Here is a 57,671-nt window from a genome sequence, read left to right as displayed (position 1 = left end):
GGGCTTTTCCTGCCTGGTGGTTTTGATCTTGCATTCCTGTTCCAACCGCGCAAACGCCTTCATGGTCGAGTCTTTTCGCTGCTGGCCTAACTGCGTGAAAGACCCTTCCGAGCCCTTCCGGTAAAATAGCAAGCCGTTGTCTAACAGACGGTATTCGGGCCGATCCGGCGCACTTCCTACTTCTACTACAATCTGCCGACCTGTAAATCGATTGGGAAACAGGGAACCCGTCGGGGCTGGTCGCTGAGCATTTGCCACGCTCAACTGAGTGATCCACAAAACGCAAAAAACAAAGAACAATCGAACAACTCGAAAACTCATTAAACGGATTGAATTTGGGTTAACACTACTTTCTTAACTGACAGACCTGCCCAAAAATTGCCCATTTTTTGACCTTTCCTTTTAATCCCGGCTCAAATCAGGGCGCCGTTGGCTGGCCGTACGTTTCTTCCCGCAGCCGAATCGACTTTCCGAACAAGCCTTTTTGCCGGGTTACAACAAATAAATTGTCATGGTCACCGGGTTCAATCTGGCTTTGGGTCGGCACAGCGCCCAGACCTTTTACAATGTCCAGAATGGTGTTGCTATGCCCAACCACCAGTGTATTTTTGCCTTTGGCCCGTTGTATCCTTTCCACAACCGCGCCGATTGGCTGGCCGGGATACGACTCAATTGGCACGTTAAGTTGGCGAGCCAGTGGGGCTGCGGTCTGCTGTGTCCGGCGGTATGGCGTGGTTAAAATCAGACTAATGCGTTCGTCCTCCAGCCGGTCGGCCAGCGCCTGCACCCGTTCGAAACCCGCCGTGGTCAGGCTGCTGGTGTCGGCTTCGCTCACCTTCTCGGCATGGCGCACGATGAACACCGTAGAAGTCGAGCAACCGGTTAAGCCCGCTAATAACCCCAATACCACCAGTACGTTTTTCATTTCCTAAAAGGTAATACTCCTCCGCCCCTCAACCTTAACTCTTAACTCTTCATTCTTAACTCCTCCACCGCCAGCCAGCTCATCAGGCCCGCGCCGATTTCCAGCGCCGATTCGTCAATGTCGAACGTGGGCGTGTGAACACCGGAAATGATGCCGCGCTCTTCATTGCGGGTTCCAAGCCGGTAAAAACACGAATCGACCACCTGCGAATAAAAAGCAAAATCCTCGCCCGCCATCCACAAATCCAGGTTGATCACGTTGTCGGCCCCCATGTAGTCAGTTGCCGCCGAGCGCATTCGCCGGGTCAGTTCGGGGTGGTTTTTCAGGAACGGGTAGCCGCGCACTACCGTAAATTCGCAGCGGGCACCCATCGCTTCGGCCATGCCTTCCGCCATCTTCTTCATCCGGCGCAAACCGTCTTCCCGCCACTCTTCGTCCATGCAGCGGAACGTCCCTTCAATGGTTACTTCGTTGGGAATCACGTTGGTTACACCGTCGGCAATAAACCGCCCAAACGACAGAACCGACGGATTGGCCGGTTTGCGGTTTCGGCTGATGATCTGCTGGAGGGCCACAATGATGTGCGATGCAATCAAAACCGGGTCAACGAGTTGGTCGGGCATGGCACCGTGGCCGCCTTTACCGATCACCGTCAGGTACAGTTCGTCGGTGCTGGCCATGTACATCCCTTCCCGGAAGCCGATTTTGCCGACGGGAACGTTCGGGGCCACGTGCTGGCCGATCATGCTGGCCGGAGCCGGATTTTCCAGAACACCGTCTTTGATCATCAGCGAAGCACCGCCCGGCGCTTTTTCCTCCGCAGGCTGAAAAACCAGCTTGACGGTTCCCGCGAACTGATCGCGAAGTTCGTGCAGAATGCGGGCGGTTCCCAGCAGCGACGAGGTGTGTACATCGTGACCGCAAGCGTGCATAACACCCTCAACGGTCGATTTGTACGGCACATCGTTCGCTTCGTGAATCGGCAGGGCGTCCATATCAGCCCGCAGACCCACAACCCGGCTTTCGGATGCGTCTTGCCCCCGGCCTTCAATCAGGGCGACCAAACCGGTTCCGGCAACACCTTCCTGCGGAGTCAGACCAATGGCCCTGAGTTGCTCCGCGACGAATTTAGCCGTATTGTATTCATGAAACGACAGTTCCGGATTGGCGTGCAGGTGACGCCGGTTGGCAATCATGTCGGCAGCATACTGCCGCGCCAGCTTTTTAATTTGTTCTTTCATATTCCATAACCACAGACCGAACTGCACAGGTTGGGCCGCGCAGGGTTCAGTCCATGAGGTTTAAAATGGGTCCGTTTGACTTTATACTAGTTGGCACTTAGCGCCTACGCTAGGATGCCAGAAACTGATAATCACTGATTAGCGTCCGGAGAAACATAACATCGTGAAGCTCCGACTGAACGCCGATCACCTGTTTTACTTTATGAGCCGCCAAACCAATGATTTGATAATTATTTGACCGCAACGCTTCCCGAATGGTGTTCATATCACGGTCCGAAAGCTGGGCTACCTCCGGAAAACTGACCTGGTAATCCTCGGGCAAGGCGTGGTACGTCACCTGGGCGAGCGTAACGGGCCGGGTCAGCTTCACCACCGTAGTTCCGGCGGCTATATCGCCGATGCGCTGCCCCCGCCCGTTGGCGGCTACGGTCACTAACGGTACAATACCGGTAAAAAACAGGGGTGATTCAATAAGCCGGAACAGCCAGCGAATCAGGTAAGCACCCAGGCCGGGCGGTGACCCGTCCAGCATCACCACCCTGATTTTCATCGCTATTTTCCCCAGACTTTGCCCGTTCAGAAACACTTCACACAGCAAATCATACAGCATGAACGGCAGCAGCAAAACAGCCATGCTCGCAAAACGGTTCTGAAAAACGCCGGGCATCAGGCTTGTCAGAACGAAATAGAAAATAATCCATCCCAAAAAGATCAGGTAATCGAGCATCAGCGCCAGAATCCGGTCTCCCAGACTGGCGGGCTCGTATTCCAGCGCCACGTTTTGGGAGGTCAGAATCGAAACCGTCATAGCAACACAACTCAAAGATGGTTAAAAATAGTCTCCGCAAAATAAACGTCCGAATTACGGTCCGCTAATTTTTGCAGATTTTCAGCCGAATACGGTATTTTTTCGGTCAACACCCGTTGTAGCAGGGCCCGAATCGCGGATGGTGACGTGGTGTCGGCGACAGCGCCCAGTTGCTCGGACTGCACCAGATGGCCCAGATAACCATAATCGGATGCCAGCACCGGTTTGCGGGACACGGCGGCCCGAACCACCACCGACGCCATGCCGACGTGTTTCTGGTATAACGCCAGCGCGTAGTCGGCCAGCTCGAAAAACAGTTGAATTTCGCGTCCTTTTATTTCCCTGAAAACCCGGACAATCTGCACCGGCCCGCCCACGGCTCCTATTTTCTGTTCAATTTTTTCCTGAAAATCAGGCTGAACCGGTCCCGCCAGCACCAGACAGATGGCTTTTTGCTCAGTAACCGGCAACTCCTTCAGCGCGTCGAGTAACGGTTCGATACCCTTCCGCTCGTCGAGGTATCCGAACAGCAGAAAAATCTGGCGGTCTGGCTCAATCCGGAGTTCGGTACGCAAGTTTCCGATTTCGGTGGGTGTAATGCTGTACGATTCGACCGGATCGGCCAGTGGCCAGATGTTGGCGGCTGGGCTCAACTGCCGCAGTCCTTCTACCGCCGAATGATCGAGGCAGAACACATTGGCTAAGCTCCGCTGGCGCAGGGCCCCTTTCAGCGTTACCTTTTTTCGCAAACCGTTCAACTGCGCTTTAAAGCCGGGATTTTGTTTGTAATGAAAATCGGGCCGGAAATAAATGCCGGAAATCGGGCAGGGCGCCGACCGACCCAGCCAAGTAGCCAACTGAAAAAGATCGAAATACATCAACAGCGCGTGCGTTGGCTGGTAGGCGTGAATGTATTTCAGCAACAGATTCCATTCTTTAAACGAGCGGGTCAGCATCGACGCACGGTGTACGGTTTCAACGTCCGACGCCGGAATGGGCACAAACCGGACATTCGTGGCCCCCGCTTGCTGGTCGGTCAGGTCCTGAAAATACGGCTGAAATGCCTGCTGCGTGACTACGATCAACTCTCCGACCCGTTGGTTATCGACCCAATACCGAATCAAATGCGTCAGATAATCAGCGTGGTGTCCGTCGATGATCGTGTCAAAAAGCAGGATTTTCTGTTCTCTGTTCACTTATACAACCTGTTGATAAACCTGAAGGGTTTGACTTGCCATTTTTGCCAGTGAGAAGTCCTGTCTCCGCTCCCGCCCCTTCTGAACCAGCGAACGGCGCAGCGAATCGTCCAGAATAACCTTTTCAATCTGCTGCCGAATGTCCGATTCCGACTCCGGATCGAAGTACAAAGCCGCATCCTGCGCCACTTCCGGAAAACAGGACGCCCGACTCAGGACCACCGGACAGTCGGCCGCAAACGCTTCCAGAATCGGAATCCCGAATCCTTCGTACAGCGACGGATAAACAAACGCCAGCGCCTTCTGGTACAACCGATATAAGACAAAATCGTCAATGTTTCGCTGGCTGATCCGATCTGTCAGCCCCAGTTGCTGAATGGCCTGCGTTTCTTCCGGGTTAAACGGGCCGCCCCCCGCACAAATCAACTGAACGTGCGGGTATTTCTGAAACGTGGGCGCAAGAGCCTTCAGGAAAGGGATAAAATTTTTATAATCGTTTCGGGCGCCGACGTACAGCAGGTAGGCGTCGGGCACCTGAATCTGAAACGTTTCGGGAATCCGCAAATTCTGAAAAGCCGTGGCGTGGTGTACTACGGTTATTTTTTCGGCTTTAATTCCAAAAAGCTGCACCAGGTCGCTTTTGGTGTTTTCCGATACGGCAATCACCCGGGCCGCGCGGTTGAGCAATTGCTGCTTGAGGTCCTTCGATGCGTTGTCGATGTGACCAAACTGTTCGCCAAACTTATCTTTGATCGCGTCGTGGTACGTCAGCACGAACGGTTTTTTCGTGTGCTTCAGAAAATAAGGATGAAAAAACGTCGGGTGAAACACGTCGTACTGGTTCTGCTTTAACTGCGCAATACTCCACAACCGGTTGATCTGCGAGAAAAGCATATTGGTGGGCATGAATCCGAGAAAATACGGAAACGACTGCACCCGGAACGTACCGCTTTCGAGGAGGTAGGCATTATTCGAAAATAAAATCGAAAGCTGGGTCCGGATGTCTTTTTGCCGAAGCGTTATCATCAAATCATAGAAATACCGGGAAACGCCCCCGTACCGCACTCCCGTAAAAGCCTGATGATCAAACAATATTTTCATACCCGATTTAACGACGCAATCCGGCTGCAAACTTACGGAGAAACCCTTTGACAACGGCTATTTGTTTTTGAAATCCACGGTATTGGCCTCATTGCAGCGCCCGGCTTTGAAATCTGGGATTTGCTTTGCAATTTATCAGACCGAATGAGCTCCGGCCCATCAGACGGTTTTTTTCATGCGCGAAGCTGCTTTTATTAAACGCAATACCGATAAGTGGAAGGAAATCGAGGGCGAAGCCGTTGCCACCAACGACCGCTCCGATCCCGATACGCTAACCGATCATTTCATCGAACTGACCGACGATCTGTCGTATGCCCGTACCTTTTACCCGACCTCGCCCATTACCCGCTACCTGAACGGGCTGGCTGCCAGTATGCACCGTCGGCTCATGCACAACAAACGCGAAGAGCGGGGTCGGTTTGTCCGGTTCTGGAAATTCGAACTGCCGCTGCTGTTTCGGAAATCACACCGGCTTCTGCTGGTATCGTTCGCAATTTTTATGATGGCGGGAGCGCTGGGCTGGGTGTCGGCGGCTAACGATGAACTGTTCGTCCGGCTGATTCTGGGCGACGATTACGTGAACATGACGCTCGAAAATATCCGAAAAGGTGATCCGCTGGCGGTTTACAAAAGCAGTGGGCAGGCCGATATGTTTCTGTCCATCACGGTCAACAATATCCGGGTTTCGTTTATTGCGTTCATTCTTGGACTGTTTGCGTCGTTTGGTACCCTGGCCGTCATGTTTCAGAATGGCGTGATGCTCGGGGCGTTTCAATATTTTTTCTACGAACGGGGTCTGCTGCTCCCATCCGTCCTGACGATCTGGATTCACGGAACGCTGGAAATCTCGTCGATTGTGATTGCGGGCTGCGCCGGTCTGACGCTCGGCAACAGCCTGTTGTTTCCGGGAACCTTGTCGCGGCTGGAGTCGTTCAGACGCGGGGCTAAACAGGGCCTGAAAATCGTGATTGGGCTGGTGCCGGTTTTTATTACAGCGGGTTTTCTGGAAAGCTTCGTCACCCGTTTGCCGCTGCATCCGGTCGCCAGTTCCGCTATTATTCTGACCTCTGCCGCATTTATTATCTGGTATTTTGTTCTTTATCCCATTCAACTGGAAAAGAGGTTTACAGATAACCCCTAGCTTGCTCTCTTTATGAATTTATACCAACAGCGCGACTTTGGCGAGAAAATCAATGCCACCATCCAGTATGCCGTCAAGCAAATCCGGAGTCTGGGAATGGCTTTGCTGTACATTGCTGGTGCTCCTGCCCTCATTGCCGGTATTGCGTCGGGCGTGTCCTCGGCGTCCATGCTGACAACCCGCCCTACCATCGGCCCGGGTTATAATGTGAGCGACTGGATGGCCCAACAGCTATCCAGCCCCTATTACATCGTAACGGTTATCTTTGCATTACTCATACCGTTGCTGGTCAATCTGACGGTGTATGGCCATTTGAAGGTATACGACCGCAACCAGGGCGAACCTGTCACCGTTGAAGCGGTTTGGGCCGAAGTTCAATCGGCGTTGGGACGGGCCGTAGCCACCTGGGTGATGGTTAGCATACTGGTGATCGCGGCAACGTTCTTCTTTATCATTCCGGGCATTTACATAGGCGTCGTTTTTTCGCTGGCGCTGGCGGTAGTCGTCTTTGAAGGCGCTTCGGCCGGTACGTTCATGGGTCGTTGTTTCGAACTGATCCGGGATAAATGGTGGTCGACGTTCGGGCTAATCATTGTCATTAGTTTGATTGCCTATCTTCTCGGTTTCGTGTTTAATGTACCGGCAGCCGCCGTGGGCATGATGATTTCGCTGAAAATAGCGCCCGATATGCCGATTTACGTCGCCATTCTGACCAGTATTCTCAGCACGGTCGGTAGTGTGCTGGTTTCGGCTCTCATTGCGCTCGGCATTGCTTTTCAGTACTTTAACCTGATTGAAATCCGGGAGGGCCGCAGCATTCTGACCGCTATCGACAACATTGGTTCGTCTACGCCCCCGCCTATTCCCCGCTCAACCGATGAAGGTGATTATTAAGTGTACGGCTAAACTCCGGCTGTTTGGGTGGCTACTCCTGCTAACGCTCACCGGCTTTTCAGCCGTTGCCCAGCTTCCGATACCTCAGCCCAAAGACACGGCACAGGCGCAGCCCGCGCCCGACGACCGCAGTGCGATACAGGTCCGGCGACCCGCAGCCGACCGGATCGACGAGTACCGCAGCGACCGGGCGTATCAATACGGGCAGGATTTTAAGCCCACCAGCAGTTTATGGTCGAAATTCTGGGCCTGGTTCTGGCAGAAGGTGGGTGCTTTTTTAAACAGCAGGGCCTACGAAAACTTCTGGCAATATGTTTTTCTGGCTGCCATCGCGGGCGGAGCCATCTGGCTACTGGTCAAAGCCGAAGTGCTGGGCTTTGTCTTTAGCAAAAAAGCGCAGAACGTTGATCTGAACTACGAAGCCGTTACGGAAAACATTCACGAAATCGACTTTGATCAGCAAATTGATACGGCCATCCAGCAGCGAAATTACCGGCTGGCGGTCCGGCTGCTTTATTTACAAACGCTCAAACACCTGAGCAACCGCAACCTGATCGACTGGAAACCCGATAAAACCAACCGCAGCTACGTCTACGACCTGGCGCAGTCGCCCCTGCAACCGGAGTTTGAAACCCTGACGACGCAGTTTGAATACATCTGGTACGGCGATTTTCCGATCACTGAGGAACGGTTTAAACCGTTGCAGGAATCGTTCGTGCGCTTTAATCGGTAATTGCTTACAGACTTCCGGTTTTGCCGCCATCAACCGGCACATTGATTCCGTTGATCGAAGCCGCTGCAGGTGTACACAGAAACGCCACGGCCGCTCCAACTTCTTCGGGCTCCACAAATCGCTTGCTTGGAATGTCAGCCTGCATCTGCGCTTCCACTTCCTCCCGCGATTTTCCCTGTTCGCTCATCCGCTTGTTCAGGATGGCCTCCAGCCGCGCCGTTCTGGTATAACCCGGCAGCACGTTGTTGATCGTAATGCCATACTCGGCAATTTCCAGTGACAGGGTTTTGGCCCACTGCCCCACCGCACCCCGAATCGTGTTGGATACACCCAGCCCGACAATCGGCTGCTTGATGGATGTTGAGATTATGTTGACGATACGACCGTACCCTAACCGTTTCATCGACGGCACAACGGCCTGCGTTAACTGCTGGTTGTTTAACAGGTGGGCGGCAAAAGTCTTCGTAAACTCATCCAGCCGGGCTTCGATTAATGGCCCGCCCGCCGGTCCGCCGGTATTGTTGATCAGAATATGAACATCGGGAAAATCAGCCAGATAGGCATCAATGACGGTTTTTACTTCTTCCGGATTGGCAAAATCGGCAACCCGGTATTGATGTTTCTGTCCCTGCTGAGTGTCCAGCGAGTTTACGGCGTTCCGCAGTTTTTCCTCATCGCGGGCCAGTAGGGTAACGTTAGCGCCCAGTAGGGCCAGTTCAACCGCCGAAGCGTAGCCAATGCCCTGCGTACTGCCGCAGACAATGGCCGTTTTTCCAGTTAGCGAAAGATTCATGGTAATACGGTTTGCCCGAAATAACGGTTTACAGTAGGATTTTACTATTTTCTCAATCAATTATTAGCCAAAATCAGTTATTTAAACGGGTTGCTTATCATAATCTGCGTCTTTCCGGTCATCCGGCCGGGCGCGCAGGTTACGGTCAAAAGTATCCGATCCTGTAAATTTTTATGGTTTCGAGCCAATTTTAACGAGCTTTGCCTAACAAATTAATAGAATAACACCATGTCAAAAGGTCTTATCATTGTCATCGTTATAGCCCTGATTTTTGGTTTCTTTGGATGCAGTACGTATAACGGTATTGTCGGTAAAGATGCGAATGTAGGCGAAAAGTGGGCGCAGGTCCAAACGCAGTACCAACGCCGGGCCGATCTGGTTCCAAACCTGGTCAACACCGTTAAAGGAGCTGCTAATTTTGAAAAAAGCACCCTGACGGCCGTTATGGAAGCCCGTTCCAAAGCCACCAGTGTTCAACTGAACGCCGATCAGCTGACCCCCGAAAACGTTCAGCGCTTCCAGCAGGCACAGGATCAGTTAAGCGGTACGCTGTCGCGTCTGTTGGCTGTATCCGAGAATTATCCGCAGTTAAGAGCTACGCAGAACTTCTCGGAACTACAGGCTCAACTGGAAGGGACAGAAAACCGCATTAGCGTTGCCCGGAATGATTTTAACGCGGCCGTTAAAGACTATAACGTCTCCGTCCGCACGTTCCCGGCCAATATTTTCGCGGGTATTTTCGGCTTCTCGCCCAAAGGTTTCTTTGAAGCTTCGCAAGCCGCCCAAAACGCCCCAACTGTTCAATTCTAACGTAAAAGTGAAGAGTGAGGAGTTGCTCTGCTGATTATCACGCGTCAGCCAACTCTTCATTCTTAACTCATCACTCATCACGGATTCATGTCTGCCATCAATCTTTTCACCGCTGAGGAACAGCAGCAGATCATTCAGGCTATTCGGGCTGCCGAAATGGAAACATCGGGCGAAGTTCGGGTTCATCTTGAATTACTGTGTCCGGAGCCCAATGTGATGGACCGCGCGGTGCAGGTATTCCGGCAACTGGGTATGGAACAGACCGCTCAACGCAACGGCGTGCTGTTTTACCTGGCCACCGACGATCGAAAGTTTGCTATCCTGGGCGATGAAGGCATTGACAAGGTTGTCCCGAAGGATTTCTGGGAAACTACCAAAAATATCATGCGTGACAATTTTCGCCAGGGCCGGTTTACCGACGGTTTCTGCCTGGGAATTGAGCGCGCAGGCCAGCAGTTGCGCCAGTATTTTCCGCGGTTGGAGAATGATTCCAACGAGCTTTCCGACGAAATTTCACACTAAATGACGCTTCGCTTTTTCTTATATCGTTTTGCTTTACCCGTCCGACTGGCTGCGATTCTTTTGCTGATCGTTGCATCCGTTCGGGCGTATGGGCAAAACGATGTGATTCCAGACCGGCCTAATCCCCCACGGCTGGTCAACGATTTTGTGGGGATTCTGCAACCCGATGAGCGCGCCCGACTGGAAGAAAAATTACGGCGTTACAACGATTCCACCTCCACCCAAATCGTCATTCTGATTGTTAAAACAACCGACCCCTACCCGATCGGCGACTTTAGCTTTCAGGTGGGTCGGAAATGGGGCGTTGGTCAGCAGGGAAAAGATAACGGTCTGGTATTAACCTGGGTACCTTCCACCCGCAAAGTTTTTATTGCGACGGGTTACGGCCTGGAAGGTGCTATTCCGGATGCTATTACCAAGCGGATTGTCAGTCAGATTATTATCCCAAATTTTAAAAGTGAGCAGTGGTATGCCGGTCTTGATCAGGCAACTGATGAAATCATCCGGCGGGCCAACGGTGAATACCAGGCCGAAGCCTCCGACGGTGATGGAGGTGGAGGAGGAATTGCCTTCTTTCTGGTTATTTTCATTGCCTTTATCATCTTCATCTGGATCAGTCGAAACCGGGGTGGCGGGGGACGCAATAATCGTAACCGCGGTGGCGGCTTCTTCCCGGTGCCCTTTCCAACTTCCACCTTTTCCGGCTGGGGCGGCTCGTCCGGTAACTGGGGGGGTGGCGGAGGCAGCAGTTTCGGCGGCTTCGGGGGCGGCAACTTCGGCGGAGGTGGCGCTGGCGGAGACTATTAGGAATTAAGAGTGATGAGTTAAGAATTAAGAGTTTTTAACGCATCACTCTTAATTCTTAACTCATCACTCATTTTATATTTCCTTCGACTGAGAACGGTTTGGCATCCAGCCAAGCCAGTTGTTGAAAACCGTCGATGTGATACTGCTTAATGCGGCCTTTCTCGGTTTCCAGCCAGACGTTCCGTTCTGATTCGTAGAGCGAGTTTTTGGTGCGCAAGGTGGCTTTGATCCGCCGGGGCTGGTGGGTGACTGAATCCAGTTCAATGCGCAGAAACCGCACCGGCAATCTTTCAGTCGATTTCAGCGTGTATTCATACGTTAACGAATCCGGACGGCTTTTCTGGTAGCTGGTCTGATACGCCTGTTTGTTGATATCAGCCTGTAGAAATAAATCCAGTTCGCGGCTCCAGTCAATATCCTTCGTCGTCTGCTGTTCCTCTTCTTCCCCAAAACCGGCCCGCTTTACCACGGTCGGTTTCTGTTTTTGCAACTCACTGATTTGCTTTTCTATATACGTCTTCAGATCGTAGTATGTTCCGGCGGGCGCTTCTTTGGCGGGATTTGTACAGGCAGTCAATCCCAGAAGCAGAACAAGGGCGTAACGGTATTTCATCGTGGATAAAAAATAACCCCTGACTTTTCAATCAGGGGAGTAAAGAAGTCCTCAGTTGGCGAACACCAAGCTGCGCCGAAAAGTTTATTTGAAAGGCAAGAGATAAAACACCTTTTCGAGTTCTAGGGTCTCTTGTCTTTTATCTAATGTCTATCCGGCAATCAAACTGTGGCCTGTCATAACAGCGGGTTGTTCGATGCCCATCAATTGCAGAATCGTCGGGGCAATGTCTGCCAGAACACCGTTGTTCAGTTTCGGATGGTAGGTATCGTCCACCAGAATGCACGGAACCGGGTTGGTCGTGTGGGCGGTGTTAGGCGATCCATCCTCGTTGATCATATAATCGGCATTCCCGTGGTCGGCAATGACCAGGGTCGAGTAACCGTGGGCCAGAGCCGTTGTGATAACCGCCTGCGCACACTGATCAACGGTTTCGGCAGCTTTGATAACCGCGGAAAAGACACCCGTATGGCCCACCATATCGGTGTTGGCAAAGTTAAGACAAACAAAATCCACCTCCTCGCGCTCCAGTTCCGGGATGATGGAATCGCGGATGCCGAACGCGCTCATCTCCGGTTTCAGGTCGTAGGTGGCCACTTTCGGCGACGGGCACAGCAGACGGCTTTCACCCTCGAACACCTCTTCACGACCGCCGGAAAAGAAGAACGTCACGTGCGGATATTTCTCGGTTTCGGCAATCCGAATCTGTTTTCTACCCGCTTTTGACACGACTTCACCGAGCGTTTGCATCAGGTTGTCTTTGTCGTAAATGACCTTGACACCCACAAAATCGTTGTCGTAATTGGTCATCGTAACGTAGTACAGGTTCAGTTTCTTCATATCCTGTTCCGGATAATCCCGCTGGCTGAGCGCCAGGGTGATTTCGCGGCCCCGGTCAGTCCGGAAGTTGAAGCACAGCACGACGTCGCCGTCCTGAATGGTGGCCAGCGGTAATCCGTCGGGATTTGTGACAATAATCGGTTTGATGAACTCATCCGTTACATCCTCGTCGTACGACTTTTGCACCGACGCCAGAATCTGGTCCGATGTGCAGGATACCTGTCCAACACCCTTAACCATAGCATCATAGGCCAGTTTGACACGCTCCCAGCGGTTATCGCGGTCCATGGCGTAATACCGGCCAATTACCGTGGCAATCTGCCCCGTGGTAGTTTTCAGGTGGTTTTCCAGATCGGCCAGATAACCGTAGCCGCTTTTGGGGTCGGTATCGCGTCCGTCCGTAAACGCATGGATAAACACGTCGGTCAGGCCCTGCTTATGGGCAATGGAGCAAAGTCCTTTCAGGTGCTCGATATGCGCATGAACGCCCCCGTCGGAAACCAGCCCGATGAAATGAACTTTCTTGCCATTGATTTTGGCATAATTCAGGGCATCCACCAGAACCGGCTCGTGGTCCAGCGTGTGTTCTTCAACGGCTTTATTAACCTTGACCAGATCCTGATACACAATTCGCCCCGCACCCAGGTTCATGTGACCCACCTCGGAATTCCCCATCTGACCCGCCGGCAAACCAACGGCCAGACCCGAAGCCTGAAGCTGACTGTGTGAATATTTGGTATACAACGAATCGATAAACGGCGTTTTGGCGGCATCGATTGCCGATACAGCGACCTTTCCGGCAATTCCCCAGCCGTCCAGAATCATCAAAATAACTTTCTTATTCATACTTTGAATTAACAATATTAGTAGCAAAAAGCCACTGTTTTTAAAGGAATGGTTTGATGGTTAAAGGATTAAAGTGGTTAAATAGTTATCGAAGTCCTTACTTATTAACCGTTTTTTAACCGTAAATCCATTCAACCCTTTTTGAGCATCAGACCATCGGGCCAGCCGTTACGAAAACGTACCCAGCGTAGCCACATATTCTTTGCTGCCGTCGATCACCCAGGCATCAAGTTGGGCCGGGTCTTTCAACTGCTGCCCGCGCGTTCGCGGAACGGCAATATAGCCGCACGGCACATCGGTCAACGCCGACATATCGCTCCACAGTTTTTCGATCTGCGCGACCGGATAAATATCTTCCTGACCATGTCCCCAACGGTATTTTACCTCTTTAATGGTGACGTAGGTCGGAATGCGATGGGCTACACTCCGGACGGCTTTCGCCAATCGGGCTTCGTCACCATCCTGCAAATCCTGACGCGTCAGGCCAAACAAGGCCAGCAACGGATCAATCTGAATCCAGGTGGTATTGGAGTTATAATAGCTCAGATTTAGCTCGTCCTCCTCGCGGGGTTGCGCCAGCCCCTCCAGCAAACGAAGATGGCCATTCACGCGGGTCAGCCCTCCTCCACGGTCTTCGATCCGGCGCGGCACCACCTCAAACGTCAGCATATTGCCTGATTCGAGATGATGGCCCACTACCGCCGGGTCTATATCCATGCCCAGCGTATCAATGTTGTGCAGAACGATGGTTTCTACCTGCGGGTGTTCGGCCAGCAACTGCGCCAGCGTGCCGTTCCGGAGCAGATTGGACACTTCGTACCAGTGCCCCAGGGGCGAAAACCGTTGAGCAGCAATGTTATCAACGTAATCCGAGCCTTCGCCTTTCGACTTGGCCCAGCCAATCATGGTCTGCCGGACGGCATCGCGCACTTTCTGCTTGTTTTCGTCGAGGGTTTCCTGCGGCATTTCTTCCCACATAAACCGCAGATCGCGTTCCATCGGCACGTATCGCTGCCCGATCGAACGGCCCGGCGACAGGTACGTTGGTCCGGAATAACCAAAATTTCCGGTCTCGTCCAGCGCCCGACGGATGGGTTCGTGCGTCATGTAACTGGTCGCCACCACGTGCGGAATCGGACTGCCGTAGGTTTCGGACACCTTGCGGGTTTTCGCCAGATGGATTTCCAGGAAACTCCGGTGCTTACCTTCGATTTCCACAAATGGATTCAGGGCCTTGATGACCCCGGCGCCCTTCGTCCAGCGGCTTCCGACCCCAGCGGCCAGACTCAATACCGCTACCTTCCCGGCCCGGATGGCGGCTTCGCCGGTTTGGGTAGCAGCCGTCAGTTCAGCAAGCTGAACCAGATCGCCCGGTTGTACGTCGTCAATGCTGGTTTCGGCGGGCAAACGGTTACGGGACAACCCGATGCGGCCCTTTTGCAAATCTTCCCGAATTTCTTCGTGCTGGATGTAGTCGAACCCGTTTTCTTTCTTGATCCGGTCCGCTTTCTCGTTTTCAACGCTGCGGTTACTCTGCGACGTAGGGTCCGAAACTTTAAACAGGTTGCTGATAATCGTTCGCAGAAGCGGATATGCCAGATTATTTTTCTCGCAATAAGTGGTAAACACATCCATTTCGGCCCGACGGATGTACGAAATGGACGCCGGGTCTTTCCGAACCAATTCCGAAACATGAATCCCGTAATACTGCTCCGGCATGAGCGCATCGGTACCTTCTTTCAGGGTTGCCCAGGTGCCTTTGTGGTTGATGCTCCAGTTATACACCACCGGTTCCATCGCAAACGGCAGGGCGGCTGATAGCTCAGCTTTGGTTTTCCGCAGAATGTCGAGCACCTTCATCTTGTACTCTTCATAACCCGCTGGATTCACAAACATACCCATGCCGCCCCCGGACATACCGCCCAGCATCAGAAAACCGTAGTAATCCTCGCCAAAAGCGGCTTTGGCCTTTGCAATGATCTGCTCAGTAAAGTAAGTAGACGCCCAGGGAATGATCGTTTTGATCGGGCCTTCCCAGTTCCGGGCGGTGTTGGCACCGAGTTTCCGAATGTTACCTTCTTTGATTGCCGCCAGAATATTGTCAAATACCTGGTTGGTTTGCTGGCGGGCGTTCCATTCCTTTTCGCCCCGGAGCAGGTACTTTTCGGTGACCATTTCCAGAATCGGCCCGACGTTCGAAGCCATCCCACCGTGCATCAGCACCAGTGAGTTCATGATCTTCTCGCCCATTTCGGGATGAATGGCCTCGCCTTGCAGCACCCGGTGGCGTGGCAACAGGGTGCCCCGGCTAACGCCAAATTCGGGGTCGCCTTCCTGCGCAAACGTGCCCTGAATAGCTTTGATTCCGGGCCACACCCCGCCCGAATCCTGCCAGCCGCCCCCGGAGCCGCCAATCCATTCGCCCAGAATGGCGCGGGACGCCACCAGCCGCCGTTCGCTTTCCTGCAAACCGCCTTCCAAATTCTGCGTCTGACCGGTTGCCCGCATCAGCAGACTAATAATGGAACCCAGCAGGTTGGTTGAAACAGCAAACCGTGAGCCTTTGGGAATGTCATTCACCTTGGTCACCAGTTCGATGCCCATACCGGGCGCAACAATCCGCGACAGGATATCCGGCAGTGACTGATTAGTTCCTTCAAACGACGGCGGTATCAAACCGGATGCAATCACTCCGGCTTTCACCAGACTCAGGTAGTCGTTTCCGAAATTGAACAGATCGTCCAGTTCGTCAATGTCCTTGGTGGTGTTCAGGTCGATACTCGTCAGGCGCAGAACCGGCTCCGGAATCACCCGGACGTAGCAGTTCAACGGCGGTCGAATATCGGCATCACGGCCAAAAACGCCCAGATCAATGGAAATATTGATAACGCGCGCGCCCTCCGGGTAGTCCATCCCGAGAAAGAAGATATCCGACCAGCCGCTGTGGGTCAGGTCCATCCGCACCGACGTTTGCTCGTGCAGAACGGGATAAAAGAGCGAGCCGTCCGGGCGTTTCAGCAAAGCAGAATGAATCCGGATCGGGTGTTCTTCGCGGTGCCCAACCCGAAACATCCACTGATTTCCTTTGCTGGATCGTACGCTTTTGCGCACCTGCCCGGCCAGAATCTGGAACGAGAGGTGGTGATAGCTTTCGGCCAAACCGCTGAACAGAGCCGCGTTCGGTCCCTGTTTTTCAATTTCCTGCCAGAGCGTGGCAATCGACTGCTCAAACCGGCGGGCCAGTAAATCTTCAAAACCCGCATACGGTATTTTTCCGGTCGATGGGGTTGCCGCAGCTTCCATCAGAAAAAACCGGAAACCCGCATACAGGAAGAGGATGGCGCGAACCTTATCGTATAAATTGGGAGTCGTTTTCCGGAATTCGTCCAGTTCCCGCAGCAGTTCCAGCAGTTCTTTTGCCGAAAGCCGCCCGCTGATTTCGTAAAAAGAGCGATTACGCTTGGCCGGGTCTGTCGAGGTAATGGTTTCTATAAAAACATTCATGGATCAGACGGTTCGGCTATTTGCTTCGGCCAGTAATTCGACCATCGTTGACAAGATTTCACCGTGCGCTTCGCCAGCCAGCCCCAGGGCAATCTGCGCCCGCAACAGACCGTGCTTCCGGCTTAGGTCGTAGCGGTTTCCTTTCACTTCCAGCGCCAGATAGGTTTCGGTTTCGGCCAGCTCCTGGAGCGCGGGAGTCAGCAGAATATTGCTGCCATCCTGATCAATGTATTTTTGTAAAATGTCGAAAACCGCAGGGGTGAAGACGTGCATCCCGAAGAAGCAGAGGTAATAGCCTGCCCGCAGACCGGGCGTCTGAAGTTCGAGTTCAGCTACGCTCAGCGACGGTTTTTCAATGATTTGTTCGATCTGGTAAACGCCCGACTGGTTGGGAGCCTGCTTGCCGGTAAGCGTTCCGTAACGACCGATCTGGTGTTCGATGGTAGGGTTGACGGCCGAAACCGAGCAATTTTCCTGCGAAGCCAGTTCAATCAGTTGGGCCACGCAACTCTTCTGCGACAGGTTGGAAACGTAGAGGTAATCGCCCAGAAGCAGCAAAAACGGCTCGTTATTGACGAATTCCCGGGCGCAGTAAACGGCGTGACCGTAGCCCAGCGGTTCTTTTTGTTCGGCAAACTGAATCCGGCTGATCAGGTGGTCAATCTTTTCGGCTTCCTTTTTGGCCCAGTCAACCCCTTTGAACGAATGGAAGAGGTTATCCCGCAGGGAAGCAAATGCTTTCAGGTACCGCTCGCCGTCGCCGGGCGCGCAAACCACGCACAACTCTTCAATGCCACTGCTAAAGGCTTCTTCGGCAATAATCTGGATAACGGGTTTGTGCAGTCCGTCGGTATCAATCACCGGCAGCATGGCTTTCTGGACGGTATCGGCAACCGGATACAACCGTTCACCCCGGGCAGCCGCCGTGATGACGGCTTTTTTAATTCGCATCATATAATCGAAATCGTTTCAGGCTTAATTGTTGTATAGTTCCAGCAAATCAATCTCCAAATTATGTCAATCCAAACAAATTCATCAGACTAAAAAGTATCTTAAAAAAAGCCTTCTACCGTCTCGATTTGAATCTATATTTTTTCGGGCTGCGATACCCTGTAAAGCGGGCCTAAAACTGCTTTATTCACGAACCTGCTGGCCGGATTGTGGCTGTAGCTGGTGCTGTTCGATCAGATAGTTGAGCAGGTTATCACAGCATCGATAAACGATCTGGTACACCTGTTCAAAAACCGCAGCGTCTTCATAGTAAGGGTCAGGGACATTTAAACCGCCCGGACCACTATCCGGCTGGGGATCAAATTCGCGCAAAAGAACGGTATTTTCTTCGCTGTAGAGCCCCGTACTGCGATGGCTGAAATACTGAATGGCGTCATAATTCGCTTCATCCATCGCCACTAGGTAATCAAAGGTCGAAAGGTCTTCGCCCGACAACCGACGGGCGCGGTGGGTGAGTTTAATACCGTGTTCGAGGGCGTTTTCACGGGTTCGGCGGTCGGGCAGATCACCGATATGGTAGGAAGATGTGCCGGCAGAATCACATTGAATCGATGCCTCCAGCCCCCGCTCATTGATAAATTGTCTGAATACGCCTTCCGCCAACGGCGACCGGCAGATGTTTCCTAAACAAACGAAGAGAACATTAATCATAATGATGAAGTAGAAACGGTAATCGATGAACGATTCATCATTATTTTTCTAATAATTCGTTTTGTTCATTGACCAGCACGTAAACATCCTCGTTGGGCTTCTTCATGAAGTAGTTTTCGCGGGCGTATTTCTCCTGCAAACGCGCATTGCCCAGCAACGACTTACGCTGCGTTTCCACCTCCGCAATTTTCTCGTCATAATACACCCGATCTGCTTCCAGATCCCGCAATTTCATGCTGTTCCTGAACTGCGAAATAATGTCGTTGGTATCAAAAAACGCCATCCAGATGAACAAACCCAGACCGGTGGCGACATAAAAGTTCCTGGCAGTTCGGAGGATTTTATTGAACATCTTTTCTGATGGATTAGGCTTAAATCAGAAAACCCCCAACCGTCGGGTGGTTGGGGGTACTAAAATTACATTTTGATGCCGGGGAAGTAAGCGGTATCGCCGAGTTCTTCCTCGATCCGGAGCAACTGGTTGTATTTCGCCATCCGGTCTGAACGGGAAGCCGAACCGGTTTTGATCTGGCCGGTATTCAAGGCAACGGCCAGGTCGGCAATCGTCGCGTCTTCGGTTTCGCCGGAGCGGTGCGACATAATGTTTTTATACGAATTGCGTTTCGCCAGGTTGACGGTATCAATGGTTTCCGTCAGCGAGCCGATCTGGTTTACTTTCACCAGAACCGCGTTGGCAATTCCCTGGTCGATGCCCTGCTGCAAACGGGTTACGTTCGTCACAAACAGGTCGTCACCCACCAGTTGGGTTTTCTTGCCAATCAGTTCGGTCTGCTGTTTCCAGCCGCTCCAGTCGTCTTCGGCCATACCGTCTTCGATGGAAATGATCGGGTATTTCTCCACCCATTCTTTCCAGTAGTTGGCCATGTCGGATGAGCTTAACTTGTCGCCCGTCGATTTTTTGAAGTGGTACACTCCGGACTCTGCCTCGTAGAACTCCGACGCAGCGGCATCCATAGCAATGTAAATATCCTGACCGGGGCGGTATCCGGCTTTCTCGATGGCTTGCAGAATGATCTGAATAGCCTCTTCGTTCGACGGGATGTTCGGAGCAAAACCACCTTCGTCGCCCACGTTAGTCGACATACCTTTGCCTTTCAAGACTTTTTTCAGCGAGTGGAACACTTCCGTTCCCCAGCGCAGGGCTTCCGAGAACGTCGGAGCGCCCACTGGCATCACCATAAATTCCTGGAAATCGATGGAGTTGTCGGCGTGGCTACCGCCGTTCAGGATGTTCATCATCGGAACCGGCAGGGTGTTGGCGTTCACGCCCCCGATGTACCGGTATAACGGCAAACCGGCTTCCTGCGCAGCAGCTTTGGCAATAGCCATCGATACGCCCAGAATGGCGTTGGCGCCCAGCTTTCCTTTATTGGACGTACCATCCAGTTCAATCATAATCCGATCGATCAGGGTCTGATCAAACACGGATGACCCAACCAGTTCCGGAAAAATCAGTTCATTGACGTTCTGAACGGCTTTCAATACACCTTTGCCCACATACCGTTTTGGATCGTCGTCGCGCAATTCGACGGCTTCGTGTGAGCCGGTTGAGGCACCTGACGGAACGGCCGCCCGGCCCAGAAAACCGTTTTCGGTACGAACATCGACTTCCACAGTTGGGTTGCCTCTCGAATCCAGAATCTGTCTGGCATGAATGGACTGAATAATACTCATTGTGTCAGAAAAAGTTGGTTAATATTTGTATACAAAAAGAAACAAAGGAGTAGAAAGCAATCCCATACGGATTTTTATGCTATCTTCATTGAACCTTACGCCGTAGCACACTATTGGCCCTACAAAGTAAGCGATTTTTTCGGTTTGTAGGGAACGCCCTTTCAATTAAGCAATTCGTTAATACGGAATTATTACACAAGGACGTTTTGGGCACTCGGCCCGTTTTTGGGTCTTAGCAGAACGCGGGCTATGCGAGGTTTTATACGGTTTCAACGAAGCTTCCTTCTTTACCTGTGTGCGTTTTTTTTGGGCGAATGGCCTACGGTTTGTCTCGCGCAGACTACAGATCAGCCCGTCGCGCAGAATGGTGTCCTTGATTTATCTGCTTACGCATACCACTCCAGCGAGGCTGTTGCTCTCACCGGCCAATGGTTTTTTCGCTGGAATCAGTTTACCGACTCGGCGGGTGTTGTCCGTAGCCCGGAGTACTTTACGGTGCCCGGCCCCTGGCGCACGTATACCGGCAGCCATCCCCTTTTTCCGCAGGATCAGGGACACTGTACGTACGCCCTCCGGATTCGGCTTTCGGAACCGGGCAAAATCTGGTCCCTGCGCATTCCGCCGATTCCAACCGCCTACAAGCTGTACGTCAATAATCACCTGGTGGCCGAAACCGGGCGATTGGCGCCCCATGACGGAATGCAGCCCTCGACCGAATCAAAACTGGTTTCCTTCCTGGTTCCGGGTAAAGAAGCGTTCCTTTTGATTCACGTAGCCAATTATCACTTTGCCTACGGCGGTCTGCGGAAAAATTTACAATTTGGCAACCCTTCCATCCTTACCCAGAACCGTGAAAAAAGCCTGCTCTTTTCCTCTTCGGTGATTGGCGCGCTCTTCATTATTGGCCTTTACCATCTGCTGCTGTATGCGTTCCGGCGAAGAGACAGGGCGCCGTTTCTTTTCGGAATTCTGTGCCTGACAATCGGCTTACGCGAGCTTTTTTCTTCCGAAGCCATCTTCTTCCTGCTCTTTCCCGACGTCGATTGGGCACTGGCCTTTAAAGCCGTGTACAGTACCTTTCCGATTGGTATTATCAGCCTGACGCTGTACCTGCAAAGTCTGTATCCAACGCTGGTATCGCCCATCATCAAGAAAATCATTATCGCTATCAATCTGGCCTTTTTAGCGTTGGTGTTATCGACTCCGGCCACTACCTATGCCGCCTGGGCGACCTTAATCAGCCCGGTGGCTATCCTCGAATGCGGCTATTTTCTATGGGTGGCCGTTCGGGCGGCACAACTCAAAAAAGAGGGCGGATCGATCCTCCTTTGCGATATGGCTCTGTTAACGTTTTGCGTACTCAACGACGTTCTTCATCAGTCAAGCCTTATTCAGAGCTTCTTTTTGCTGCCCGGCTCCCTGTTTATCTTCACGCTCTGCCAGTGTCTGCTGCTGGCCATCCGGTTTTCAACCTCTTTCAGAAAAACGGAAGCGCTGACCATCAGGCTGCAAACCGCTAATGAAACCATTGAGCAAACTATCTTTCAACGGCAGGAAGCTGAGCAGCGCAAGGAAATCGAGGAGATGAAAACCCGCTTTTTCTCAAACATCACGCATGAATTCCGGACACCGCTCACGCTGATTATTTCGCCCATCGAGCAGTTGCTACAGACGGTTCGCAACGATTCTGCTGCGGTTGACAAAAACGCGCTACAGCATACACTGACGACGGTTCACCGCAACGCCCGCCAATTGCTGCAATTAATTAATCAGTTACTGGATTTGTCGAAGCTGGAATCAGGTCATCTAAAAGTCCAGGAATCGCAGGGAAATATTGTTTTATTTCTGGATGATCTGGTCAATTCCTTCCAACTGACTGCTGAAACGAAAGGAATACACCTTCACTATGAGCCTGAATTGATTCCGGAGCTACTTCTGTTTGATGACGATAAATGGGGAAAAATCTGCTCCAATCTACTTTCCAACGCATTGAAGTATACACCTAGTGGCGGTACGGTTTGGGTCCGGCTTACAACCGATCCGGTTGCTTCCAACGGGCATCTGGCAGTACGGCTATCGGTATCAGATACCGGGTATGGCATCGCTCCCGATGAGCTACCGTATATTTTCGACCGTTTTTACCAGGCTGATGATTCCCGAACCCGATCTTTTGAAGGGACCGGTATCGGTCTGGCGCTGGTCAAAGAATTAACGGATTTACTCAACGGAGAATTAACGGTCGAAAGTCAACCTGGTCAGGGCACGACAATCACGGTGGTGTTTCCCGTCCGACTGCCTTATACTGACTATCCACTGCCCTATTTCCCGTCGTTTGCTGACTTGCGCCAAGCTGAACTACCGGTATCAGCCAACTCGTTTCTGTCCGCTCCAACTCTGCAAAATGCCCATCCTGAGCAGCTTCCGCTTGTGTTGGTGGTCGAAGATAATGACGATCTCCGTCAATTGATGGCAGATAATCTTTCAGGCTCCTATCGGGTAAAAACCGCTACCAATGGACAGGAGGGCTGGACCACCTGCCAGACCGAGCTGCCGGACCTGGTAGTAAGTGACATTATGATGCCCCTGCTGGACGGCTATCAACTCTGCCGCCTTATCCGGCAAACCGCCCAAACCAATCATATTGCCGTTATTCTTCTAACCGCAAAAGCCGCTGCTGAAAGCAGGATTGAGGGCTTAACGGCTGGCGCTAACGACTACGTAACCAAACCGTTTGACCTACCTGAACTTCAACTTCGGGTGAATAATCTATTGCATTATCAGGCCACCCAGCGCAACTTTTATCACCTGCAATTAACCAGGCCAACTCCTTCCGCTCGTCCGATACCCGACCATTCCTTTCTTAACCAGCTTTATCAACTTCTCGAAAAACACCTTGACAATGCTACTTTAACGGTTGAAGACCTGGCCGTTGAAGTGGGGATGAGTTCGCGCACGTTAAACCGCAAACTCTCTACGCTGTCAGGCATGACGGTAAGCGAGTTTATTCGTACGTATCGGCTTCACAAAGCGACTGAACTGCTCAAAGCGGGCCATTCGGTTTCTGAAACAGCTTATCTAGTTGGTTTTGAGAGTCCTTCCTATTTCGGCCAGTGTTTCAAGGACTTGTTTGCCTTATCTCCCAGCGACTATATTCGGAGCGTCTTGTCTCAAAAATGAGGGTATTTGTCAGAAAATTGCGACTGTATTTACCTGAAATTTCTGACTATTGTATACTATTATTTTCTCTGCTCTCTTTTCAGTTCGGTACGGGCTGTATGCAGCTCGTACCACACATTCCTACCTTATTTTCAGCTAATACGCAGTGGTTATCAACCATGAACTCACGGCTAAAGGTAACTCCAGATTGGGTTACGGCTTTTTGCTTTGACTTGCCCATACCACTTACAAAGAGGATACATGACCAGGACAACTCCTATCCACACTCCATACGTCATACCCAGCGACAAGCCGTGGTCTGGTATTACGCCCCCCGTGCGGTTCTGAAAGTTAATCGCTGACCATGCCACCCCGTCCGACAGCAACAATATCACTGAAAGGGCATGAACCAGGAAGAAGTGGACGATAAAATAAAAGAGAGGCACGCGGCCGTAGGTGACGAAAAACGCCATCCAATTACCTCGTTTTCCTTCCAGTACGCTTAATAGCCAGATGATCGGCCCTAAGGTCATTGATGCAAAGAGCAGCGACGGAGGATATTTGGTGACGTTGATAAAAGAAAGAACCGTAAACAAGGGTGTTTTCTGCACAGACCACGGCACCGGATCACCATAGATGTTTAAAGCCCGAATCAATACAAACGCTGCAATTGTGCTAATCCCAATCCAGCGAAGCCATCGTTTACGTTGCTCCGCTTCTCTATCGCGGTTGTATAAAGCCCCAAAGCAATAGCCCAGAATCAAAATTCCGATCCACGGCAGCACGGGATACATAATGAATACGATCCGGTCTGATGATACCGGAATGGCATTGGGTCGGTGCAGAATGGACCAGATGATGTCGAGCGTACTTCCCGCCGGAAACGAGAGCGCATCCAGTGCATTATGGCCCAGTAAAATCAGTAACCCAACCCCCAGGAGTAGTTGTAGCGGCAAGGTCAGCAGCAGACCTAGGACTACCATGCTTAAGCCCGTTGCCCAGATCACTTCCAGAGCAACGACGGAAAAAGTTACATCAAACCACAAATTCAGGTTGACTACCGTTACTTCTAAAACAATCAGCCACAGCCCACGCGTCAGCAGAAAAAACCGTACTTGCGGCTTTGTCATTTTACGCCCCATCAAATACGCTGATGTGCCCGCCAGAAAGACGAAGGCCGGTGCGCAAAAATGCGTTATCCAACGCGTAAAAAACAGGGCTGGCGTAGTCGTATTTAAATCCGTGGCGTTGTAAAAGAAACCATTCTTGTGGATAAAATCACGGGTATGATCCAATGCCATAATAACCATGACCAACCCACGCACCACGTCGATGCTCTGAATACGGCTTGCTATCCGGCTCTGCGGAGGGGTGGCTATGGCAGTCATTGCGCTACGTTTCGTTCTCTCCTAAATTAGCGCAAATAAGTAAGTTACGTCACGGGTAGGCATAAAAAAATCCGGCTTGTGGGCCGGATTTTTTTATTAGCGAGCTTCAACTTCAATGAGCTTTACAAAGTCATCGAACAGGTACCGCGAATCGTGCGGCCCCGGCGACGCTTCGGGGTGGTATTGCACCGAAAAGGCCGGACGATCTTTCCGACGAATCCCTTCAATGGTTTTATCATTCAGGTTGACGTGCGTCAGTTCAATATCCGCATTGTCCATTACTTCGTCCGCCCGCACCGCAAAACCATGATTTTGCGACGTAACTTCACAACGACCGGTAATCAGGTTTTTAACCGGATGATTAAGTCCCCGGTGTCCATTGTGCATTTTATAGGTTGATATACCACTGGCAAGCGACAAAATCTGGTGGCCGAGGCAGATGCCAAACAACGGCTTATCTGTTTCCAGCGCCTGCTTGACGGTTTCAACTGCATACGGCATTGCGGCCGGGTCTCCGGGGCCGTTTGAGATAAAATAGCCATCGGGACTCCAGGCCTTGATCTCTTCAAAAGGCGTTTTTGCGGGAAACACCCGGCAATGAGCACCCCGCCCAGCCAGGTTGTTCAGAATACTTTTCTTAATACCTAAATCCAGCACCGCCACTTTAAAGTCGGAAACATTAGGATCTCCAACCTCGTAGATCTTTTTGGTACTTACTTCAGACGAAAGCTCCAGCCCTTCCATATCCGGAATCTGGTGCAGACGATCCAGCAAAACCGCCGGGTCCAGAATTTCGGAGGAGATGATGCAGTTCATAACACCTTTGTCCCGAATATGCCGTACCACCTGACGCGTATCAATACCGCTAATACCGACAATGTTAGCGCGTTCAAAATACTCCTGCAACGAGGTATCAGCCGTGTTACGCGAATGAATTTGCGAGAAGAAGTTACAGACCATACCCCGAATGGTTACCTTGTCCGACTCTTCTTCATCCCGGTATTGCACTCCGTAGTTACCGATATGGGAAGTCGTGTTAACAATTACCTGACCGTAATAGGAAGGATCTGTATAAATCTCCTGATAGCCAGTCATGCCCGTATTGAAGCATATTTCGCCACCCGCCGTTCCAATTTTACCAAGGGCCGTTCCTCTAAATACAGAACCATCTTTCAAAACCAATAAAGCCGCTGGTTGCTGAACCTGTTTCATGAATTGCTTTGGAGTTTCTGAGTTAAAAAAAAGGGTTAACCCATTCCGGTTAACCCTCTATTTTGTATGTGAGTTTGTTCTTCACGATAGTAAAACCGGTTCGGCTGCTTTTTAGTTCATGAGCTTTTGTGTTATCAAAGGCGATGTAACAAACGGCGGTATCCGGTCGTAACCATTTAGTCGTATAGAAAGCAAATTGCAAATCTATTCTAACGCTATGGCATTAAGATTTTACTTCGTCATCCGTTGACCCGGCAGCGGCTTCCGGAGCATCCGGAGCTTTTTCAGCCGCTGGCTCTTCCGAGGGAGCAGCTTCAGCGGTCGCTTCTACTACTGGTGTTGCTTCCGCGGCTGGAGCCGTTTCAGCTACCGGAGCAGCTTCAACTGTTTCATCCGCTTTACGAGCACCACCACTCCGACGGCTACGACGGGTGCGGGTTGCTTTCTGGTCTTCAGTAGCTGCTGACAGTAACGTTTCGTTAAAGTCAACCAGTTCGATGATACAGGTTTCGGCGTTGTCACCAATCCGGTTTCCCAGTTTGATGATCCGGGTGTAACCACCTGGACGATTGGAAATCTTATCCGATACAACGTTGAAAAGCTCTTTCATCGTCTCCTTATCCTGGAGGTATGAGAAAACAACCCGACGATTCTGGTAAGAATCATTTTTAGCGCGGGTCAGCAGCGGTTCAACGTATTTCCGCAGTTCTTTTGCCTTCGCAACCGTTGTTTCGATACGTTTGCTCAGAATTAGCGAGGACGCCATGTTCGACAGCATAGCTGTCCGGTGGGAATACGTCCTGCCAAGATGATTATTTTTTTTACCGTGTCTCATGGTATTAGTCCTCGTCTAATCTGTATTTGGAAATGTCCATGCCGAAGGTCAGATTCTTTTCGGCAACCAACTGCTCAAGCTCAGTCAGCGACTTCTTACCGAAGTTTCTAAATTTCATCATATCTGAAATCTCGAGTTTCACCAGGTCCCCCAGTGATTTTACATCGGCAGATTTCAAACAGTTGTAAGCCCGTACGGAGAGATCAAGATCAGCCAGCGGAGTTTTCAACAGCTTCCGCATATGCAGCATTTCTTCATCTACTACGTTATCTTCTTCAGCTTTCGCGGTTTCAAACGTCATCGTTTGGTCCGAGAACAACATAAAGTGCTGAATCAGAATGGTAGCTGCACCTTTCAGGGCTTCTTCCGGGTGGATAGAACCGTCCGTTTCGATATCAAGCAACAACCGCTCGTAGTCAGTTTTCTGCTCAACCCGCGTGTTTTCAACGCTGTAACGCACATTTTTAATCGGTGTGTAGATTGCATCGATTGGAATGTGACCGAACGGCAATTCATTGGCACGCGGTTCGTCAGCCGGGACATAACCACGACCTTTCTCCACGTAAATCTCCATTTCCAACTCACGCGTATCATCAATGTGGCAAATCTCCAGATCGGGATTCAACACTTCGAATGACGCAGAGAATTTAGATATATCACCGGCTTTCAACACCGACTGATTTTTAATCGTAACGGTAATTTTGTTGTCGACCATATCCGAAACTTTCTTGAACCGTACCATTTTCAGGTTCAGAATGATTTCGGTAACATCTTCAACGACGCCTTCTATTGAGGAGAATTCATGCAGTACGCCCGGGAACCGTACGCTGGTAATGGCATAGCCCTCCAGCGATGACAGCAGAATTCTCCGCAACGCATTCCCTATAGTCACGCCATAGCCCTTTTCGAGTGGCTTGAACTCAAACAACCCGTGAAAGTCGTCAGCTCGCTCCATGACAACTTTATCGGGCATTTGGAACGCTAATATTGACATACGATTTTGTTGTTAACAGTTCAAATAAAAAATGTAGTGTACAGTTTTCGGTTTGCTGCTTTGTATCTTCCCAAAACAGCAAACCGAAAACCGTAACTATTATTTAGAGTATAATTCGACAACCAATTGCTCGTTGACGTTCTCAGGAATCTGATCACGTTCCGGGTAGTTCGTAAACTTACCTTGCAATTGTTGCTGATCCCATTCTAACCAGTTGTAGCGTTTGGCACCGCGGGTTGCCAAGCTCGTTGAAACGGCTTCGAGAGACTTAGATTTCTCACGAACGCTAATCAACTGACCGGGCTTCAATGAGTAAGAAGCTATGTTTACCACTTCGCCATCAACGGCAATGTGTTTGTGAGATACAAGCTGGCGGGCGGCACGACGCGTTGGAGCAATACCCAGGCGATAAACCGTATTGTCCAGACGAGCCTCGCAAAGTTTCAGCAGGTTTTCACCCGTGATTCCTTCTTTAACAACGGCCCGGTGGAACAAGCCCCGGAACTGACGTTCCAGAATACCGTAGATATATTTTACTTTTTGTTTTTCCTGCAACTGAACAGCATATTCTGACTGTTTCCGTTTACGGCCACGTCCGTGTTGTCCAGGACCGTATGCTTTCTTTTGCAGTGCTTTGCTGGGGCCGAGGATGGGCTCACCAAATTTGCGGGAGATTTTGGCCTTGGGGCCGGTGTATCTTGCCATTTCTAACCTATGTAATGAATAACGAAAAAGAACAGACACAACTTAATGGCGCCTGTCCGTATTCATTGATGACGCAGTTTCTTATCAGCGAACTGCATAACTGAACAATAATGATTAAACGCGACGGCGTTTGGGAGGGCGGCAGCCGTTGTGAGGCAGGGGAGTAATGTCTTTGATAGACGTTACTTCAATACCAGAGTTCTGGATCGTACGGATAGCCGATTCACGGCCTGACCCCGGTCCTTTCACAAAAACTTCAGCCTTACGCATTCCTAAATCATGCGCTACCGCAGCACAGTTCTGAGCGGCAGTTTGTGCAGCATACGGCGTGTTTTTCTTAGAGCCTTTAAAGCCCATTTTACCTGCCGACGCCCACGAGATTACCTGCCCGGTGCTGTTGGTAATAGAAATAATAATGTTGTTAAACGAAGCCCGGATGTGAACCTGACCAACGGGTTCAACCACTACTACCCGTTTTTTCGCTTTATCTTTGCGTTTTGCCTGAGCCATTTTTAGTTGATCGTTTAATGTTTGAAGCCTAAGTTCTAAACCATCGGATGGTATCTAGAACCTAAACCTCAAACTTTAAACCTTATTATTTAGTTGCTTTCTTCTTGTTCGCTACGGTCTTACGCTTACCTTTCCGCGTACGAGAGTTATTTTTCGTATGCTGTCCACGAACCGGCAGACCTTTCCGGTGCCGAAGCCCCCGATAACATCCAATGTCCATCAGACGTTTGATGTTGAGCTGCACTTCAGATTTCAGCGCACCCTCCACTTTGTATTCTCCGCTGATGATGGTCCGGATGGCGTTCGATTCTTCATCGTTCCATTCGCTAACCTTCTTATCAACAGAAACACCTGCTCTGTTTAAAATTGTCTGTGCTGAGCTACGGCCAATGCCAAAAATGTAGGTCAAAGCAATTTCACCGCGCTTCCGGTCGGGAATATCAACCCCTGCGATACGTGCCATATTCAGTGATTATCCTTGTCTTTGTTTGTATCTTGGATTCTTTTTGTTAATAACGTAAAGCTTGCCCTTCCGGCGAATCACTTTACATTCAGCGCTGCGCTTTTTGATAGACGCTTTGACTTTCATGGTTTCCCTTCGTTTAAGATCTGCTGTTCAACACTAAGTACTGCTACTTAATGCCAAACATTATTTATATCGATAAACAATTCGTGCTTTGGTAAGATCATACGGTGACATCTCCAACTTTACGCGGTCACCCGGCAAAATCTTAATGTAATTCATCCGCATTTTTCCAGAAATATGGGCAATCACCTCATGTTTATTTTCGAGTTGTACCCGAAACATGGCATTGGAGAGTGCTTCTACAATGGTACCGTCTTGTTCGATAGATGTCTGTTTTGCCATTCGTTACACTATGGTCGCTTCTACGGCTTCAACCATTAAGCTGGTATTGGCCGTTACTTCTTCAATGTATTGGAACGTTGTCAATATCTCAGGCTTGCCTTTTCGAATAGCTACAGAGTGCTCAAAATGAGCAGACGGCTTACGATCAGCAGTACGGATAGTCCAGCCATCCCTTTCCTGAACGATGTTTTTCTTGCCTAAGTTCACCATAGGTTCGATAGCCAGTACCATTCCCTCTTTCAGCTTAACACCCTGGCCCCGTTTCCCATAATTAGGAACCTCAGGACTTTCGTGAAGGCTTTTTCCGAGACCGTGGCCTACCAGCTCCCGAACAATAGAGTAACCAAACTTCTCTACATGACTTTGTACGGCATATCCGATATCACCAATCCGATTTCCTTCTACAGCCTTCTCAATACCGTAGTATAGCGATTGCTTGGTCCGAATGAGTAGATCGCGAACTTCCTGACTAATTTCTCCCACCGGATACGTATAAGCACTATCGCTGTGGTAGCCATTCAATTTAACTCCGCAATCAATCGAAATGATATCCCCTTCCTTTAGCTCGTACTTGCTTGGGAACCCATGTACAACGGTTTCATTCACCGAAATGCATAGGGATGCGGGAAAGTTATTAAACCCTTTGAAAGAAGGGATACCGCCGTTATCACGAATATATTCTTCAGCCACACGATCCAACTCCTTCGTAGTCACACCCGGCCGAATCAGCTTAGCCACCTCAGCATGAGCTTTGCCAAGGACTTGGCCGCTCATTCTCATCAACTCTATTTCGGCGTCTGATTTCAGGTAGATCATCTTCTTACGTTAGGCGGTTACACTTTCCGTGCGACCCGTTACCCGTCCTGACTTCATCAAACCTTCGTAACGGCGCATCAAAAGATAGCTTTCAATTTGCTGCAACGTATCCAGTACAACACCAACCATAATCAGCAGAGAGGTACCGCCAAAAAACTGCGAGAAATTACGAGTCATTCCCAGCAGAGCAGCAATGGCTGGTAATATAGCCACGGTTGCTAACATTAATGCACCGGGCAGTGTAATCCGATCCAATACCTGACCAATGTACTCAGAGGTCATAAAGCCTGGTTTGACACCCGGAATAAAACCACCGCTCCGCTTCATGTCATCCGCAATCTGGTTGGGATTAACTGAAATTGCCGTATAGAAAAACGTAAAGACAATAATCAGCACAGCAAACAGTACATTATATTGCCACGATGTATAATCGGAGAAAACCGTCTGCACAGACCCGGCAAAATCACTTTTCTCTGCGAAAAAGGAAGCAACCAGGGAAGGGACAAACATTAATGCCTGAGCAAAAATAATTGGCATTACGCCCGCAGCATTTAGTTTCAGTGGCAAGTATTGCCGCTGACCGCCTACTACCTTGTTACCAACCACTTGTTTGGCATATTGAATTGGAATCCGACGGACAGCCTGCGTCAGTACAACTGCGCCCATTACAACAAAGAAGAGGGCAACAATCTCCAGAACAAACAGAAGTGCACCGCCTGAACCACGAGATAGTGCTTCCCCATATACTGCTCCCGGAAAACGTGAGACAATACCGATCATAATCAGCATGGAAATCCCGTTACCAATTCCTTTATCTGTGATCCGTTCGCCCAGCCACATACAGAAAATTGTACCACCGGTCAGAATAAACACAGACACAACCCGGAACGTCGTAGGATTCATCATCACAGCCTCGTTCGGAATTGTTGTCGTCAGATAAGTGATGGCCTGCGCTGCTGTAACGAAAATAGTTAATACCCGTGTAATTTGGTTTAACCGTTTACGGCCCGATTCACCTTCCTTCTGCATTTTCTGGAAGTAAGGCAATGCCAGCGTCAGAAGCTGAATAGCAATGGATGCCGAGATATACGGCATAATTCCCAATGCAAAAATTGACGCTTTACTGAAAGCTCCTCCCACAAAAATATCCACCAAACCCAGCAACCCTTGAGGAGTCAGATTCAGTCTATCCGGATCAACACCAGGTAGTACGATTTGAGAACCCAACCGAAAAACCGTCACAAACAACAAGGTGTTGAGAATGCGGGTCCGCAGCTCCTCAATCGAAAAAATATTCTGAAGGGTTGTGATTAATCGTTTCATTAGTGTATCAAGCTGCTCGTCCGAAAAAAGTCAACAAATTTATGAAAAAATATTGGCTAAATCTACTACGAACGAGCGAGCTGATTAGAGCTTTATTGCTTTACCACCTGCTTTCTCAATAATCTCAATCGCTTTCTGCGAAAAGTTGTGTGCTTTCACTTCGATTGCAGAAGACAATTCGCCCCGGCTCAAGATTTTTATTTTGTCGTTCTTGCCGACCAAGCCATTTTGCAATAACACGTCCATATCAATCGAAGTAACACCAGCTTTTTCGATCAACTGTTGAAGTGTATCCAGGTTAATTGGCTTGTACTCAACCCGATTAATATTTTTAAAGCCAAATTTCGGCACCCGGCGTTGCAAGGGCATTTGACCACCTTCGAAGTTCTTTTTCGCGCTGTATCCAGAACGCGATTGGGCACCTTTATGGCCACGGGTGGAGGTACCACCCATGCCAGAACCCGTACCTCGACCTACTCGCTTGCGCTCCCGGACGGATCCTTGCGCAGGTTTAAGCGTATTCAGATTCATGATCTTAAATTTCTTCTACTTTAACTAAGTGTTGTATTTTGCGGATGATTCCACCAATTGCGTCATTGTATTCCAATGAAACGCTACGGTTGATTTTTCCCAGGCCAAGCGACTGAATCGCCAGCTTCTGTGTTTTAGGCCGCTTAATAATACTGCGAACCTGTGTGATTTTAATCCGTGCCATTTTTATTGCCGTTATTAAGGACTCTTATCCGTTAAAAACCTTACTCAGCTTCACACCGCGCTGGAATGCTACCTGATGCGGAGCCCGCATTTTCAGCAATGCATCGATGGTTGCTTTAACCACGTTATGCGGATTTGACGAACCTTTTGATTTTGCCAATACATCACGGATACCAGCGCTTTCCAAAACAGCACGCATAGCACCACCGGCAATAACGCCTGTACCAGCTGAGGCAGGTTTCAGCAGCACGAAACCACCACTGAATTTACCTTCCATTTCGTGAGGAACTGTATGTTTCAGCAAAGGAACCTGCACCAGGTTCTTTTTCGCATCTTCAATTCCTTTGGCAATAGCATCCGTTACTTCGTTTGCTTTACCCAGGCCATAGCCAACCACACCGTTGCTGTCACCGACGACAACGATTGCGGCAAAGCTAAAACGCCGACCACCTTTCACTACCTTAGCAACACGGTTGATAGCAACAACGCGTTCCTTAAGGTCTGACTCGTTAACTTTAGCAGGTCTTGTACTGGTTACCATTGTTTTGCTTAAAATTGAAGGCCACCTTCTCTAGCACCGTCGGCCAAAGCTTTCACCTTACCATGATACAAATAACCGTTCCGATCGAAAACTACCTTTGTAATCCCACTGGTAGTTGCTTTCTCCGCCAAGGCCTGTCCGACTTGTTTAGCCGTTTCTACGTTGACGCCTTTTTTATCTTTGCCGTTGATATCGATTGAAGATGCACTCACCAGTGTATGGCCTTTTTCATCATCAATGATTTGAGCATAAATCCGGGAATTTGACCGGAATACGGATAATCTCGGCTGATCAGCCGTTCCGGATACTTTATTCCGAATGTGTCTTTTAATACGCAGTCTCCTGCTTTCTCTTGTGACAGCCATTTTCGCCTGTGCTTATTATATGGTTCACCTATTACTGCTTATTTCTTAGAAGCAGATTTACCAGCTTTACGACGAATAGTTTCGCCCACGAACCGAATACCTTTTCCTTTGTAGGGCTCAACCTTACGCAAGGACCGGATTTTGGCAGCAACATCGCCAATCAGTTGCTTATCTATTCCTTCCAGAATAACCTTCGGGTTCTGACCTTTTTCCGTAACAGCCGTAACATTCAGCTCTTGCGGAATAGCAACATAGATATCGTGCGAATAGCCTAAAGTCAATTGCAGGATGTTGTTTGAGGCAACTGCCTTATAACCAACCCCAACAATTTCAAGCTCAACCCGGTATCCCGTGCTTACGCCCGTCACCATGTTATTTACCAGAGCACGATATAAACCGTGCAGTGATTTGAAGCGCTTCTGATCGTTGGGACGAACCACTTTGAGTTCGCCATCAGCGATTTCTAATTTAATATCCGGGTTGATGCTCTGCGACAGTGTTCCCTTCGGGCCTTTCACCGTAACTGTGTTACCGTTCTCGACCGAAACTGATACTTTCTCGGGCAGTGCAATGGTTTTATTACCTACGCGTGACATAGTTTCTGATTAATATACGTAACACAACACCTCACCACCTACGTTCAGCGTCCGAGCTTCCTTATCGGTCATCACTCCTTTAGAAGTTGAGACGATAGCAACACCTAAGCCGTTGAAGATGCGCGGGATTTCCGTAGCTCCTTTGTACTGACGCAGACCTGGACGGCTTACCCGCTGCAAGTCAACAATTGCCGGCTGTTTCGTTACAGGATTATACTTCAGCGCAATCTTGATACTTCCTTGTGGGCCCGTTTCATCGAACTTATAGTTCTGAATAAAGCCTTTATCAAAGAGTACCTTAGTGATCTCCTTCTTTATATTGGAAGCAGGAATTTCCACGACCCGGTGCTTGGCGCGGATCGCATTTCTGATGCGAGTCAGATAATCTGCTATGGGATCAGTATTCATTTCCTCCTGATTAGTAACTGCAAGCCTTTCAAACGGGCCTGCAAAATTAGGGAATTGTTTTGATAATCGCTAGATGGCGTAAAAGTTACCAGCTTGCCTTGGTTACACCCGGGATCTTACCAGCCGAGGCCATTTCGCGGAACGTTACGCGGGAGATACCAAACTTCCGCATATACCCACGAGGGCGGCCTGTTAGCTTGCACCGATTGTGCAGACGCACCGGAGAAGCATTTTTCGGCAGTTTATCTAATCCGGCGTAATCACCAGCCGCTTTCAGTGCAGCACGCTTTGTAGCGTACTTCGCAACTAAGGCAATCCGCTTACGCTCTCTTGCTTTGATGGATTCTTTTGCCATGTTGTTTTCGCGTTATGCGTTATTTTTTACCTCCGGCGAAGGGCATACCCAGCGCTTTTAGCAATGCAAAACTTTCTTCATCCGTGTTCGCCGTTGTAACGAACGTAATATCCATTCCTGAAATCCGATTCACTTTATCAATCGTGATTTCCGGGAAGATGATCTGCTCCTGAACACCAAACGTGTAGTTACCATGTCCGTCGAAGCCTTTGTCGCTAATTCCTTTAAAGTCACGAACGCGTGGCAGAGCAACGGCGGTCAGACGATCCAGAAATTCGTACATCTTCTCTCCGCGTAGGGTTACTTTTGCGCCGATTGGCATTCCTTCGCGCAGCTTAAAGTTAGAGACGGCCTTTTTCGCAATTGTGGGAACGGCCTTCTGACCTGTAATCATGGTCAGCTCGTCTACACCGACATCCACTAATTTCTTATCAGCGACGGCGGCACCAATCCCTTTGTTTACAACAATCTTGGTTAGCTTCGGTACCTGCATAATGCTTTTGTACTGAAACTTTTCCTTCAATTGGGCCACGATCTCATTCGTATATTTCTCTTTCAGTCTCGGAGTTGCCACTTTCGTATTTATTTATACGTTCCTGATTCCTAATCAATTAGATAAAATTACCCGATTTCTTGGAGAATCGTTGCAACTTACCTTTATCGTTTAGTTTGCGGCCAATCCGTGAAGGTTCGTTCGTCGCTGAATCGATAACCATCAAATTACTGATGTGAATCGTTCCTTCGCGCTTTTCCAAACTTCCTTGTGGGTTGGCTGCCGATGGTTTTACGTGTTTGGTGATCATGTTCACCCCTTCAACCACGGCGCGTTGCTTATCGACCAAAACGCGCAATATCGTACCGGTTTGACCCTTTGAGTTACCGGAAATAACTTTAACAGTATCTCCTTTTTTGATGTGTAACTTCGCAGGTTTGTCTGCTACATTCTTCATAGTTACAATACTTCTGGAGCTAAGGAAACGATTTTCATAAACTGCTTCTCGCGCAATTCACGGGCAACGGGCCCAAAAATACGGGTGCCGCGAGGCTCGTCATTGTTGTTCAGCAGCACGGCCGCATTGTCTTCAAACCGAATATACGATCCGTCTTTCCGGCGTATTTCCTTTTTAGTCCGAACGACAACCGCTTTCGATACGGTTCCTTTCTTCATGTTGCTTGAAGAAAGCGCCTGTTTTACCGTCACTACAATTTTATCTCCAACTGTAGCGAAACGCTTGCCGGTTCCACCCAGTACCCGGATGCAAAGTACTTCTTTGGCACCGCTGTTATCGGCTACGCCCAAACGTGATTCTTGCTGGATCATGATTACTTCGCCTTTTCAATGATTTCGACTAACCGCCAACATTTGTTCTTGCTCAACGGACGCGTCTCCATGATGCGAACGGTATCGCCGATGCCGCATTCATTTTTTTCGTCGTGGGCCATGAACTTCTTCGTACGGTGCATGAATTTCCCGTACATCGGGTGCTTCACTTTCCGATCGACTGCAACCGTGATGGATTTCTCCATCTTGTTGCTGACCACTTTACCAATTCTTTCTTTTCTCAGATTTCTTTCTTGCTGCTCCATGGATCAATACCGTTAAATTAGCTGGCTTTTTGTTTGTTAGTCAGCTCGGTCAGTAATTGAGCAATCAATTTACGCGTTGTGCGAATCCGCATCGGGTTTTCGATAGGCGAAATAGCGTGCGCAAACTTTAACTTTTGCAAGCGATCTTTCTCAGCCGCTACCTGCTCATTCAATTGTTCAACCGTCAGCGACTTAATCTCGTTCTTTTTCATGACTGAATATTGTTGGTAGTTGCCCGCTTCGGGTTGGAATCCTTACCGGCAACCTTTTCCCGAGTTAGCCTTCTGTTTCCTGATAATCCCGACGAACAACGAATCTTGTTTTGATCGGCAGTTTTTGAGCTGCCAATCGCAGGGCCTCATTTGCCACATCCAGCGGAACGCCGGTTGCTTCGAACAAAATCGTACCGGGTTTGACGGTAGCTACCCAGTATTCTGGAGCCCCTTTCCCTTTACCCATCCGTACTTCGGCAGGCTTTTTGGTAATCACTTTATCTGGGAAGATTCGAATCCATACCTGGCCTTCCCGTTTCATGGCGCGGGTTACGGAGATACGAGCCGCTTCAATCTGACGGGCTGTAATCCAACCGGGTTCCAGCGACTTGATGGCAAACGATCCGAAAGCGATCTGGTGGCCACGTCCGGCAATGCCTTTTACCCGGCCTTTCTGCTGCTTACGAAACTTGGTTCTTTTTGGTTGTAACATCTTTAGTCGTATCTGAAGGACGTTTTGCTATAGCTGACGCCCGATGTTCTTACTATCTCTTGCGTCCGCCCTGGCCCTGTCCACCGCGCTGACCGCCACCTTGTCCACCGCGTTGACCACCACCACCACGGTTTTGATCATTCCGGCCCCGACGACGATCGTTGCGTTCTCCATCACCACCACGCTCTCCGCGACGGTCTCCGCGATCACCGCGACGGTCGCTCCGCTCACCACCACGCTCTGATTGAGCAGCCGTAATTTGCGCAGCCGGTGAAAGGTCCCGTTTGCCGTACAATTCGCCTTTAAAAACCCAAACTTTAATACCGATTTTTCCGTAAATCGTTTGAGCTTCTGAAATTGCGTAATCGATATCAGCTCGCAGGGTGTGCAGGGGCACACGGCCTTCTTTGTATTCTTCCGTACGGGCCATTTCAGCACCGCCTAAACGACCTGAGACACGTACTTTAATCCCTTGAGCACCAACCCGAATTGCCGAGCTGATCGCTTGCTTCATGGCACGACGATAAGAAATACGAGCCTGAAGTTGTTGGGCAATCGTCTCACCGATTAATTTAGCATCGATTTCCGGACGCTTGATCTCGAAAATGTTGATCTGAACGTCTTTACCGGTAATCTTCTTTAACTCTTCCTTAATCTTATCGACTTCACCACCCCCTTTACCGATAACAATACCCGGACGAGCCGTATGAATTGTCAGGGTGATACGTTTCAGGGTACGCTCGATAACAACCCGGGCGATGGATCCTTTCGGAATACGAGCCTGGATATATTTTCTGATTCGTTCGTCTTCAACCAGCTTATCCGGAAACTCTTTGCCGCCATACCAGCTAGAATCCCATCCCTTAACGATGCCAAGCCGAAAACCAACGGGGTTTACTTTTTGTCCCATTTTATTGTCTTGTTATTCTGCGTTTTCTGTTGAAACTTCTGGTGCAACGGTAAGGCCGGTTGCGGCACTTTCAACGATGATTGTTACGTGGTTGGAACGCTTACGGATCCGGTGACCACGGCCTTGCGGGGCAGGGCGCAGACGCTTCAGCATCCGGCCACCATCAACAAAGATCGTTTTCACATACAGATCAGCGTCTTCAGCACGTTCGTTCTCGTTCTTTTGCTGCCAGTTAGCAACCGCTGATAGCAGCAGCTTTTCCAGCAACGCAGCCCCAGCCTGAGGTTGATAACGCAGAATTCCCAACGCTTTGCTCACCTTCTGCCCCCGAATCATATCGGCAACCAGCCGCATTTTACGAGGAGACGAAGGCACATTTTTTAGCTTTGCTACTGCTTCCATTTTTTCTGGTTTCAGGTTTAATGCTTCGTACGAAGCATTAAACAATTCTATCGTTTGCCTTTGTCTTTCTTCGCAACGTGGCCCCGGAAGTTACGGGTAGGTGAAAACTCGCCTAACTTATGACCAACCATGTTCTCGGTTACATAAACCGGAATGAACTTATTGCCATTGTGGACGGCGAACGTATGGCCAACGAAATCCGGAGAAATCATTGAACGGCGTGACCAAGTTTTGATAACGGATTTACGACCCGAATCATTCATGGTTTCCACCTTTTTTTCCAGACGAAAATCTATGTAGGGACCCTTTTTAAGTGAGCGTGCCATCTACCTCTTATTTTTTCCGTTTACTAATGATCAAACGATCTGAATATTTGTTTACCGGACGAGTCTTCTTACCCTTTGCGTACAGACCCGTACGTGAACGTGGGTGACCACCGGATGCCCGTCCTTCACCACCACCCATTGGGTGATCAACCGGGTTCATCGCAACACCACGAACGCGTGGACGGCGACCTAACCAGCGGGTACGACCGGCTTTCCCGATGCTAACGTTCATGTGATCAGGGTTGGACACCGATCCGACCGTTGCAATGCAGGTACCCAGTACCATCCGTTGTTCGCCCGAAGGCATCCGCAGAATAGCGTATTTATCTTCCCGGGCTACCAATTGTGCGTAGGTTCCAGCACTCCGTGCCATGGCACCGCCTTTACCAGGCTTCAGTTCAATATTATGAACGATTGTACCGATTGGCATGGCCGACAGCGGCAAAGCGTTTCCTACTTCCGGAGCAACCGATGGGCCAGCGATTACTTGTTGACCGACGGTAATGCCTTGCGGAGCAAGGATATAGCGTTTCTCGCCATCAGCGTAGAACAGCAACGCAATACGCGCGGAACGGTTGGGGTCGTACTCGACCGTTTTAACCGTTGCCGGAATACCCGTTTTATCACGTTTGAAGTCGATAATCCGGTATTGTTTTTTGTGACCGCCACCGATGTAGCGCATCGAACGGTGTCCCTGGTTGTTACGGCCACCGGTTCTTTTTATCGTTACCAGCAGGCTCCGCTCCGGTTTATCGGTTGTGATCTCGGCAAAGTCCGGGGCCACCCGAAAACGCTGACTCGGGGTTGTTGGTTTAAGTTTCTTAACTCCCATGATTCCTAACTACTTCGTTTAGTCGTTCGTGGTTGGGTTATGCTTCGGCGTAAATATCGATGATCTCCCCTTCAGCAACCGTAACAATCGCTTTTTTCCAGGTTGACGTACGGCCAGAAGTAATGGCGCCTTTTTTCGTGCTTTTTGATTTTTTATGACCAATGCACCGCATCGTGTTTACTTCTGTTACCGTAACACCGTACAGTTTCTCGACAGCCTTTTTGATTTCGATTTTATTGGCATTCATCGATACCTCAAATCCGTATTGCCCTTTCTTGTTCTGGGCGGTCACCTTCTCGGTAATGATCGGTCTTTTCAGTACGTTTTCCATAGTCAATTACTGGAGAAGAGATTCTAGTTTCGACAAGGCACCTTCAGCAATCAGCAGACGATCAGCATGCATCAGATCATAGGTGTTGACATTGTCAGCCGTCGTAACTTTTGCTTTCTGCAGATTACGGCTTGACAGCACAACATTGGTATCCACATCCGGCAGGATCAATAACGTTTTGGTATTCAACGCCTGAAAACCGTCCAGAAACTCGATGTATGATTTTGTGCGGGCCGCTTCCAGCGTAAAGTTTTCCAGGATCGATACACTGTTATCCTTTACTTTAGCTGCCAGCGCCGACTTACGAGCCAGTTGCTTAACTTTCTTGTTCAGTTTGAACGAGTAGTCGCGGGGACGAGGACCGAAGATGGTTCCACCGCCAACAAATACCGGCGATTTGATAGAACCAGCGCGGGCACCACCCGTACCTTTCTGTTTCTTGATTTTACGGGTTGAGTGAGCATTCTCACCCCGTTCTTTTGCCTTGTGCGTTCCCTGACGTTGGTTAGCCAGGTATTGTTTCACGTCTAAGTAGATCGCGTGCTCGTTCGGCTCAATTCCGAAGATATTATCAGACAAAGTTACTTTTTTGCCTGTATCCTCTCCTTTCGAGTTATAAACTGCTACCTCCATGATTACTTATCTAAAATGAGGAACGAATTTTTTGCGCCCGGTACCGAGCCGCTCACAACGATCAGGTTCTGCTCGGGCAGAACTCTCAGAACGCGCAGGTTCTGCACTTTAACCCGGTTGCCGCCGTAACGACCCGCCATCCGCAAGCCTTTGAAGACCCGCGACGGGAATGAACAGGCACCAATCGAACCCGGGTGACGCTGACGGTTGTGCTGGCCGTGGGTTTGTCCACCGACCCCGCCAAAACCGTGGCGTTTCACGACGCCTTGAAAACCGCGACCTTTCACAGTTCCTACGACATCAACGAAGTCACCTTCAGCGAAAACATCCGCAACCTCCAGGGTTTGACCTAGGTTCAGGTCTTGCTCGAATGTTTTAAACTCAACTAATTTGCGTTTCGGCGTCGTACCAGCCTTTTTAAAGTGACCAAGCAACGGCTTGGTGGTACGTTTTTCTTTCTTTTCACCGTAACCCAACTGGATGGCTTGGTAACCATCCGACTCCTGCGTTTTTACCTGAGTAACAACACAGGGACCAGCTTCAATGACTGTACATGCCAGAGCCTGCCCGTCAGCATTGTACAGACTGGTCATCCCAATCTTCTTTCCAATTAAACCAGACATAATAAGTGGTTGTAAAGCAGGAATTATATAAATATAAACCCAAAAAACGGAGTGCAAAGGTATGAATTACTCCCCTCTATTCCAAACCGTATTTTATTTATTATCAACTATTTCCGTCGAAAACAAAAAAGGCCAGGCGTGTTACACCTGACCTTTTGCTCGGTTGATCCATGTTCATGGATTACCGGCCTAAAATAGTCAGATGTGGTTTCCTAGTGGGACCTTCACCCGATTTATGTCGTTATTTCTACTTCGTAATTCGGACTGCAAAGATAGGCTATTTCTTTTCTTTCTAAAAACTTTCTACGAAAAATTTAGAAAGAATTTTTAGCCTTATACTTTGATCTCTACATCAACACCGCTTGGCAGTTCCAGCTTCATCAGTGCATCAACCGTTTTCGCGCTCGTTGAATAGATATCTACCAGGCGCTTATACGTACAAAGTTGAAACTGCTCCCGAGACTTTTTGTTAACGTGCGGAGAACGCAGGACCGTAAATTTTTCTTTCTCAGTCGGCAGAGGAATCGGGCCGCTTACAATGGCACCCGTTGACTTAACGGCTTTGACAATTTTTTCAGCCGACTTATCGACCAGCATGTGGTCGAATGACTTCAGTTTAATCCGAATTTTTTGATTCATGACAATTTGTGGTTCTGATAAGTTAGCCGATTCGAGACCGGCGGCCCGTTACTGAAAGAACCATTTACTCCAGTAACACGGCTTTTATAAAAAAACAGAGAGCAAGTAAAGTTAACTGCTCTCTGTTCTAAAAAATTAAGCTTTAACCGTTCCCTTCGCTTTAGCCACGATGCCTTCCGCCAGGTTAGTCGGAACTTGCTCGTAGTGTGAGAACGTTAGGTTGGCCGTTGCACGACCCGATGACATCGTCCGCAGATCCGTTACGTAACCGAACAGTTCAGACAGAGGTACATCGGCTTTGATAACTTGTGAACCTGCGCGGGTATCCATGCCTTTCATGATACCACGACGACGGTTCAGGTCACCTGTGATCGGACCCGTGTATTCTTCTGGTGTCAGGACTTCCACCGCCATGATTGGCTCGAGCAGTTTCGGACCAGCTTGTTTAGCGGCTTCACGGAAACCAAGACGAGCGGCCAATTCAAACGACAGTGAGTCAGAATCGACATCGTGGAAAGAACCGTGGAACAACCGTACTTTCATCGAGTCTACCGGGTAGCCCGCCAACGGACCTGTTGACATGGCCTCGCGGAAACCTTTCTCGACAGATGGAATGAATTCGCGTGGAATAACCCCACCTACAATACCGTTTATAAACTCAAGACCCGTTTTGCCTTCTTCACCGGGCATGATTTCGAACACGATGTCGGCAAACTTACCACGACCACCCGTTTGCTTTTTGTAAAGCTCGCGGTGTTCGAAGTTTTTCGTCAGCGTTTCTTTGTAAGCAACCTGCGGAGCGCCCTGGTTTACTTCTACTTTGAACTCCCGACGCATCCGGTCGATGATGATTTCAAGGTGAAGCTCACCCATACCACGGATAATCGTCTGGCCGGTTTCTTCATCCGTCTCCACTTTCAGGGTCGGATCTTCCTCGATCAGTTTACCGATGGCTTTCGAGAAGTTATCCTGATCAGCGGTTTTCTTCGGCTCAATGGCATAACCAATAACCGGATCCGGGAAGATCATGGATTCCAGAATAATCGGGTTTTTCTCATCGCAAAGGGTATCACCCGTCTTGATGTCTTTGAACCCAACAACTGCACCAATATCACCAGCCCGCAGTTTGTCGATCTGGTTTTGTTTGTTGGCGTGCATCTGGAAAATCCGCGAAATCCGCTCTTTGTTGCCTGAACGGGTGTTCAGAACGTAAGATCCAGAATCCAGCGCTCCTGAATAAACGCGTACGAAACACAGACGACCAACGTAAGGGTCCGTAGCAATTTTAAAGCCCAGTGCCGTGAAAGGATCGTTTTCCGTCGGGTGACGAACCACTTCCTGATCGGTGTTCGGGTTAATTCCTTTAATTTCCGGTTTGTCGAGCGGAGACGGCAACAGCGCCATCACGTAATCGAGCATCGTCTGAACACCTTTGTTCTTGAACGAAGAACCGCACAACATCGGAACGATTTTCATTTCGATGGTAGCCTGACGCAGCGCATTCAGAATTTCATCTTCGGTGATCGAGTTTTCGTCTTCGAAGTATTTTTCCATCAGCGACTCGTCGTATTCCGCAACGGCTTCGAGCAGTTTTCCGCGCCATTCGCGGGCTTCCTCGATCATGTCTTCCGGAATCGGCACTTCGGTAAAGGTCATCCCTTTGTCCTGCTCGTTCCACTGGATACCCCGGAAGTTAACCAGATCAACAACGCCTTTGAAGTTATCTTCAGCACCGATCGGCAACTGCAGCGGCACGGCATTGCTACCGAGCATTTCTTTCACCTGATTGACCACATTCAGGAAGTCAGCACCGGCGCGGTCCATTTTATTAACGAAACCCAAACGGGCTACGTTGTAGTTGTTGGCCAACCGCCAGTTGGTTTCTGACTGCGGTTCAACACCGTCTACCGCACTGAACAAAAACACCAGACCATCCAAAACGCGCAATGAACGGTTTACCTCCACCGTAAAGTCAACGTGACCCGGCGTGTCGATGATGTTCACATGGTAGCTCTGGTCACGGTATTTCCAGTTGACGGTTGTAGCAGCCGACGTGATGGTGATACCGCGTTCCTGTTCCTGCTCCATCCAGTCCATGGTAGCGGCCCCTTCGTGTACTTCACCGATTTTGTGGCTGACCCCGGAGTAATAAAGAATCCGCTCGGTGGTAGTCGTTTTACCGGCGTCGATGTGGGCAGCGATACCAATGTTTCGCAGGTATCGAAGATCAGTTGCCATAATTGAAGTAGTATTTCAGAAGTTAATATGCAATTGAAGGTACGCAAGAAAGCCCATTTCCATGAGAAAAGGCACTTTTCGCGAATCAGAGCGCAAAGATAGGAAAAAAGCGTTGTAAAAACAAAACAATTGCAAACACTATTGGAAAAGATAACCAACAGATACTTACAGCAATACCGCTATTAAAACGGATAACCGATGGCAACGTTCAAAATTAGATTTTCCCGACGCCAGCTCCGGCTTCCCGGGTTGATTTCGTCGAACACCCACTGCTGTCCTTCCGGCAACCACGGTTTACGCAACGGGAACGCCAAATCAAACCGTAAAACGAAATACGATACATCAATCCGCAGGCCTACACCGGTGCCCACAGCCAGTTGTTTATAGAAGTCAGATGTAAAATGAGTACCGGCTCCATAAGAACTTTCTTTGGAATACATCCAGACGTTACCAACGTCCAGAAACAAAGCTCCTTGCAGGTATTTATTGAATTTTGGTCGGATTTCGGTGTTATACTCCAGCTTAATATCGCCCCCACCGTCCTGAAGAATAACCGAACCGTCCAGGTAGCGGGTGTAAATACCAGGTCCGACCGCCCGGGGACGAAAGGCCCGTAAACTGTTGGCTCCACCGACGAAGTACTGCTTGACAAACGGTAATTGAGTGGAGTTGCCGTAAGGGATACCCAGACCACCAAACACCCGATTGGCCCAGGTAAGGCCGGGCGATAGCCGGAAGAAATGACGACTGTCGAGATCGACCCGGAAAAACTGGGAGTAGGGTACGCCAAAAATGACCTCCTCACCCATTTCGTTTCTTTTACGCGTCAACAAGGACCCCAAGTTACCCGCCGGTTCGACGTTCATACTCAAACGGTACGTATAACCTGAGTTGGTACGGGGAGAAGAACTTAGGTTGTAGGTATAGAGTGAGCTAAGAATTAGCTGCTCTGAATTTAGAATATTAATGTATTGCTGCCGTGTTGTAGGGTCGGCTTCCAGGGCAAAAAATTCTTCGGTAAAGCTGGAAGGCAGGACGTAGTTGATGCTAATGGGCTGAAAAATATGTTCCATTTGCGGATTGCTGCGCCAAGTATACCCAAAGGTGGTCAGGAAGGAATTTAAATGATAATATTGGCTACGAACAATTAAGTCATAGCTGAGCGAAACAATGGTTTGGGGCAGGGTTTGTCCGCGTTGATAAAACTTGATCGGAATAGGCGAAACCAGCCGGGGGAATGTCACACTGCCCTGTAAACCGTAGCGGTAATTGGTAATACCCGTCCCCCGGGCACCGATTTGAAATTCAATTCCGGCATTGGCACTGATCGTCAGCAGCTCGGAGCGACCCAGTACATTGCGATTTCGCCAGTTTAAACTCAACTGCGAACCCACCAGGTTATTGGAACGGCTCGTTCCCGCCAATTCAAGCCGGGCCGATTGCTTTGGGTAGGGTGTCAGAAAATAATGAACATCCAGCACCGCCGAGTCTCCCGCCTGTGCAGGTTCAAACCGGTTCCGGACAAATTTAAACGAACCGACATTAATAAACCGCGAGAGCGTAACGTCCTGCGCCCGGCTGTTGTAGCGCCAGCCGGGTCTTAACGCGATGATGTCCCGGAATAATTTGGGATTATAAATACCCGCCGGATCGACAATTTTCAGTTTACCAAACTGAACCGCCTGATTCTGCGATGTATCCAACTGCGTTGTATTGGACGACAAACTGTAGGTTGGATAGACGTAAATATCCCGCACCGAATACGGCAGCAAAGCCGCAGGCGGTGTTTCGGGCTTGATTGCCAGATACAGCCGCGTTCGGTGATTGCCCTGGGCGCTGTCGGCCAGTACGGCAATGTAATCGGGCTGGAAATAGAAGAATCCCTGCCGTTGCAGGGCCTGCGTAATCCGTTCGCGTTCCAGCTTGATGATATCAAACCGGTAGGGGTTACCTTTCTTCAGTAAACTCCGTTTCCGCACCTCTGCTATCGGTTTGCGCAACGTCGTTGAGTCCATCAAAAACGCCACCGAATCAATCAGGTAACGCTGCTGAACCTGCACCTGATAAACGCCGGTTGCCTTGTAATCTTCCTCGTGCAGACTGCCCGAAACCGTTGACCGGAAATACCCCTCGTTTTCGAGGAAAGCCATCCAGATCGCTGAATTGGCAGATAGAGCCTTGGCACTTGCAAAAATCGGCGCTTCGCCAATCTTCCGACGTAACCACGACCGGAAGCCTTTTTCCTTCTTGGGCTCACCCACCATATAATACAAGCCAACCCGGTAGGGATAACCAAACAGCGTTTTGTTAGGCTTCGGACGGGCCATTTCGGTCAACTGGGTTTCAATCTGGCTTTTTTCCGATTTGGAAACCGTCGAATCTACCTGAACATTGATCTGGGTACCCACGTATAATTTCTCACCGGGCGGAATGTGTCGGGCCACATGACAGCCGGTCAGCGTGAGGAATGCAACACTACTGTATAGAAGACTCCTTCTCATTGATTTTCTTTTTCCTCCGGTTTACGAAAGATTTCACTCAACAGGTTATAGTCGACCGTGATGACAAAACCAATACCGGTTTCGATCACGTACCCTTCCAGAACCGCCTGATAATCACTCTTGCGATAGCCGCGCAGCATGTAACGCCCGTCGCGGGTGAGGTTATAGTTCAGGGACAGGTTATCGAATACTTCATTGGGGTTCCGGTTGATACCGGTATTGTTTTCCAGCACAAAGTTGCGCCCCACCGAAACCGTCAGTCGCCCTTGCAGGAAGCTGCGGGATATATCGACGTTTAAGTCTGTTCGGGTGCCCACCTTGTTGTTGGCAGCCGCCGATTGGGTCGATGAAAGCAGATCAAAATTGACATCAAACCCTTTGAGCAGGCTGGAGGCAAACCGCTCAAGCTGATCAGAAAGAATCTTGCTGACGCTACTCCGGGCAATTTCTTCGGTGTTAATTCCTCCTCCGGATGAGCTGGACGTGTTTTCTGAGATAAAGCTGCCCAGAACCATCAACCCGAAGACCTGTTTGTTCAACTGCGATGGATCCTGCCGCAACTGCGTCAATTTGGAATTCACCGCGTCGATCACCGTCCGGGACGCCAGAAAATCTTCTTCCGGCATCGCAATATCAAAGCTGATGTCCGGCGCTGACAACTGGCCTTTCATTTTCAACAGGACGTTGAACGGTATTTTCTGTTTGGCTGCGGTCCGGAGTTGTTCGCTGGTTTCGTTGGCAATCAGGTTCGAAGGCACCGCCGTGGTCTGGTAAACCGCCGTAATGTCCAGTTGTGCCCGGAAGGGATCACCCGTCCAGGTAATGAAACTCCCTTTCTGAATCGAGAACGTCCGTTTAAGTACCTGATACGTTAACGAATATTCTCCTTCAGTTACATCATACCGACCCAGCAGCGAAATGTTTCCGCTCTGGCTTATTCCGACGTTCAGACGAGCGTTACCTTTGATGCGCAGGTTGTCGCCGTTGAGTTCGTCAACAATGACGGTAATCTCCGATTTCTCGTTGGCTTCCAGACTCAGATCAATCTGGGCATTGCTTAAATCCTGAAAAGCCATCCGGGGCAAAGCCGTGTCGGGTTTGGCCACCGTCAGGTATTTCCGCAGCGCCAGGGTGTCGTTGTGGTCGATAAACGTGATAATCTCGCGGGCTTCATTCACGGTGGAGCTTTCGTCGGGCAGCACCATCGTAATCTTGCTGTCGTCCTCCAGTTTGATGGAACCGCTAATGGTCGGACTGGTTCCGCTACCACGAATGTTCAGGTTGGCACTAATGGCTGCGTTTCCGTACGCCAGATCGTTGTCCTTCCGGGTGGCATTCAGCACCTGAAACCGGTCGGCCTTAATGTTCAGGTTATAAGCCATATCCGGCAATTCCCGGATGGTGATCGTACCGTTCGTTGTCAGGTTGCGGTTCTGCCCATCCCGAACGCTGAAATCCTGGAAATTGATGGTTTTTTCGCTAAACCGGATGGTTTCATTATCAATCTTGTAGGTGGCATTCAGGTACGCTACATTGAAAGCCAGCGAATCGAAGGAAATGGAACCGTTCATCCGGGGTTGAGCCGTTGAGCCGGTTACATCAACCTGACCCCGCAACTGTCCGCTGGTTTGCCGCAACTGTCCAAAGCTGAACGCTTCGATGGTCTGGGCACTCAGTTCATCCAGATTGATTTTGAAATCCAGCGCCTGATCGGGATTCGAAGAATTGTAAAAACCCGTAACCCGCGCCCGGTTGCCGTCGCCCGTCAGGGCAATATCCGTCGAAATCCGCTGATCGGTGGTATTAGCAAAGCGGGCCGTCAGGTTGCCAATGGCTTTTTCCATCACCTTCAGGCTATCCACAACCACATCGCCGGTAAATGACAGATTGGTCATTACATCCCGCAGGACGACATCCCCGTTCAGCATTCCGCCCACCATCGTCGTATCCTGATTCGCCAATTTTGCCATGTTGGTCAGGTTGATGTTCTCGACCTTCACCCGCATCGGCGCATTAGGTACTTTTTCTTCGCTGTTGACCAGAATCCGCTGCGAACCAGTCTGAAGCAAAAACCGGTCGGCTACAATGCCTTTTTCGCTGTATTGAATATAACCGGTTGTGTCGCCGGTCCAGCGTTGGTAATTAGTCAGCAAACCGTCAGGGTTAAACCGGAACTGATACGCCCGATCGGCAATGGCCAGACTTCCGGAAAGCCCATACCACGCCCGGCCCGTCGAATCATCCGTTTCAACTTCAAACCAAAGCTTGTTCTTGATGGCTTCGGCGTTCAGTTTGGTAACATTCAGCCGAATACCGTTCGTATTCACGGCATTGATCAAACCCGTTATACCCAATCGTCCGTTCACGCCCGCCAGATTCATGGTCATGCCCTGAACCTGGGTGGTGTCGTATTCAATAATACCGGTTTTTAGTGAAGCCAGAAAGGTGGTATCCTGTGCATTATCAACATAGGCCCTGAACGTAACGGGGTCCATCCGGGTCAGCGCAGGCACAAAAGCCGCCAGCAGCGGATGCTGATTCAGCGTCATATCAACCCGGAAATTATAAGGCGGGTTAACGGGATTATACGTAAGATCGGGCAAAGCGAGGTACTTGCTGAACTCGCTAACGGCAATGTCGTACAGACGGGTGTAATCGAACTGGCCATCAAGGTTCATCCGGGCAAACGGCAGTCGGGCTTCCACGATTTTGCGAACACCGTCTACATCCGCTTTTACATAAAAAGAATCCAGCGGGTAGGTTTTGCCGTTCAATCGCACCACGGTTTCGCGGGCGGCCAGGATGCCAACCGGCTGGGCCGGATCGGTCGACGCAAAGTCAAACCGCAGCTTTCCTTCCACACTGAGTGGGTCTTTGTAGAGTTTCAGTTGGGTTACGTCCAGTTTCTCAATCGCCAGACCGCCCCGCACGCTGGGAAATTCCTCCAACAATCCTACCTGTGCGGCCAGCGCAAGTTTTGCATTCGGATCATCAAGGGTACTTCGCATCCGCAGATTTCCCTGCTCCAGTCGGCCCTGAGCAACAAAGTTCTGGTAATTATAACCCATCAATTCCGCCTGACGAACGTTAAGCCGGAAAGTCGTCTGCATGGTTTTGACATCAATACCCCGGCCGTCGAAAGTAGCATCGGCAGTAATACTTCCGATGGTTCCCTGCTGCCCCAGCCAGCGCCCGGCTTCCAGACGCGCCAGCGACAGCGTGCCTTTGTAAGCCTGTCCTTTCCCGGCCACAAAACCGCGCACATTTCCGTCAAAATCAACGTTTCCCCAATCGGTTTGGAGCGCAGAATTGATGTTTAAATTATCCAGCTCACCCTGAAAACGACCCGTTAGCCGGAGTTTGGGCGGAAGGTTGAACGAATCGGGCAGCGTGCCTTTCGGTACAAGCTTTCGAATATCAGCAAGCCGGGTCGAACCTTCGGTTAGATTAATATCCATCGCCAGCCGGTTTACATCCGTCACATTCCGCAACCGACCACTCGCCCGCAGCCGGGTTCCGGCCAGCATATCTACCTCAAACGTCGGAATGCTCAGATTCGCCAGCGTACCCCGCATCAGCGTGTTGACCCGAATAACGGCCCGACGATCTTCGAAGAAAGGCGAGGTACTGGCCAGAAACGGTGCCAGTTGCAGCATATCCGCCACCGCCAAACGGCTTTCCTTTAAATTGACCCGGACACCCACACGCCCGGCTTCCCGCGGACGGCTGAGCTGGCCGATGGAATCATAGCGCAGAATCAGCTGGTCGCGAAGCAGGGTGTGGGGCGTCTGTACATAAAGTTTGGTAACCGAGGTCATCGTATCACTATATACGACATCAGCGTCGAGCCGCTGGAGTGCAAAACCGCTCTGGTCGCGAAACTGGCCTCCACGGAATTTTCCGGCAATCAATTGGGGAGAGTATTGCAGCGCCTGGGCGTTGAGCGAAAAATCCTGCAAATCAAGGTGACCGTAATCCAGGCCAGTTTTCTGGCGGGGCTGATTCTGGTTTTCAAACCGAATCCGGTTTTTTGCCAGCGCCACCCGGCCAATACTGGCCCGCCAACCGCCCGCATCATCGGTCGTTGCCGCGGTGGTCGAAGCCGGTGAACTGGGCTTTGTAGTCGCTTTGGTTAAAATGGCGGCAATATCGGCATTGGCCAGTTCCAGCGATCGGATGCCAACCCGCTGTCCGTCCATGTAAAGATAATCCGCATCCATCACCAGCCGCCCAAGCGACCCGCGGGTCTGGAAATCAGCCTCTTCAACGTTCACATCCCAACGCGCCCGATTAACCCGCCAACTGCCCAGTTTCAGATCGAGCGTATCACCGGGCGCCGAAGGTGTGGGCGTCTCCGGTGTATCAATGGCTTTATAAAGCCGGGTATTAGCCACCAAACCGTCTATGTTAACCGTCCGAAGGTGGTATTGCGATTTGGCAACGTCGGTTTCGTCAAAATTGGCCCGCAGACTATCCAGGTACGCACCCACCTCTGCCCCTACGACATCGTCTTTGTAACGAATTCGAACGTCTTTCAGGATCACGGCCGCCAAGCTGATGTCCATCGGAGCCGCCGTGGTATCAACCGGCTGCGGAGGTCCGCCGGTATCAAATGCATCAATGATATACTGAAAATTAAAGGCGGTGTCGGGGAGGGTCCGGTTTAGGTTGACCCGGACGTTTTCCAGTTCAATTTGATTGAGTGCAACCCGGTTTTTGAGCAACCCCATCATGTCCAGATCAACCCGGAGCTTTTGGCCCGCCAGCAGCGTATCGCCCTTGGGGGTAATGAACAGAACATCTTCCAGACCGACGTAATCGGGAATGTCGTAGGTAATGCGGCCAATCCGGAAGGGGCTTTTTATTTTTCCGGCTAAATAATTATTGACCTGGCGGGTAACAAACTCCTGCCCCCAGGTCGTTGTGGCAACGACGCCGAGAAACCCAAGTACCAGAAAAATCAATGCCAGTATGGCAAGGAAAAAAAACGTCAGAAATTTTTTCACGTTCCTTATTATAGTCTGCGGATAGCTTATCGTCTACTTTTTTTCGGTATCAGTATTATACACCAATACGAAGTGTAGACGAAGAATGTTGAGTACCGGCTAATGCTGGGTACAAAAAAGTAGCATCTGGTACTAATTAGCCGGTCTACCCGACTCATCCCATAAACCGCATAACAAGGATTATGTTCTGGATATGTCCCTTCTTAAATGCGTTTTATTTAGAAAAAACACCTTTAGCAATCAAATAAGGAATAATGAGCCAGAGCAGGCCCTTGATGAGAAAGAAAAGAAAGCCCAGCCAGCCGACGCGTTTGAGCCATATTTTAAACCGGTTGTTCATGGTGTGGTCTGATTAAAGCAATACCGTTGTCGGCACTGGAAGTCTAGTCACGTATTAATACACCAAAGTTAACCAACTGCCAGGTTATTGAAAACCGTCGGGGCACTTTTGCTATTGGATACCCGGTCTACTTGTCATCTCTTCCGGAATATTACATTTTAAATTAATTTAATTATATTGTTCTCAGGAATATGTCATTTCCGCTCAGTAAATTGGGTCGAAAGCCGGCTTATTCCTAGTCGGTACGTGACGCTTATCTTCTCTTGGAACGCATTACAGCTACTGATTACAAAACCCTTGCCCCTCAGGAGCTCTGGCAACGCTTTAAAGCCGGTGATAAACTGGCTTTCGGCGCACTGGCCCAGGTGCATTACCGTAGTCTTTACAACTACGGGTTGCGACTTACTGCGGATTCGGAACTGGTTTGGGATGCGATCCAGGATTTGCTGGTGGACTTATGGGACCATCATCAAACGGTTGGCGATGCGGTTTTTGTAAAAACATACCTGCTTAAATCCCTGCGTTATAAACTCTTAAAACTCCTACCGCACCACCCCTCTCTTCATCTCGACGAACCGGCTCCCACGCAACTGCCCTATGCCGATTCCATTGAGCAACAGATCATTGACGACGAAAGCCATACCGAACAAACCCGTCTGCTGCACCAGCTGATGGCGTCGCTCTCCAAACGCCAGCAGGAAGTTTTGTATCTGCGATTCTATCAGAATCTGGATAACCATGAAATTGCCCAGATCATGGGTCTGGAGCGCCAAAGTGTTGCCAATCTGCTTCATCGCACGTTCAAGGAACTCCGCAGTCAGTGGTCGTCCAGCCTTTTGCTGGCCTTGCTGGTACTCGTGCGCTCCGTATAAATAGCCCATTCGTTTAGCCGCTTATCCTCCTTCCGCAGCTTACTGCTCTAAGCGCCTGTTTAAGCAGCAGTTAGCAACAATTGAACTTTGCCAGAAAATAATTTTACTTTTTTATGAGTATTGCACCTTCCAATCCGGCACTATGCCAGTAGAAGTTATAGAATGCCATTTGCTCAATGATTAATTACAGAACGTACGAAGCGGAAGACTTTCTGTTCGACGAATCGTTCCGACAGTGGACTACGGGTACATCTCCGCAGGCAGCCCATTTTTGGGAACAATGGCTGGCCCAGAATCCGGATCGCGCCGAGGTTACCCAGCAGGCCCAGGAATTGATTCATGCCCTGAACGATCATTATCAGGACGATGCAACCGATGACCGGATAGAGCTGGAGGTGAAGAAGCTGATGAGCAAAGCCGCCGAACGCCGGGAAACCGAACAGGAAGAAGAGACTGAGCATCCGGTTATTCCGCTCGGGCAACGGCCCTGGTGGCGCTGGGCCGTTGCAGCTTCCATTATGCTGATGGGCGTAAGCACCTGGTTTTACGTAAACCGGCTACCGAAACCGGCCCTGGACTCGTACGAATATGTAACCCGAACGGTAACGACTATACCGCTTGAGGAAAAGGTAAACACCGGCACCAAAGCCATCAATGTTTTGCTGAGCGACGGCAGCGTGGTGACCCTGAACCCAAACAGCCGACTCAGCTATCCATCCCATTTCAATACCAGTGCCCGTACGGTGTACCTCAGCGGGGAAGCCTTTTTCGACGTGGTGAAGAACCCGGCCAAACCGTTTTTGATTTACGCCAACCAAACCGTTACAAAAGTACTCGGAACCAGCTTTTTAGTCCGTGCCTACTACCGGGAAAAAGAGGTGACGGTTATGGTAAAAACCGGGCGGGTGTCGGTCTATTCGCAGAAAGATTACGAGAATGCCCAGCAGAGCGGGGTTCGTCGCGTCGATGGGGTGGTCCTGACGCCCAACCAGCAGATGACCTACAACCTGGAAGAGAATCGGCTAGTGAAGGCCCTGGTTGAAGAACCGGCGGCTTTGATTGCCAACCGGCCCAGTCGTGAGCAGGTGTTTGAGGATGCGTCGATTGCCAGGGTTTTTTCAAGCCTGGAACGAACCTATGGTGTCAAACTGATCTTCGACGAGGATGCGCTGGCGGCCTGTCTGGTGAACGTGACCTTCAACGAAGAAAATCTAATGGAAAGGCTGGACGTGATCTGCCAGACCATCGGTGCATCCTACAAAGTACTGGATGGGCAGATCGTCATCACCAGCAAAGGCTGTCAATAACGCATCAACTATTCCTAAACCCATAATCTATATTCCAAACCATCGCTAGCCTAACCCTTCGCCTATGATTTAATTTACGCATCGCTTCTTACAAAAAAGGTCAATGATGGTACCAGCATCATTGACCTGACAAACCCCTTTTTCGATCAACCTGTGCCGGGATGATTAAGGGAATTTTTTGTCCATTCGAAACCCCAAACAGCCAAAAAACAATCAAAAGTATGGAAAAACTTCGACAACCGCTTAGCCTGTTGCGTAGCTTTATGAAATTGACTTTCTATCAGTTACTCCTGGCAGCAGTCTTCACCGGACTGGCTCTGGCCCGCCCGGTGGAAGCGCAGCGAATCATGGATCAGCGCGTGACCATACAGGTGACCAACCAGCCCGTGAGAGCCGTCCTGAACCAGTTGGGAAAACAGACCGATGTTCGTTTTGCCTTTCGTTCATCCCTGATTCAGTTGAACCAGCGGGTGACGTTCAGCGCGACCAACCAGCCCCTGGGCGAAATTCTGGATAAACTCCTGAAACCGCTGGACCTGAGCTATCAGGTGAAAGGGCGGCAAATCATTTTGAACCTGGAACCCCGGCCACTCCCCTCACCCGAAGAAATTCTCCGCAGAAGCGACGCGGCTGCCGTTGACCAGACCATCACCGGAACGGTTGCCGACGAAACCGGCGCCCGGCTGCCGGGGGTGAGTGTGGTCGTTAAAGGAACCTCGCGCGGCACCACCACGGATGGCAACGGCCAATACCGAATGACATTGCAGACCGGCGATGCCGTGCTGGTGTTCAGCTTTGTGGGCTATACGTCTCAGGAAATAGCTGTCGATAACCGTTCCGAGATCAATGTCAGTCTGGTGACCGACACCAAAAACCTCAGCGAAGTGGTCGTGGTCGGTTACGGTACGCAGAAACGTTCGGACTTAACGGGGTCGGTTTCGTCGGTAAAAGCTGCCGAAGTGAAGAACCTGCCGGTTCGCAGTGTAAACGAAGCCTTGCAGGGCCGGGCCGCCGGGGTGCAGGTGACTCGTCCGGACGGAACGCCGGGTGGTAGCTCCGACATCGTCATTCGGGGCGTTGGCTCCATCGGCGGCATGGCTCCGCTTTACATCGTAGACGGTATTCGGATGGGCGCGGGCAACAACTTCAACCTTCAGGATGTCGAGTCCATCGAAGTGCTGAAAGATGCCAGCGCGGCTGCCATTTATGGGGCGCAGGCTGCCGGTGGCGTGGTTTTGGTAACCACCAAACGAGGGGGCAGCCTAGACAAAATGAACATCAACTTCAACGCCTATTACGGTGTTCGGCAGCCCCGGAACCTGTATAAAATGCTGAACACGGCGGATTACATTACCGCTAAAAAAGCGTTCGGCGTCAATACCAACGGCTGGGGCGATCCGGCCAGCCTGCCCAATACCGATTGGGTAGACGAAATTTTCCAGAACGGAAAAGAACAGAGTTATTCGCTTTCGCTGGCGGGTGCATCGGCCAAAGCCAATTATTACCTCTCGGCCAACTACCAGCGCGAAGATGGAACCATCATCGACAACTCGTTTGAACGTTACGGGCTGCGCTCCAACGCGGATTTTAAAATCAATAAACGGTTTAAAGTCGGAGAAACCCTGTTTGCCTGGAAAACCAGTACCAACCCGCCCCAGAATACCACCTTTCCGTTCCGTTCGGCCCCGCTGATCGCCGTCCGGGACGAAACCAACCCGTATGGCGGCTGGGCCAAAACCGGTTCGTTTTTCACCGGGCCAAACTTGGTGGGCTGGGAAAATAGTCACCACCGCCTGAACGATCAGTACGCTCTGGAAGGCAACCTTTATGCCGACTGGGAAATTACCAAAGGGCTGAATCTGCGCTCGACGTTCGGGGCTTCCATTTACAGCGGTCGGAATTATACGTTCCGCGAATCCCACGACTTTGGGGTGGTCCGAAACCCCATTGCGTATTTAAGCCGGGAGCAAACCAGTCAACGCAACCTGACGGCAAACTTTGTACTGACATACGACAAAACCGTTGGTCAGCACGAATTTAAAGCGATGGCCGGTTATGAAGCGTTCCAGCAGGACCTCAGCAACCTTTACGCCGAAGCGCAGGGTTTCCAGATTATCACCTATAATCTAGGCCTGAGCACCGATCCGAGTACCTACCGCGCCAGTGGGGGCGAATATCCGCAAACCCGGCTCCTGTCGCAGTTTGGCCGGATCAACTACACCTACGCAGGGAAATACCTGCTGACGGCCAACGTTCGACGGGACGGTTCTGACCGGTTTGGACCCGCCAATCGCTGGGGGGTATTTCCGTCCTTCTCGGTGGGCTGGCGCGTAAGCGACGAAGCCTTTATGCGCAACATCCCGGTGATCTCGACCCTCAAGCTGCGGGGAAGCTACGGAAAGCTGGGCAGTACCAGCAACATTCCGCAATTCACGTATCAGGCATCGTACGGCGGATCGGGCGGTACAAACATCCACGGCCTGCCGGATGGCAGCCGCGCCAAAGGGTACGCCCTGACGGCGCAGTTGCCCAACGAAAACATCAAGTGGGAAGAAGTCCGGCAAACCGATATAGGTGCCGACATTGGTTTGTTCAACAACCAGTTGAACCTGGTGATCGACTGGTACAGCCGCCAGACCGGGGACATGATTTATCAGGTCCCGGTTCCGCGCTCAGCGGGTTTTGCCGGCTCCAACGTTTATACCAACATTGGTCAGATGAGCAACAAAGGGCTTGAACTGGCCCTTGATTACCGGGGTAAAAAAGGCGGTTTTACGTACAGCATTGCCGCCAATGCCGCATTCAACAAAAACCTGGTTAAACAACTGAGCGGCACGAACAACAACCCGATCAACGACGGCTCGGGCGGTGACTATCTCGAAAGCACCATTGCCCGCACGCAGGCCGGTTACCCGCTGAGTCAGTACTACGGTTACGTCACCGAAGGGATTTTCCAGAGCGATGCCGAAGTGGCTACCCTGAACCAGCAGGCGCAGGAAAAAGCCGCAGCCGCCGGCAGACCGACCACGGGCGTTTTCTATCAGAACGCCGGAACGGGTGCGGGTGATCTGCGTTTCCGGGATACCAACGGAGACGGTCGGATTACAATCGATGACAAAACGTACATCGGTAGTCCCTGGCCCAAAATGACGTACGGTTTGACGCTGAATCTGGGTTGGAAAGGCTTCGACCTGTCGGCGCTGTTCCAGGGAGTGCAGGGGCTGGATATTTACAACGCCAACCGCTACTACACGCAGTTTTTCGTGGGTGACTACAACACCACGGGCGATATTTTCGAAACGTCGTTCTTCAACGGAAACGGGCTGACCGATCGCCCGCGTGTGGGCTATACGGATGCATCCGGCAACTACATTCGCGACCCGAACTCCAACTACACCCGGATCTCTGATTACTATGTGGAAAACGGCTCCTATCTGAAACTGCGCAATTTGCAGATTGGCTACACGATTCCGAATACCGTAACCAGTAAAATCAAAATGAG

Annotated in this window: 59 protein-coding genes (2 of these 59 cut by a window edge); 10 read left to right on the top strand and 49 right to left on the bottom strand. The window is 50.3% G+C overall.

Annotated features, from left to right (window positions below; genetic code table 11):
• The 6 genes from LX87_RS00495 to LX87_RS00470 all read right to left on the bottom strand — a co-directional run.
• A protein-coding gene (locus LX87_RS00495) for a hypothetical protein (protein WP_146624406.1) crosses the window boundary here: on the bottom strand, positions 1-258 show its 5' portion. The gene continues 141 nt to the left of window position 1, outside the view; only the first 258 of its 399 coding nucleotides appear in the window; its start codon is at positions 256-258; its stop codon lies off the left edge, out of view.
• Between the two features lie 160 nt (positions 259-418).
• Complete coding sequence (locus LX87_RS00490; RefSeq protein WP_111626222.1) at positions 419-925, bottom strand: SixA phosphatase family protein; 507 nt, start codon at positions 923-925, stop codon at positions 419-421.
• A gap of 41 nt (positions 926-966) precedes the next feature.
• The gene (locus LX87_RS00485; RefSeq protein ID WP_111626221.1) at positions 967-2,166 is read right to left on the bottom strand and encodes a M20 metallopeptidase family protein; all 1,200 of its coding nucleotides are present in this window, start codon (positions 2,164-2,166) and stop codon (positions 967-969) included.
• Positions 2,167-2,275: 109 nt separating this feature from the next.
• Positions 2,276-2,989: an RDD family protein gene (locus LX87_RS00480; protein WP_310587863.1), complete on the bottom strand. Its 714-nt coding sequence runs from the start codon at positions 2,987-2,989 to the stop codon at positions 2,276-2,278.
• Complete coding sequence (locus LX87_RS00475) at positions 2,986-4,170, bottom strand: glycosyltransferase (RefSeq protein ID WP_111626219.1); 1,185 nt, start codon at positions 4,168-4,170, stop codon at positions 2,986-2,988. Before LX87_RS00475 ends, LX87_RS00480 begins: the two co-directional genes overlap by 4 nt.
• A complete protein-coding gene (locus LX87_RS00470; RefSeq protein ID WP_111626218.1) occupies positions 4,171-5,271 on the bottom strand; it encodes a glycosyltransferase family 4 protein in 1,101 nt (366 codons plus the stop codon).
• A 175-nt stretch (positions 5,272-5,446) separates the two neighbouring features.
• Here LX87_RS00470 and LX87_RS00465 point away from each other — a divergent pair, with 175 nt between their 5' ends.
• Genes LX87_RS00465 through LX87_RS00455 form a run of 3 tightly spaced genes read left to right on the top strand, consistent with a single transcriptional unit; the run spans position 5,447 to position 8,039 of the window.
• Complete coding sequence (locus LX87_RS00465; RefSeq protein WP_111626217.1) at positions 5,447-6,412, top strand: stage II sporulation protein M; 966 nt, start codon at positions 5,447-5,449, stop codon at positions 6,410-6,412.
• A 12-nt stretch (positions 6,413-6,424) separates the two neighbouring features.
• Entirely contained in the window at positions 6,425-7,306 is an 882-nt protein-coding gene (locus tag LX87_RS00460) for a hypothetical protein (RefSeq protein ID WP_111626216.1), read from the top strand.
• Positions 7,290-8,039 (top strand): DUF4129 domain-containing protein, encoded by a 750-nt coding sequence (locus tag LX87_RS00455; protein ID WP_111626215.1) that lies wholly within the window; start codon positions 7,290-7,292, stop codon positions 8,037-8,039. The genes LX87_RS00460 and LX87_RS00455 overlap by 17 nt, the downstream gene beginning before the upstream one ends.
• A gap of 4 nt (positions 8,040-8,043) precedes the next feature.
• Here the strand turns inward: LX87_RS00455 and LX87_RS00450 are convergent, their stop codons facing one another.
• On the bottom strand, positions 8,044-8,832 hold the full coding sequence (locus LX87_RS00450) for an SDR family oxidoreductase (RefSeq protein ID WP_111626214.1): 789 nt from the start codon (positions 8,830-8,832) through the stop codon (positions 8,044-8,046).
• 228 nt (positions 8,833-9,060) lie between these two features.
• On the opposite strand from LX87_RS00450, the gene LX87_RS00445 reads away from it, so the two are divergent.
• The 3 genes from LX87_RS00445 (at position 9,061) to LX87_RS00435 (ending at position 10,971) form a co-directional block, all read left to right on the top strand.
• A complete protein-coding gene (locus LX87_RS00445) occupies positions 9,061-9,642 on the top strand; it encodes a LemA family protein (protein ID WP_111626213.1) in 582 nt (193 codons plus the stop codon).
• Between the two features lie 87 nt (positions 9,643-9,729).
• Entirely contained in the window at positions 9,730-10,164 is a 435-nt protein-coding gene (locus LX87_RS00440) for a TPM domain-containing protein (RefSeq protein ID WP_211325259.1), read from the top strand.
• Positions 10,165-10,971 (top strand): TPM domain-containing protein, encoded by an 807-nt coding sequence (locus LX87_RS00435; RefSeq protein WP_111626212.1) that lies wholly within the window; start codon positions 10,165-10,167, stop codon positions 10,969-10,971.
• A 67-nt stretch (positions 10,972-11,038) separates the two neighbouring features.
• Here LX87_RS00435 and LX87_RS00430 read toward each other — a convergent pair whose 3' ends face one another.
• From LX87_RS00430 to eno, 7 genes are all read right to left on the bottom strand, one after another.
• Positions 11,039-11,584, bottom strand: coding sequence for a hypothetical protein (locus LX87_RS00430; protein WP_111626211.1), 546 nt, complete (start codon positions 11,582-11,584; stop codon positions 11,039-11,041).
• Positions 11,585-11,734: 150 nt separating this feature from the next.
• Entirely contained in the window at positions 11,735-13,270 is a 1,536-nt protein-coding gene (gene gpmI / locus LX87_RS00425; RefSeq protein WP_111626210.1) for a 2,3-bisphosphoglycerate-independent phosphoglycerate mutase, read from the bottom strand.
• Positions 13,271-13,438: 168 nt separating this feature from the next.
• The gene (locus tag LX87_RS00420) at positions 13,439-16,774 is read right to left on the bottom strand and encodes a UTP--glucose-1-phosphate uridylyltransferase (RefSeq protein WP_111626209.1); all 3,336 of its coding nucleotides are present in this window, start codon (positions 16,772-16,774) and stop codon (positions 13,439-13,441) included.
• Positions 16,775-16,777: 3 nt separating this feature from the next.
• Entirely contained in the window at positions 16,778-17,728 is a 951-nt protein-coding gene (locus LX87_RS00415) for a UTP--glucose-1-phosphate uridylyltransferase (RefSeq protein ID WP_229310499.1), read from the bottom strand.
• 180 nt (positions 17,729-17,908) lie between these two features.
• Positions 17,909-18,436, bottom strand: coding sequence for a low molecular weight protein-tyrosine-phosphatase (locus tag LX87_RS00410; RefSeq protein ID WP_111626208.1), 528 nt, complete (start codon positions 18,434-18,436; stop codon positions 17,909-17,911).
• A 40-nt stretch (positions 18,437-18,476) separates the two neighbouring features.
• Positions 18,477-18,788: an FtsB family cell division protein gene (locus LX87_RS00405; RefSeq protein ID WP_111626207.1), complete on the bottom strand. Its 312-nt coding sequence runs from the start codon at positions 18,786-18,788 to the stop codon at positions 18,477-18,479.
• Between the two features lie 65 nt (positions 18,789-18,853).
• Positions 18,854-20,131, bottom strand: coding sequence for a phosphopyruvate hydratase (gene eno / locus LX87_RS00400; protein ID WP_111626206.1), 1,278 nt, complete (start codon positions 20,129-20,131; stop codon positions 18,854-18,856).
• Between the two features lie 249 nt (positions 20,132-20,380).
• Here eno and LX87_RS00395 point away from each other — a divergent pair, with 249 nt between their 5' ends.
• Positions 20,381-23,308 (top strand): ATP-binding protein, encoded by a 2,928-nt coding sequence (locus LX87_RS00395; RefSeq protein ID WP_111626205.1) that lies wholly within the window; start codon positions 20,381-20,383, stop codon positions 23,306-23,308.
• Positions 23,309-23,478: 170 nt separating this feature from the next.
• On the opposite strand, the gene LX87_RS00390 is transcribed toward LX87_RS00395, so the two are convergent.
• The 35 genes from LX87_RS00390 to LX87_RS00220 form a co-directional block, all read right to left on the bottom strand.
• Positions 23,479-24,675 (bottom strand): acetyltransferase domain-containing protein, encoded by a 1,197-nt coding sequence (locus LX87_RS00390; RefSeq protein WP_111626204.1) that lies wholly within the window; start codon positions 24,673-24,675, stop codon positions 23,479-23,481.
• A gap of 96 nt (positions 24,676-24,771) precedes the next feature.
• Entirely contained in the window at positions 24,772-25,887 is a 1,116-nt protein-coding gene (gene carA, locus LX87_RS00385) for a glutamine-hydrolyzing carbamoyl-phosphate synthase small subunit (RefSeq protein ID WP_111626203.1), read from the bottom strand.
• Between the two features lie 223 nt (positions 25,888-26,110).
• The gene (gene rplQ / locus LX87_RS00380; protein ID WP_111626202.1) at positions 26,111-26,722 is read right to left on the bottom strand and encodes a 50S ribosomal protein L17; all 612 of its coding nucleotides are present in this window, start codon (positions 26,720-26,722) and stop codon (positions 26,111-26,113) included.
• Between the two features lie 4 nt (positions 26,723-26,726).
• Positions 26,727-27,716 (bottom strand): DNA-directed RNA polymerase subunit alpha, encoded by a 990-nt coding sequence (locus LX87_RS00375; protein ID WP_111626201.1) that lies wholly within the window; start codon positions 27,714-27,716, stop codon positions 26,727-26,729.
• Between the two features lie 99 nt (positions 27,717-27,815).
• Positions 27,816-28,421 (bottom strand): 30S ribosomal protein S4, encoded by a 606-nt coding sequence (gene rpsD / locus LX87_RS00370; RefSeq protein WP_111626200.1) that lies wholly within the window; start codon positions 28,419-28,421, stop codon positions 27,816-27,818.
• A 114-nt stretch (positions 28,422-28,535) separates the two neighbouring features.
• Positions 28,536-28,931, bottom strand: a complete 396-nt coding sequence (gene rpsK, locus LX87_RS00365) for a 30S ribosomal protein S11 (protein ID WP_111626199.1) — start codon at positions 28,929-28,931, stop codon at positions 28,536-28,538.
• An 85-nt stretch (positions 28,932-29,016) separates the two neighbouring features.
• Positions 29,017-29,394: a 30S ribosomal protein S13 gene (rpsM, locus tag LX87_RS00360; protein WP_111626198.1), complete on the bottom strand. Its 378-nt coding sequence runs from the start codon at positions 29,392-29,394 to the stop codon at positions 29,017-29,019.
• A gap of 9 nt (positions 29,395-29,403) precedes the next feature.
• Entirely contained in the window at positions 29,404-29,520 is a 117-nt protein-coding gene (gene rpmJ, locus LX87_RS00355) for a 50S ribosomal protein L36 (protein ID WP_038119933.1), read from the bottom strand.
• A gap of 60 nt (positions 29,521-29,580) precedes the next feature.
• Positions 29,581-29,799, bottom strand: a complete 219-nt coding sequence (infA, locus tag LX87_RS00350) for a translation initiation factor IF-1 (RefSeq protein ID WP_038119936.1) — start codon at positions 29,797-29,799, stop codon at positions 29,581-29,583.
• Between the two features lie 3 nt (positions 29,800-29,802).
• Positions 29,803-30,615 (bottom strand): type I methionyl aminopeptidase, encoded by an 813-nt coding sequence (gene map, locus LX87_RS00345; RefSeq protein ID WP_111626197.1) that lies wholly within the window; start codon positions 30,613-30,615, stop codon positions 29,803-29,805.
• Between the two features lie 9 nt (positions 30,616-30,624).
• Positions 30,625-31,938 carry a preprotein translocase subunit SecY gene (gene secY, locus LX87_RS00340; RefSeq protein WP_111626196.1) on the bottom strand — a complete coding sequence of 438 codons (1,314 nt, stop codon included), beginning with the start codon at positions 31,936-31,938 and terminating at the stop codon, positions 30,625-30,627.
• Between the two features lie 84 nt (positions 31,939-32,022).
• Positions 32,023-32,469, bottom strand: a complete 447-nt coding sequence (gene rplO / locus LX87_RS00335) for a 50S ribosomal protein L15 (RefSeq protein ID WP_111626195.1) — start codon at positions 32,467-32,469, stop codon at positions 32,023-32,025.
• A gap of 4 nt (positions 32,470-32,473) precedes the next feature.
• Positions 32,474-32,653, bottom strand: a complete 180-nt coding sequence (gene rpmD, locus LX87_RS00330; protein ID WP_111626194.1) for a 50S ribosomal protein L30 — start codon at positions 32,651-32,653, stop codon at positions 32,474-32,476.
• A 24-nt stretch (positions 32,654-32,677) separates the two neighbouring features.
• Entirely contained in the window at positions 32,678-33,193 is a 516-nt protein-coding gene (rpsE, locus tag LX87_RS00325) for a 30S ribosomal protein S5 (protein ID WP_111626193.1), read from the bottom strand.
• An 8-nt stretch (positions 33,194-33,201) separates the two neighbouring features.
• On the bottom strand, positions 33,202-33,558 hold the full coding sequence (gene rplR / locus LX87_RS00320) for a 50S ribosomal protein L18 (protein ID WP_111626192.1): 357 nt from the start codon (positions 33,556-33,558) through the stop codon (positions 33,202-33,204).
• Between the two features lie 38 nt (positions 33,559-33,596).
• Entirely contained in the window at positions 33,597-34,154 is a 558-nt protein-coding gene (gene rplF, locus LX87_RS00315) for a 50S ribosomal protein L6 (protein ID WP_111626191.1), read from the bottom strand.
• Positions 34,155-34,163: 9 nt separating this feature from the next.
• On the bottom strand, positions 34,164-34,562 hold the full coding sequence (gene rpsH / locus LX87_RS00310) for a 30S ribosomal protein S8 (protein WP_111626190.1): 399 nt from the start codon (positions 34,560-34,562) through the stop codon (positions 34,164-34,166).
• Between the two features lie 85 nt (positions 34,563-34,647).
• The gene (gene rpsN / locus LX87_RS00305) at positions 34,648-34,917 is read right to left on the bottom strand and encodes a 30S ribosomal protein S14 (protein ID WP_111626189.1); all 270 of its coding nucleotides are present in this window, start codon (positions 34,915-34,917) and stop codon (positions 34,648-34,650) included.
• A 19-nt stretch (positions 34,918-34,936) separates the two neighbouring features.
• The gene (gene rplE / locus LX87_RS00300; protein WP_111626188.1) at positions 34,937-35,491 is read right to left on the bottom strand and encodes a 50S ribosomal protein L5; all 555 of its coding nucleotides are present in this window, start codon (positions 35,489-35,491) and stop codon (positions 34,937-34,939) included.
• A 37-nt stretch (positions 35,492-35,528) separates the two neighbouring features.
• Positions 35,529-35,867 carry a 50S ribosomal protein L24 gene (rplX, locus tag LX87_RS00295; RefSeq protein WP_111626187.1) on the bottom strand — a complete coding sequence of 113 codons (339 nt, stop codon included), beginning with the start codon at positions 35,865-35,867 and terminating at the stop codon, positions 35,529-35,531.
• A 2-nt stretch (positions 35,868-35,869) separates the two neighbouring features.
• On the bottom strand, positions 35,870-36,238 hold the full coding sequence (gene rplN / locus LX87_RS00290) for a 50S ribosomal protein L14 (RefSeq protein WP_111626186.1): 369 nt from the start codon (positions 36,236-36,238) through the stop codon (positions 35,870-35,872).
• 2 nt (positions 36,239-36,240) lie between these two features.
• On the bottom strand, positions 36,241-36,504 hold the full coding sequence (gene rpsQ / locus LX87_RS00285) for a 30S ribosomal protein S17 (protein ID WP_111626185.1): 264 nt from the start codon (positions 36,502-36,504) through the stop codon (positions 36,241-36,243).
• Positions 36,505-36,521: 17 nt separating this feature from the next.
• Positions 36,522-36,716 carry a 50S ribosomal protein L29 gene (rpmC, locus tag LX87_RS00280; RefSeq protein ID WP_111626184.1) on the bottom strand — a complete coding sequence of 65 codons (195 nt, stop codon included), beginning with the start codon at positions 36,714-36,716 and terminating at the stop codon, positions 36,522-36,524.
• Positions 36,717-36,780: 64 nt separating this feature from the next.
• Positions 36,781-37,209, bottom strand: coding sequence for a 50S ribosomal protein L16 (gene rplP, locus LX87_RS00275; RefSeq protein ID WP_111626183.1), 429 nt, complete (start codon positions 37,207-37,209; stop codon positions 36,781-36,783).
• Positions 37,210-37,261: 52 nt separating this feature from the next.
• Positions 37,262-38,119 (bottom strand): 30S ribosomal protein S3, encoded by an 858-nt coding sequence (rpsC, locus tag LX87_RS00270; RefSeq protein ID WP_111626182.1) that lies wholly within the window; start codon positions 38,117-38,119, stop codon positions 37,262-37,264.
• Between the two features lie 12 nt (positions 38,120-38,131).
• A complete protein-coding gene (gene rplV, locus LX87_RS00265; RefSeq protein ID WP_111627419.1) occupies positions 38,132-38,521 on the bottom strand; it encodes a 50S ribosomal protein L22 in 390 nt (129 codons plus the stop codon).
• A gap of 47 nt (positions 38,522-38,568) precedes the next feature.
• Positions 38,569-38,847 (bottom strand): 30S ribosomal protein S19, encoded by a 279-nt coding sequence (gene rpsS, locus LX87_RS00260; RefSeq protein ID WP_111626181.1) that lies wholly within the window; start codon positions 38,845-38,847, stop codon positions 38,569-38,571.
• A gap of 7 nt (positions 38,848-38,854) precedes the next feature.
• Complete coding sequence (rplB, locus tag LX87_RS00255) at positions 38,855-39,679, bottom strand: 50S ribosomal protein L2 (RefSeq protein WP_111626180.1); 825 nt, start codon at positions 39,677-39,679, stop codon at positions 38,855-38,857.
• Positions 39,680-39,716: 37 nt separating this feature from the next.
• Positions 39,717-40,010: a 50S ribosomal protein L23 gene (rplW, locus tag LX87_RS00250; protein WP_111626179.1), complete on the bottom strand. Its 294-nt coding sequence runs from the start codon at positions 40,008-40,010 to the stop codon at positions 39,717-39,719.
• Positions 40,011-40,016: 6 nt separating this feature from the next.
• Complete coding sequence (gene rplD / locus LX87_RS00245) at positions 40,017-40,643, bottom strand: 50S ribosomal protein L4 (protein WP_111626178.1); 627 nt, start codon at positions 40,641-40,643, stop codon at positions 40,017-40,019.
• Positions 40,644-40,645: 2 nt separating this feature from the next.
• Positions 40,646-41,266, bottom strand: coding sequence for a 50S ribosomal protein L3 (gene rplC, locus LX87_RS00240; protein WP_111626177.1), 621 nt, complete (start codon positions 41,264-41,266; stop codon positions 40,646-40,648).
• Between the two features lie 333 nt (positions 41,267-41,599).
• A complete protein-coding gene (gene rpsJ, locus LX87_RS00235; RefSeq protein ID WP_111626176.1) occupies positions 41,600-41,905 on the bottom strand; it encodes a 30S ribosomal protein S10 in 306 nt (101 codons plus the stop codon).
• A 135-nt stretch (positions 41,906-42,040) separates the two neighbouring features.
• The gene (gene fusA / locus LX87_RS00230) at positions 42,041-44,143 is read right to left on the bottom strand and encodes an elongation factor G (RefSeq protein ID WP_111626175.1); all 2,103 of its coding nucleotides are present in this window, start codon (positions 44,141-44,143) and stop codon (positions 42,041-42,043) included.
• 182 nt (positions 44,144-44,325) lie between these two features.
• Positions 44,326-46,644, bottom strand: coding sequence for a translocation and assembly module lipoprotein TamL (gene tamL, locus LX87_RS00225; protein WP_111626174.1), 2,319 nt, complete (start codon positions 46,642-46,644; stop codon positions 44,326-44,328).
• A complete protein-coding gene (locus LX87_RS00220) occupies positions 46,641-51,650 on the bottom strand; it encodes a translocation/assembly module TamB domain-containing protein (protein WP_229310498.1) in 5,010 nt (1,669 codons plus the stop codon). Before LX87_RS00220 ends, tamL begins: the two co-directional genes overlap by 4 nt.
• A 603-nt stretch (positions 51,651-52,253) precedes the next feature.
• On the opposite strand from LX87_RS00220, the gene LX87_RS00215 reads away from it, so the two are divergent.
• The 3 genes from LX87_RS00215 to LX87_RS00205 all read left to right on the top strand — a co-directional run.
• Positions 52,254-52,862, top strand: coding sequence for an RNA polymerase sigma factor (locus LX87_RS00215; RefSeq protein ID WP_229310497.1), 609 nt, complete (start codon positions 52,254-52,256; stop codon positions 52,860-52,862).
• Between the two features lie 176 nt (positions 52,863-53,038).
• On the top strand, positions 53,039-54,169 hold the full coding sequence (locus LX87_RS00210; protein WP_111626173.1) for a FecR family protein: 1,131 nt from the start codon (positions 53,039-53,041) through the stop codon (positions 54,167-54,169).
• A gap of 221 nt (positions 54,170-54,390) precedes the next feature.
• On the top strand, positions 54,391-57,671 hold the 5' portion of the coding sequence (locus tag LX87_RS00205; RefSeq protein ID WP_111627416.1) for a SusC/RagA family TonB-linked outer membrane protein. It continues 169 nt past the right edge of the window; only the first 3,281 of its 3,450 coding nucleotides appear in the window; the start codon lies at positions 54,391-54,393; its stop codon lies beyond the right edge, outside the window.

It is taken from the genome of Larkinella arboricola (assembly GCF_003259745.1).
Lineage (GTDB): Bacteria > Bacteroidota > Bacteroidia > Cytophagales > Spirosomataceae > Larkinella > Larkinella arboricola.
The sequence above is the reverse complement of the archived record's forward strand: the minus strand, read 5'-3'. Positions and strand labels throughout refer to the sequence as shown.

Excerpts from the sequence above, each read along its gene's own strand:
- rplO (WP_111626195.1), bottom strand. The coding sequence starts at position 32,469 with ATGAATCTGAATACGCTTAAACCTGCGCAAGGATCCGTCCGGGAGCGC.
- rpmD (WP_111626194.1), bottom strand. The coding sequence starts at position 32,653 with ATGGCACGGATTAAAATCACACAGGTTCGCAGTATTATTAAGCGGCCT.
- rplR (WP_111626192.1), bottom strand. The coding sequence starts at position 33,558 with ATGGCTGTCACAAGAGAAAGCAGGAGACTGCGTATTAAAAGACACATT.
- gpmI (WP_111626210.1), bottom strand. The coding sequence starts at position 13,270 with ATGAATAAGAAAGTTATTTTGATGATTCTGGACGGCTGGGGAATTGCC.
- rpmC (WP_111626184.1), bottom strand. The coding sequence starts at position 36,716 with ATGAAAAAGAACGAGATTAAGTCGCTGACGGTTGAACAATTGAATGAG.
- rpsC (WP_111626182.1), bottom strand. The coding sequence starts at position 38,119 with ATGGGACAAAAAGTAAACCCCGTTGGTTTTCGGCTTGGCATCGTTAAG.
- rpsN (WP_111626189.1), bottom strand. The coding sequence starts at position 34,917 with ATGGCAAAAGAATCCATCAAAGCAAGAGAGCGTAAGCGGATTGCCTTA.
- rplD (WP_111626178.1), bottom strand. The coding sequence starts at position 40,643 with ATGGAGGTAGCAGTTTATAACTCGAAAGGAGAGGATACAGGCAAAAAA.
- LX87_RS00415 (WP_229310499.1), bottom strand. The coding sequence starts at position 17,728 with ATGATGCGAATTAAAAAAGCCGTCATCACGGCGGCTGCCCGGGGTGAA.
- rplP (WP_111626183.1), bottom strand. The coding sequence starts at position 37,209 with ATGTTACAACCAAAAAGAACCAAGTTTCGTAAGCAGCAGAAAGGCCGG.
- rplC (WP_111626177.1), bottom strand. The coding sequence starts at position 41,266 with ATGTCTGGTTTAATTGGAAAGAAGATTGGGATGACCAGTCTGTACAAT.
- LX87_RS00470 (WP_111626218.1), bottom strand. The coding sequence starts at position 5,271 with ATGAAAATATTGTTTGATCATCAGGCTTTTACGGGAGTGCGGTACGGG.
- rplX (WP_111626187.1), bottom strand. The coding sequence starts at position 35,867 with ATGAAGAATGTAGCAGACAAACCTGCGAAGTTACACATCAAAAAAGGA.
- rpsH (WP_111626190.1), bottom strand. The coding sequence starts at position 34,562 with ATGAATACTGATCCCATAGCAGATTATCTGACTCGCATCAGAAATGCG.
- fusA (WP_111626175.1), bottom strand. The coding sequence starts at position 44,143 with ATGGCAACTGATCTTCGATACCTGCGAAACATTGGTATCGCTGCCCAC.
- rplB (WP_111626180.1), bottom strand. The coding sequence starts at position 39,679 with ATGGGAGTTAAGAAACTTAAACCAACAACCCCGAGTCAGCGTTTTCGG.
- LX87_RS00450 (WP_111626214.1), bottom strand. The coding sequence starts at position 8,832 with ATGAATCTTTCGCTAACTGGAAAAACGGCCATTGTCTGCGGCAGTACG.
- rplW (WP_111626179.1), bottom strand. The coding sequence starts at position 40,010 with ATGGAAAACGTACTGAAAAGACCGATCATTACCGAGAAGGTGACCGCC.
- LX87_RS00420 (WP_111626209.1), bottom strand. The coding sequence starts at position 16,774 with ATGAATGTTTTTATAGAAACCATTACCTCGACAGACCCGGCCAAGCGT.
- rpsE (WP_111626193.1), bottom strand. The coding sequence starts at position 33,193 with ATGGTAACCAGTACAAGACCTGCTAAAGTTAACGAGTCAGACCTTAAG.
- map (WP_111626197.1), bottom strand. The coding sequence starts at position 30,615 with ATGATCTACCTGAAATCAGACGCCGAAATAGAGTTGATGAGAATGAGC.
- rplF (WP_111626191.1), bottom strand. The coding sequence starts at position 34,154 with ATGTCACGCGTAGGTAATAAAACCATTGCACTGCCCGAGAAAGTATCA.
- LX87_RS00445 (WP_111626213.1), top strand. The coding sequence starts at position 9,061 with ATGTCAAAAGGTCTTATCATTGTCATCGTTATAGCCCTGATTTTTGGT.
- rpsD (WP_111626200.1), bottom strand. The coding sequence starts at position 28,421 with ATGGCAAGATACACCGGCCCCAAGGCCAAAATCTCCCGCAAATTTGGT.
- rplV (WP_111627419.1), bottom strand. The coding sequence starts at position 38,521 with ATGGAAGCAGTAGCAAAGCTAAAAAATGTGCCTTCGTCTCCTCGTAAA.
- tamL (WP_111626174.1), bottom strand. The coding sequence starts at position 46,644 with ATGAGAAGGAGTCTTCTATACAGTAGTGTTGCATTCCTCACGCTGACC.
- infA (WP_038119936.1), bottom strand. The coding sequence starts at position 29,799 with ATGGCAAAACAGACATCTATCGAACAAGACGGTACCATTGTAGAAGCA.
- LX87_RS00485 (WP_111626221.1), bottom strand. The coding sequence starts at position 2,166 with ATGAAAGAACAAATTAAAAAGCTGGCGCGGCAGTATGCTGCCGACATG.
- LX87_RS00430 (WP_111626211.1), bottom strand. The coding sequence starts at position 11,584 with ATGAAATACCGTTACGCCCTTGTTCTGCTTCTGGGATTGACTGCCTGT.
- LX87_RS00395 (WP_111626205.1), top strand. The coding sequence starts at position 20,381 with ATGCGAGGTTTTATACGGTTTCAACGAAGCTTCCTTCTTTACCTGTGT.
- rpsQ (WP_111626185.1), bottom strand. The coding sequence starts at position 36,504 with ATGGAGCAGCAAGAAAGAAATCTGAGAAAAGAAAGAATTGGTAAAGTG.
- LX87_RS00410 (WP_111626208.1), bottom strand. The coding sequence starts at position 18,436 with ATGATTAATGTTCTCTTCGTTTGTTTAGGAAACATCTGCCGGTCGCCG.
- carA (WP_111626203.1), bottom strand. The coding sequence starts at position 25,887 with ATGAAACAGGTTCAGCAACCAGCGGCTTTATTGGTTTTGAAAGATGGT.
- LX87_RS00435 (WP_111626212.1), top strand. The coding sequence starts at position 10,165 with ATGACGCTTCGCTTTTTCTTATATCGTTTTGCTTTACCCGTCCGACTG.
- LX87_RS00405 (WP_111626207.1), bottom strand. The coding sequence starts at position 18,788 with ATGTTCAATAAAATCCTCCGAACTGCCAGGAACTTTTATGTCGCCACC.
- LX87_RS00390 (WP_111626204.1), bottom strand. The coding sequence starts at position 24,675 with ATGACTGCCATAGCCACCCCTCCGCAGAGCCGGATAGCAAGCCGTATT.
- LX87_RS00375 (WP_111626201.1), bottom strand. The coding sequence starts at position 27,716 with ATGTCAATATTAGCGTTCCAAATGCCCGATAAAGTTGTCATGGAGCGA.
- secY (WP_111626196.1), bottom strand. The coding sequence starts at position 31,938 with ATGAAACGATTAATCACAACCCTTCAGAATATTTTTTCGATTGAGGAG.
- LX87_RS00210 (WP_111626173.1), top strand. The coding sequence starts at position 53,039 with ATGATTAATTACAGAACGTACGAAGCGGAAGACTTTCTGTTCGACGAA.
- rplQ (WP_111626202.1), bottom strand. The coding sequence starts at position 26,722 with ATGAGACACGGTAAAAAAAATAATCATCTTGGCAGGACGTATTCCCAC.
- LX87_RS00440 (WP_211325259.1), top strand. The coding sequence starts at position 9,730 with ATGTCTGCCATCAATCTTTTCACCGCTGAGGAACAGCAGCAGATCATT.
- rplN (WP_111626186.1), bottom strand. The coding sequence starts at position 36,238 with ATGATCCAGCAAGAATCACGTTTGGGCGTAGCCGATAACAGCGGTGCC.
- LX87_RS00465 (WP_111626217.1), top strand. The coding sequence starts at position 5,447 with ATGCGCGAAGCTGCTTTTATTAAACGCAATACCGATAAGTGGAAGGAA.
- rpmJ (WP_038119933.1), bottom strand. The coding sequence starts at position 29,520 with ATGAAAGTCAAAGCGTCTATCAAAAAGCGCAGCGCTGAATGTAAAGTG.
- rpsK (WP_111626199.1), bottom strand. The coding sequence starts at position 28,931 with ATGGCTCAGGCAAAACGCAAAGATAAAGCGAAAAAACGGGTAGTAGTG.
- eno (WP_111626206.1), bottom strand. The coding sequence starts at position 20,131 with ATGAGTATTATTCAGTCCATTCATGCCAGACAGATTCTGGATTCGAGA.
- rpsJ (WP_111626176.1), bottom strand. The coding sequence starts at position 41,905 with ATGAATCAAAAAATTCGGATTAAACTGAAGTCATTCGACCACATGCTG.
- LX87_RS00455 (WP_111626215.1), top strand. The coding sequence starts at position 7,290 with ATGAAGGTGATTATTAAGTGTACGGCTAAACTCCGGCTGTTTGGGTGG.
- LX87_RS00460 (WP_111626216.1), top strand. The coding sequence starts at position 6,425 with ATGAATTTATACCAACAGCGCGACTTTGGCGAGAAAATCAATGCCACC.
- LX87_RS00490 (WP_111626222.1), bottom strand. The coding sequence starts at position 925 with ATGAAAAACGTACTGGTGGTATTGGGGTTATTAGCGGGCTTAACCGGT.
- rpsS (WP_111626181.1), bottom strand. The coding sequence starts at position 38,847 with ATGGCACGCTCACTTAAAAAGGGTCCCTACATAGATTTTCGTCTGGAA.
- rpsM (WP_111626198.1), bottom strand. The coding sequence starts at position 29,394 with ATGGCACGTATCGCAGGGGTTGATATTCCCGACCGGAAGCGCGGTGAA.